At 63.1% G+C, this 42,583-nt stretch carries 52 protein-coding genes (1 of these 52 running past the window's edge); 34 read left to right on the plus strand and 18 right to left on the minus strand.

Going from position 1 to position 42,583, the window contains the following annotated elements:
- The 5 genes in view from GB927_RS31460 to GB927_RS31480 are tightly spaced (at most 36 nt apart) and all read left to right on the plus strand, a layout consistent with a single transcriptional unit that may run on beyond the window.
- Positions 1-299, plus strand: the end of a protein-coding gene (locus tag GB927_RS31460; RefSeq protein WP_256121167.1) for an ABC transporter ATP-binding protein. It extends 601 nt beyond the left edge of the window; 299 of the gene's 900 nt are visible here — the last part of the coding sequence; its start codon lies off the left edge, out of view; its stop codon occupies positions 297-299.
- On the plus strand, positions 296-1,117 hold the full coding sequence (locus GB927_RS31465; protein ID WP_256121168.1) for an ABC transporter permease: 822 nt from the start codon (positions 296-298) through the stop codon (positions 1,115-1,117). Before GB927_RS31460 ends, GB927_RS31465 begins: the two co-directional genes overlap by 4 nt.
- Positions 1,114-1,698, plus strand: a complete 585-nt coding sequence (locus GB927_RS31470; protein WP_117372409.1) for a nitrous oxide reductase accessory protein NosL — start codon at positions 1,114-1,116, stop codon at positions 1,696-1,698. Before GB927_RS31465 ends, GB927_RS31470 begins: the two co-directional genes overlap by 4 nt.
- Positions 1,699-1,701: 3 nt before the next feature.
- Positions 1,702-2,616, plus strand: coding sequence for an FAD:protein FMN transferase (locus GB927_RS31475; RefSeq protein WP_256121169.1), 915 nt, complete (start codon positions 1,702-1,704; stop codon positions 2,614-2,616).
- Positions 2,617-2,652: 36 nt separating this feature from the next.
- Positions 2,653-2,802 carry a hypothetical protein gene (locus GB927_RS31480; RefSeq protein WP_199564266.1) on the plus strand — a complete coding sequence of 50 codons (150 nt, stop codon included), beginning with the start codon at positions 2,653-2,655 and terminating at the stop codon, positions 2,800-2,802.
- A gap of 56 nt (positions 2,803-2,858) precedes the next feature.
- Here the strand turns inward: GB927_RS31480 and ric are convergent, their stop codons facing one another.
- A complete protein-coding gene (gene ric, locus GB927_RS31485; RefSeq protein WP_256121170.1) occupies positions 2,859-3,536 on the minus strand; it encodes an iron-sulfur cluster repair di-iron protein in 678 nt (225 codons plus the stop codon).
- A 201-nt stretch (positions 3,537-3,737) separates the two neighbouring features.
- Between ric and GB927_RS31490 the strand changes: the two genes are divergently transcribed.
- The 3 genes from GB927_RS31490 to GB927_RS31500 all read left to right on the plus strand — a co-directional run bounded on the left by GB927_RS31490 (position 3,738) and on the right by GB927_RS31500 (position 6,482).
- Complete coding sequence (locus tag GB927_RS31490) at positions 3,738-4,130, plus strand: hypothetical protein (RefSeq protein WP_256121171.1); 393 nt, start codon at positions 3,738-3,740, stop codon at positions 4,128-4,130.
- A gap of 166 nt (positions 4,131-4,296) precedes the next feature.
- Entirely contained in the window at positions 4,297-4,827 is a 531-nt protein-coding gene (locus GB927_RS31495; protein ID WP_160862002.1) for a YcnI family copper-binding membrane protein, read from the plus strand.
- 56 nt (positions 4,828-4,883) lie between these two features.
- Positions 4,884-6,482 carry a copper resistance CopC/CopD family protein gene (locus GB927_RS31500; RefSeq protein WP_256121172.1) on the plus strand — a complete coding sequence of 533 codons (1,599 nt, stop codon included), beginning with the start codon at positions 4,884-4,886 and terminating at the stop codon, positions 6,480-6,482.
- A 430-nt stretch (positions 6,483-6,912) separates the two neighbouring features.
- Here GB927_RS31500 and GB927_RS31505 read toward each other — a convergent pair whose 3' ends face one another.
- From GB927_RS31505 to GB927_RS31550, 10 genes are all read right to left on the minus strand, one after another.
- On the minus strand, positions 6,913-7,182 hold the full coding sequence (locus tag GB927_RS31505; RefSeq protein WP_256121173.1) for a hypothetical protein: 270 nt from the start codon (positions 7,180-7,182) through the stop codon (positions 6,913-6,915).
- Between the two features lies 1 nt (position 7,183).
- The gene (ccoS, locus tag GB927_RS31510; protein WP_160862004.1) at positions 7,184-7,378 is read right to left on the minus strand and encodes a cbb3-type cytochrome oxidase assembly protein CcoS; all 195 of its coding nucleotides are present in this window, start codon (positions 7,376-7,378) and stop codon (positions 7,184-7,186) included.
- Positions 7,375-9,618 (minus strand): heavy metal translocating P-type ATPase, encoded by a 2,244-nt coding sequence (locus GB927_RS31515; protein WP_160862005.1) that lies wholly within the window; start codon positions 9,616-9,618, stop codon positions 7,375-7,377. Before GB927_RS31515 ends, ccoS begins: the two co-directional genes overlap by 4 nt.
- Before the next feature lie 5 nt (positions 9,619-9,623).
- Positions 9,624-10,430, minus strand: coding sequence for a DUF2189 domain-containing protein (locus tag GB927_RS31520; RefSeq protein ID WP_160862006.1), 807 nt, complete (start codon positions 10,428-10,430; stop codon positions 9,624-9,626).
- A gap of 12 nt (positions 10,431-10,442) precedes the next feature.
- Positions 10,443-10,640, minus strand: coding sequence for a hypothetical protein (locus GB927_RS31525; protein ID WP_160862007.1), 198 nt, complete (start codon positions 10,638-10,640; stop codon positions 10,443-10,445).
- Complete coding sequence (gene ccoP, locus GB927_RS31530; protein WP_160862008.1) at positions 10,641-11,522, minus strand: cytochrome-c oxidase, cbb3-type subunit III; 882 nt, start codon at positions 11,520-11,522, stop codon at positions 10,641-10,643.
- Positions 11,513-11,683: a CcoQ/FixQ family Cbb3-type cytochrome c oxidase assembly chaperone gene (locus GB927_RS31535; protein ID WP_160862009.1), complete on the minus strand. Its 171-nt coding sequence runs from the start codon at positions 11,681-11,683 to the stop codon at positions 11,513-11,515. The genes ccoP and GB927_RS31535 overlap by 10 nt, the downstream gene beginning before the upstream one ends.
- A gap of 9 nt (positions 11,684-11,692) precedes the next feature.
- The gene (gene ccoO / locus GB927_RS31540; RefSeq protein ID WP_160862010.1) at positions 11,693-12,445 is read right to left on the minus strand and encodes a cytochrome-c oxidase, cbb3-type subunit II; all 753 of its coding nucleotides are present in this window, start codon (positions 12,443-12,445) and stop codon (positions 11,693-11,695) included.
- A 3-nt stretch (positions 12,446-12,448) separates the two neighbouring features.
- Positions 12,449-14,107, minus strand: a complete 1,659-nt coding sequence (gene ccoN, locus GB927_RS31545; protein ID WP_160862011.1) for a cytochrome-c oxidase, cbb3-type subunit I — start codon at positions 14,105-14,107, stop codon at positions 12,449-12,451.
- Positions 14,108-14,459: 352 nt separating this feature from the next.
- Positions 14,460-14,762, minus strand: coding sequence for a hypothetical protein (locus GB927_RS31550; protein WP_256121174.1), 303 nt, complete (start codon positions 14,760-14,762; stop codon positions 14,460-14,462).
- A gap of 255 nt (positions 14,763-15,017) precedes the next feature.
- Here GB927_RS31550 and GB927_RS31555 point away from each other — a divergent pair, with 255 nt between their 5' ends.
- Positions 15,018-15,464 (plus strand): pseudoazurin, encoded by a 447-nt coding sequence (locus tag GB927_RS31555; RefSeq protein ID WP_439655547.1) that lies wholly within the window; start codon positions 15,018-15,020, stop codon positions 15,462-15,464.
- 189 nt (positions 15,465-15,653) lie between these two features.
- Complete coding sequence (locus GB927_RS31560; RefSeq protein ID WP_256121175.1) at positions 15,654-15,965, plus strand: DUF6522 family protein; 312 nt, start codon at positions 15,654-15,656, stop codon at positions 15,963-15,965.
- A gap of 348 nt (positions 15,966-16,313) precedes the next feature.
- Here GB927_RS31560 and GB927_RS31565 read toward each other — a convergent pair whose 3' ends face one another.
- Both GB927_RS31565 and GB927_RS31570 read right to left on the minus strand, forming a co-directional pair.
- Positions 16,314-16,883, minus strand: a complete 570-nt coding sequence (locus GB927_RS31565) for a UbiX family flavin prenyltransferase (protein WP_160862014.1) — start codon at positions 16,881-16,883, stop codon at positions 16,314-16,316.
- On the minus strand, positions 16,880-18,391 hold the full coding sequence (locus GB927_RS31570; RefSeq protein ID WP_256121176.1) for a UbiD family decarboxylase: 1,512 nt from the start codon (positions 18,389-18,391) through the stop codon (positions 16,880-16,882). Before GB927_RS31570 ends, GB927_RS31565 begins: the two co-directional genes overlap by 4 nt.
- Positions 18,392-18,497: 106 nt before the next feature.
- On the opposite strand from GB927_RS31570, the gene ubiT reads away from it, so the two are divergent.
- The 3 genes from ubiT to ubiV are packed head-to-tail and all read left to right on the plus strand — an operon-like array spanning position 18,498 to position 20,919.
- Positions 18,498-19,004 carry a ubiquinone anaerobic biosynthesis accessory factor UbiT gene (gene ubiT, locus GB927_RS31575; RefSeq protein WP_160862016.1) on the plus strand — a complete coding sequence of 169 codons (507 nt, stop codon included), beginning with the start codon at positions 18,498-18,500 and terminating at the stop codon, positions 19,002-19,004.
- Positions 18,995-19,972: a ubiquinone anaerobic biosynthesis protein UbiU gene (gene ubiU, locus GB927_RS31580; RefSeq protein ID WP_160862017.1), complete on the plus strand. Its 978-nt coding sequence runs from the start codon at positions 18,995-18,997 to the stop codon at positions 19,970-19,972. Before ubiT ends, ubiU begins: the two co-directional genes overlap by 10 nt.
- Before the next feature lie 8 nt (positions 19,973-19,980).
- A complete protein-coding gene (gene ubiV / locus GB927_RS31585; protein WP_160862018.1) occupies positions 19,981-20,919 on the plus strand; it encodes a ubiquinone anaerobic biosynthesis protein UbiV in 939 nt (312 codons plus the stop codon).
- 8 nt (positions 20,920-20,927) lie between these two features.
- Here the strand turns inward: ubiV and GB927_RS31590 are convergent, their stop codons facing one another.
- Both GB927_RS31590 and GB927_RS31595 read right to left on the minus strand, forming a co-directional pair.
- Positions 20,928-21,389, minus strand: a complete 462-nt coding sequence (locus tag GB927_RS31590) for a hemerythrin domain-containing protein (protein WP_256121177.1) — start codon at positions 21,387-21,389, stop codon at positions 20,928-20,930.
- Positions 21,390-21,398: 9 nt separating this feature from the next.
- Positions 21,399-21,563: a hypothetical protein gene (locus GB927_RS31595; protein WP_202402867.1), complete on the minus strand. Its 165-nt coding sequence runs from the start codon at positions 21,561-21,563 to the stop codon at positions 21,399-21,401.
- Positions 21,564-21,663: 100 nt separating this feature from the next.
- On the opposite strand from GB927_RS31595, the gene GB927_RS31600 reads away from it, so the two are divergent.
- The 6 genes from GB927_RS31600 to GB927_RS31625 all read left to right on the plus strand — a co-directional run bounded on the left by GB927_RS31600 (position 21,664) and on the right by GB927_RS31625 (position 27,257).
- Positions 21,664-22,218 carry a cytochrome c oxidase subunit 3 gene (locus GB927_RS31600; RefSeq protein WP_420853720.1) on the plus strand — a complete coding sequence of 185 codons (555 nt, stop codon included), beginning with the start codon at positions 21,664-21,666 and terminating at the stop codon, positions 22,216-22,218.
- A 7-nt stretch (positions 22,219-22,225) separates the two neighbouring features.
- Entirely contained in the window at positions 22,226-22,501 is a 276-nt protein-coding gene (locus GB927_RS31605) for a cytochrome C oxidase subunit IV family protein (protein ID WP_160862021.1), read from the plus strand.
- A 156-nt stretch (positions 22,502-22,657) separates the two neighbouring features.
- Positions 22,658-23,110, plus strand: coding sequence for a c-type cytochrome (locus tag GB927_RS31610; protein WP_160862022.1), 453 nt, complete (start codon positions 22,658-22,660; stop codon positions 23,108-23,110).
- A 24-nt stretch (positions 23,111-23,134) separates the two neighbouring features.
- Positions 23,135-24,481: a nitric-oxide reductase large subunit gene (locus GB927_RS31615; protein ID WP_256121178.1), complete on the plus strand. Its 1,347-nt coding sequence runs from the start codon at positions 23,135-23,137 to the stop codon at positions 24,479-24,481.
- 64 nt (positions 24,482-24,545) lie between these two features.
- Entirely contained in the window at positions 24,546-25,349 is an 804-nt protein-coding gene (locus GB927_RS31620; protein ID WP_160862024.1) for a CbbQ/NirQ/NorQ/GpvN family protein, read from the plus strand.
- Between the two features lie 9 nt (positions 25,350-25,358).
- Positions 25,359-27,257 (plus strand): nitric oxide reductase activation protein NorD, encoded by a 1,899-nt coding sequence (locus GB927_RS31625; RefSeq protein ID WP_256121179.1) that lies wholly within the window; start codon positions 25,359-25,361, stop codon positions 27,255-27,257.
- Between the two features lie 58 nt (positions 27,258-27,315).
- On the opposite strand, the gene hemN is transcribed toward GB927_RS31625, so the two are convergent.
- On the minus strand, positions 27,316-28,668 hold the full coding sequence (gene hemN / locus GB927_RS31630) for an oxygen-independent coproporphyrinogen III oxidase (protein ID WP_117372375.1): 1,353 nt from the start codon (positions 28,666-28,668) through the stop codon (positions 27,316-27,318).
- Between the two features lie 225 nt (positions 28,669-28,893).
- On the opposite strand from hemN, the gene GB927_RS31635 reads away from it, so the two are divergent.
- The 4 genes from GB927_RS31635 to GB927_RS31650 are packed head-to-tail and all read left to right on the plus strand — an operon-like array spanning position 28,894 to position 31,379.
- Entirely contained in the window at positions 28,894-29,175 is a 282-nt protein-coding gene (locus GB927_RS31635; RefSeq protein ID WP_117372374.1) for a DUF2249 domain-containing protein, read from the plus strand.
- A gap of 25 nt (positions 29,176-29,200) precedes the next feature.
- Positions 29,201-30,559, plus strand: coding sequence for a hypothetical protein (locus GB927_RS31640; protein ID WP_256121180.1), 1,359 nt, complete (start codon positions 29,201-29,203; stop codon positions 30,557-30,559).
- Complete coding sequence (locus tag GB927_RS31645; protein ID WP_245409287.1) at positions 30,559-31,074, plus strand: DUF2249 domain-containing protein; 516 nt, start codon at positions 30,559-30,561, stop codon at positions 31,072-31,074. Before GB927_RS31640 ends, GB927_RS31645 begins: the two co-directional genes overlap by 1 nt.
- A 5-nt stretch (positions 31,075-31,079) precedes the next feature.
- Entirely contained in the window at positions 31,080-31,379 is a 300-nt protein-coding gene (locus GB927_RS31650) for a metal-sulfur cluster assembly factor (protein WP_117372370.1), read from the plus strand.
- A 39-nt stretch (positions 31,380-31,418) separates the two neighbouring features.
- Here the strand turns inward: GB927_RS31650 and GB927_RS31655 are convergent, their stop codons facing one another.
- A complete protein-coding gene (locus tag GB927_RS31655) occupies positions 31,419-32,636 on the minus strand; it encodes an NnrS family protein (protein ID WP_256121181.1) in 1,218 nt (405 codons plus the stop codon).
- A 218-nt stretch (positions 32,637-32,854) separates the two neighbouring features.
- Here GB927_RS31655 and nirK point away from each other — a divergent pair, with 218 nt between their 5' ends.
- The 11 genes from nirK (at position 32,855) to GB927_RS31710 (ending at position 41,432) form a co-directional block, all read left to right on the plus strand.
- Complete coding sequence (nirK, locus tag GB927_RS31660) at positions 32,855-33,997, plus strand: copper-containing nitrite reductase (RefSeq protein ID WP_256121182.1); 1,143 nt, start codon at positions 32,855-32,857, stop codon at positions 33,995-33,997.
- 131 nt (positions 33,998-34,128) lie between these two features.
- Positions 34,129-35,043, plus strand: a complete 915-nt coding sequence (locus GB927_RS31665) for an SUMF1/EgtB/PvdO family nonheme iron enzyme (protein ID WP_256121183.1) — start codon at positions 34,129-34,131, stop codon at positions 35,041-35,043.
- Between the two features lie 71 nt (positions 35,044-35,114).
- Entirely contained in the window at positions 35,115-35,810 is a 696-nt protein-coding gene (locus tag GB927_RS31670) for a Crp/Fnr family transcriptional regulator (RefSeq protein WP_117372366.1), read from the plus strand.
- Positions 35,811-36,073: 263 nt separating this feature from the next.
- The gene (gene napE / locus GB927_RS31675) at positions 36,074-36,253 is read left to right on the plus strand and encodes a periplasmic nitrate reductase, NapE protein (RefSeq protein WP_314092394.1); all 180 of its coding nucleotides are present in this window, start codon (positions 36,074-36,076) and stop codon (positions 36,251-36,253) included.
- Between the two features lie 10 nt (positions 36,254-36,263).
- Positions 36,264-36,764 carry a ferredoxin-type protein NapF gene (gene napF, locus GB927_RS31680; protein WP_117372365.1) on the plus strand — a complete coding sequence of 167 codons (501 nt, stop codon included), beginning with the start codon at positions 36,264-36,266 and terminating at the stop codon, positions 36,762-36,764.
- Complete coding sequence (locus GB927_RS31685; RefSeq protein WP_256121185.1) at positions 36,757-37,002, plus strand: chaperone NapD; 246 nt, start codon at positions 36,757-36,759, stop codon at positions 37,000-37,002. Before napF ends, GB927_RS31685 begins: the two co-directional genes overlap by 8 nt.
- A gap of 13 nt (positions 37,003-37,015) precedes the next feature.
- Positions 37,016-39,520, plus strand: coding sequence for a periplasmic nitrate reductase subunit alpha (gene napA / locus GB927_RS31690; RefSeq protein WP_256121186.1), 2,505 nt, complete (start codon positions 37,016-37,018; stop codon positions 39,518-39,520).
- Complete coding sequence (locus tag GB927_RS31695) at positions 39,490-39,981, plus strand: nitrate reductase cytochrome c-type subunit (protein WP_117372361.1); 492 nt, start codon at positions 39,490-39,492, stop codon at positions 39,979-39,981. Before napA ends, GB927_RS31695 begins: the two co-directional genes overlap by 31 nt.
- 2 nt (positions 39,982-39,983) lie before the next feature.
- Positions 39,984-40,688 carry a NapC/NirT family cytochrome c gene (locus tag GB927_RS31700; protein ID WP_256121190.1) on the plus strand — a complete coding sequence of 235 codons (705 nt, stop codon included), beginning with the start codon at positions 39,984-39,986 and terminating at the stop codon, positions 40,686-40,688.
- A gap of 145 nt (positions 40,689-40,833) precedes the next feature.
- Positions 40,834-41,142 (plus strand): type II toxin-antitoxin system RelB/DinJ family antitoxin, encoded by a 309-nt coding sequence (locus GB927_RS31705; protein ID WP_256121187.1) that lies wholly within the window; start codon positions 40,834-40,836, stop codon positions 41,140-41,142.
- Positions 41,139-41,432 (plus strand): type II toxin-antitoxin system RelE/ParE family toxin, encoded by a 294-nt coding sequence (locus tag GB927_RS31710; protein ID WP_256121188.1) that lies wholly within the window; start codon positions 41,139-41,141, stop codon positions 41,430-41,432. The genes GB927_RS31705 and GB927_RS31710 overlap by 4 nt, the downstream gene beginning before the upstream one ends.
- A 267-nt stretch (positions 41,433-41,699) precedes the next feature.
- On the opposite strand, the gene GB927_RS31715 is transcribed toward GB927_RS31710, so the two are convergent.
- On the minus strand, positions 41,700-42,422 hold the full coding sequence (locus GB927_RS31715; RefSeq protein WP_256121191.1) for a FadR/GntR family transcriptional regulator: 723 nt from the start codon (positions 42,420-42,422) through the stop codon (positions 41,700-41,702).
- Between the last annotated feature and the right edge of the window lie 161 nt (positions 42,423-42,583).

Below are 42,583 nucleotides of genomic sequence, written 5' to 3' on the forward strand. Positions count from 1 at the left end.
TCCTCTCGGGGGGCGAACTGGTGGCTGAGGGCACGCTCGCCGATCTGCGGGCCCGCGCGGCACTGCCTGTCTCCCTTCTCGTTCGCCCTGCATCCGACCGTGCGCCATCTCTGGTGGCCGCCTTTCCAGAGGCCGTTGCGAGCGGGGATGGGCTTCTGCGCCTTTCCTGCGCGCAGGCGCAAAAGCTGCCGCTCTTGGCCCGCATATCCGCGCTCGGGGGCGACGTCGCCGACCTCGATGTGATCCCGCCGAGCCTCGAAGATATCTACAGCCATTTCAGCCGGAGGGACGGGCAATGAACCGCATCCTCGCCACCGCGATCTCGGAATTCCGCATCGCCTTCCGCAATCGCTGGGTCTCCATCGCGACGGGCATGATGGTGCTGTTTGCGCTGGTGCTCGCCGCCGCCGGTGCCGCGCCGACGGGGGATGTCGGCGTGAACCGGCTCTCGGTGACGGTCGCCTCGCTCACCTCGCTTGCTGTCTATCTCGTGCCGCTGCTCGCGCTCCTGATGAGCTTTGACGCGGTGGCGGGGGAGGTGGAACGCGGAACACTGCCGCTGCTGCTCACCTATCCCGTCTCGCGCCTCCAGATTTTGCTCGGCAAGCTGCTCGCCCATCTCGTGATCCTCGCACTCGCGGTTACGCTCGGTTACGGCGCGGCGGCGCTGGTCGCCGTCTGGTCCGATGCCGAGGCGATCAGGGGGCTTGGCTCGCTGTGGCGACTGATCTGGTCTTCGGTCCTACTCGGGGCCACCTTCCTCGGCGCGGGCTATGCGCTCTCGGCTTTGGCGCGTCGGCCCTCCGGAGCCGCCGGTTTTGCCATCGCGCTCTGGCTCGTGGCGGTCGTGCTCTACGACCTCGCGCTGCTTGCGTTGATCGTCTCGGATGGCGGCGGTGCCTTCACCACGCAGGCGCTGCCGGTTGCCCTGCTTGCCAATCCCGCCGATGCCTTCCGCGTCTTCAATCTCTCGGCGGCGGAGGCCGTTGCGGCGGCCGGCGGCATTGGCGGTGCGGCGGGCGCCATTCCGCTCTGGCAATCGGCCGCTTCGCTCTTCGTATGGCCGCTCGCCGCCATCGCGCTTGCCGTGACGGCTTTCCGTAAGGTGACACCATGAGGATTTCGCTTCGTTCAGCCCTGTTCGTCACCGCCCTCGCGCTGCTTTCCGCCTGCAAGGAGGAGGTGGCCCAGAGCACGACGCCGCAGGACATGACGCCGGAGACCCTCGGTCACTATTGCCAAATGAACCTCCTGGAGCATCCCGGCCCGAAGGCGCAGGTTTTCCTCGAAGGCAACGCCGCGCCGCTGTTCTTCAGCCAGGTGCGCGATGCCATCGCCTATATGCGCGGCCCCGAGCAGGTCTCGCCGATCCTCGCCGTCTATGTCAACGACATGGGCAAAGCAGGTGCGACCTGGGGCCGCCCCGGCGATGGCAACTGGATCGCCGCCGACAAGGCTTTCTACGTTCTCGGCTCGGCGCGTGCGGGCGGCATGGGGGCGCCGGAAGCGGTTCCGTTTTCCAGCCGGGAGCGCGCCGAGGATTTCGTTCGCGCCGAGGGCGGCCGCGTGCTGACGCTCGCCGACATCACCAATGACATGGTTCTCGCGCCGGTCGATGCCGGGGCGGACCAGGGGAACGACGACGATGCGGATTTCGATGGCCGCCTGCGTGCCCTGCCCAACAAAGCCGGAGGCTGACCCATGCCCATCACCCGACGCCGCCTGATCACGATTTCCGCCGCTCTGGCCTTCTTGCCTGCTACTGCCCGCGCGACCTCAAAGGGTACGACCCGTCAATGGACGGGACAGGCGTTGGGCGCACGCGCCTCGATCCGGCTCGACCATCCCGATGGGGAGGTCATCGCCGCCCGCGTCATGGCCGAGATCGACCGGCTGGAAGATATGCTCAGCCTCTACCGGCCGCAGAGCGCGTTGTCTCGTCTGAACCGCGACGGGCATCTCCCCGCACCGCCTTTCGAATTGCTCGACTGCCTGTCGCTGGCCGGTGCCGTCCACCGCGCAAGCGGCGGACGGTTCGACCCCACCGTGCAACCGCTCTGGGCGCTCTGGGCCGAAGCGGCTGCAGGCGGGCGGAAGCCCGATGCGCAAGCGGTCGAGACGGTCCGCCGCGGGACCGGCTGGGCGAAGGTGGAACTCGACGCGGCCGCCATCACCCTGCAACCCGGCATGGCCCTGACATTGAATGGTATCGGCCAAGGCTATGTCGCCGATCGGGTCGCCGCCCTGCTGGAGGCGGAGGGGCTGAGCAATATCCTGATCGATACGGGTGAGCTGCGGGCGCTTGGCGGTAAGCCGGAGGGCGGGAACTGGCCGGTACGCCTGGAAACGGGAGAACGCCTGTCGCTGCGCCAGCGCGCGCTCGCCACTTCTGCCCCACTCGGTACGACCTTCGATCAGGCAGGCCACGATGGCCATATCCTCGATCCTACGACCGGCAGGCCGGCGGCATCGGCGTGGCGTTCGGTCTCGGTCTCGGCGCCATCCGCCGCCATTGCCGACGCACTCGGCACCGCTGCCTGTCTGATCTCCGATCAGGAGGAAATCCGGGTCATGCTCGGACATTTCGAAGGCGCACGTCTGGAGGCCAGCGTCTAGCCAAGCATTCGATCACCGCAACGACGAGAGGCTGTCATGGACAAGAAAGAACCGCGCAAACCCCTGGTGTTTTCCGGTGAGCAGGTCAGCGGCAGGGAAATCAACGGCAGCAGTCTGATACCGATGCTGATCGCCGGGCTTGTCCTGATCGCCGTCGGCTATGTGGCCGTGATGGTCTTCGTCTGACGAATGTGTGATGGAGCGGCACCCGGAAAATCCGGATGCCGCTTTCCGTCTCGGGCTTAGGGGCCGATGGCGGCTTCCGGCGTTTCGAAGCGCGGGAAAAGCACGGTATTCTCCAGATGCATGTGCAAGACGAGATCATCGGTGAGCTTGCGCAGCCCCGTATAGAGCGCCGTCCACGACCCGCAGGCGCCCTCCGGCAGCGCCATGCCATGGGCTGCATGCTCGATATCCTGAAGAAGCCTGACCGTATCGGCATGTTCATGGCGCATCTGCATGATCGGGCGGGAAATCCGCGTGTTTTGCCCTTGCCGCATCAGGGGGAAGAGGATTTGCTCCTCGCTCGTCATGTGGTCTTCCAGTTCCGCCTTCAGCGCGACCAGTGCGCGAGCCAGTCCTGATGGGGCGACGGGATAGTCGCCGTGAACGCGTTCGACCTTCTCGGCAAGCGGGATCAAAAAGGCCAGTTCGCGGCGATGGGTCTCATGGTAGCGCGACAGAAGATGATCAATGAGCGGCCCGGTCTCCTGTGGCGCTTCAAGACCGGCCATCCGCTGGAGCGCTTCCAGCTCGGCAAGCAGTTCTGCCGGCGATAAGCCGGCCCGTTCGGCCGCTTGGCGCAGAGGGATATCACCCGCACAGCAGAAATTGATGGCAGAGCGGCGAAACAGTTCGGCCGCACCCGGCAGTTCGGCGGCAATGGTGGTCACGGTGGTCTTGAGAGAAAGCGTTTGCATGCTTGATCCTTTGAAGGAGGGAAGAGCTCCATTTTGCAGGATCGTCATGCGTCATCTTTGCGCCCGGCCGAACAAAAGAGCGGATGCATGAGAAGTTATCGTGGCGCTGCTTGCTGCACCGCAAAGAGTGCGACAATTCGGCGAGCCGGGAGCCTTTTCATCACGCGGCGCGCTTGGTAAGCCTCGGTGCGAGAGGTTTTGATGACGATATACATGCAGCAGCGCCGGAACGGATGGGTGGCTTTCGCCGCCGCCGTGCTGATGGCGTTGCAGGTTCTTCTGAGCCCCTTGGCCCAAGCTGCCACGGCCGGCAGTTCGGCGGTGGATGCCTATGGTAATCCGCTCTGCATCACCCATCTCGACGAGCAGAAACCGGCATCGACGCCGGGCAAGGAGCGCTCGCTCGCTCCCGATTGCTGCACGCTGGCCTGCGGTATGGCGGCAGGCCTCGTTCCGCCGTATCGCCCTGTCCTCATCCTGTTCAATCCGCTTGCACAACCCTCGCAGCGGATTTTCGACGGGTATGACGACCGCGCGCCTTCGGCGCATGAGGCTTTGCCCGGACATCCTCGCGGTCCCCCGGCACTCGCCTGATCGCCGGGCCAGTGCCGGCAAGGCCATCGTGCGAGTTGTGCGGGTTTTCCCTGCCCTGATCGCTGCATGAGCGGACCGCCTGCTGTGTGCCCTCGCGCTCCTATCTCCTTTCCTTCTTCCATCATACCTTGCCGGCAGGGATGACCGGCTCTGTTGGAGACTGACAATGCTGAAAAGAACACTTGCAACCGTTGCCGCCCTTGCGCTCGGTTCCAGCGCCGCCCTTGCCCATGTTTCGTTGCAGTTGAAGGAGGCGCCGGTCGGCTCGACCTATCGCGCGATCTTCCAGGTGCCGCACGGCTGCGAGGGCAAGCCGACCAATGTGGTGCGCGTGCAGATCCCCGAAGGCGTGATTGCGGTGAAGCCGCAGCCGAAGGCCGGCTGGACGCTTGAAAAGATCAAGGGCGCCTATGCTAAATCCTACGACTACTACGGCACGCCGACCAGCGAAGGCGTGAAGGAAATCGTCTGGAGCGGCGGAAATCTCGGCGACGACGAATATGACGAATTCGTGCTGCGGGTCTATCTGACGAAGGATCTGAAGGCGGGTGAAACGCTGCACTTCCCCGTAGTGCAGGAGTGCCCGGATGGTGTGGCTGAGCGCTGGATCGAAATCCCGGCCGCAGGCCAGTCCGAGGACGATCTCGAGCTTCCCGCCCCCGGCGTGAAGCTGCTTGAGGCCACAAACGGCCACTGAACCCGAAAAGGCCGGCGCTTTCGGGCGCCGGCCCCGTCTGTCCTTCGGAGATTGTCGTGCGGGATCATCTTGGCCGAGCCTGTATCCAGGTCTTTCTGACCGGTATCTTCTGGTGCTGCCTCGCTGTGGCAGCGATGGCGCATGCCTCGTTGACGGGCGCTGTGCCCGCTGATGGCGCCGTCGTCAATGCTCCGCCGAAAACCCTGTCGCTGTCCTTCAGCGAGCCGGTGTCGCCGCTCGTGCTGCGGCTCATCCTGCCCGATGGGCAGTCGAAGACGCTGGAGACATTCGTTCTGCGCGACCGCACACTCGAGATCGCGGCACCCGGCGACCTTGCGGCGGGAACCCACGTGCTTGCCTGGCGCGTCGTCTCCGAGGACGGACATCCCGTCGCGGGTTCCACGATCTTTTCGATTGGCGCGCCGAGCAGCGCGCCGCAGGCTGCCGGGGAAGCGATCGACTGGCCGGTGAGGACGGCGCTATGGCTTGCCCGCATCGCGATGTATGCCGGCCTGTTCTTCGGGATAGGCGGCCTTTTCGCCGTCCGGTGGCTGATCCCCGATGGCGCCGCTGGATTGCCGGTCATAAAAATGGCCCTGTTGCTCGGCTTCTCGGCGACGGTGGTTTCCCTGGGATTGCAGGGGCTCGATGCCTTGGGTGCTCCGCTCTCCAATCTTACTGATCGTGCGGTATGGAGCGCGGGGCTCGCGACGAGTTTCGGCCTGACCGTCGTCGTGCTCTCCTTTGCGTTCCTTCTGGCGCTGGTAACCTCTTCAAGGGCAACTTTTTCGGGCCGCGCGGCATCGCTTGTAGCCGTTGTCGCCGGAAGCGCGGCGATGGCATTGAGTGGCCATGCAAGTTCGGCGACGCCGCAATGGCTGATGCGGCCGGCGGTCTTCGTGCATGTAGTCACGATTGCCATCTGGATCGGCTCTCTCCCACCACTGGCCTACGCTTTGCAGCATGGAGGCGATGCCGCGCGGCAGGCGCTTGGCCGGTTCTCCCGCCTTATCCCCGTTTGCGTCGCTGCACTGACCGCGGCCGGCCTGCTGCTGGCCATCGTACAGGTCCAGACATTCGATGCGCTCGTTTCGACGGCCTATGGGAATGTGCTTCTCGCGAAGACGGCGCTGCTCGTCGTCCTGTTTCTTCTCGTGGTGGCCAACCGCTGGGTCTTCACCAAGCCAGCCGAACGCGGCGAGCTGGGCTCCGCACGGCGGCTTGCCCGCGCTATTATCATCGAGACCATGATCGCCCTCGCCATTTTTGCTGTCGCCGCCACATGGCGGTTCACGCCGCCGCCTCGCGCGTTGGCGATTGCGGCTGCGCAGCCGGTGTCGATCCATATCCACGCGGACAAGGCGATGGCTGAAATTGCCGTCACGCCCGGACGTGCCGGTCCGGTCGAGGTGTCCGGCATCATTCTGGCACCGGATTTCACGACCATGATCCCGAAGGAGGTGACCTTCGTGCTTTTCAATCCGCAGGCGGGTATCGAGCCGATGCGCAGGAAAGCGACCTTGCAGGCTGACGGTGTGTGGCGGGCCTCCGGCGTCGTAGTGCCGATCGCGGGACAATGGCACCTGAGGGTCGACATTCTCGTTAGCGACTTTGAACTTGTCCGGCTTCAGGACACGATTGAAATACCACGATAAAACCGTCCCGTTTTTGGTGGGACAGTCTGCTTCAACTCAGCAAACGGCATCTCGCCGAGCTATTGGGCGTGCCCAGCTTGCCGCAGTTGGTAATGGGTTCGGCACTCGCCATATGCCTCTGAAACGCGAAATTTGAAATATGCGACTGCTTTCGGATTGACGATGCGGTTTTCGCCGATCGCACACGACGGCCGTGGACCTTCAAGGCGTCAGTTCAATTCTCCCAACTCTGCGCGGTGGCGAGGTATCCAAGGGCGAAGACGGATCCCAGGCCATAGACAATCAAAACTCCCGCTAGGCATGTCGTTGGATTGCCAACGCTGGTTGGCGCCCCCAGGATCAAGGCGACCGCAGTGAGACCACCAATTGAGAAGCCTATCAACAAACGTGTGACCATGAATTTGATCATAGGCGGCATGGAGCGAGCCTTTCAACGTGGCGTTCCGCGTGCAACGGAGAACACAGCTCCGATCAGACCGCCTGTGACCACGCCCGCCGAACCGCCTGCAAGGCCGCCGATCAAGCAATAGAGGACCGCAGAAGCATCGAGTTGCGGAGCCGCCACGATCGCGGCCACGACACCGACCGCCGCGCCGACTGACCCGAGCACAAAGCCAAGTCCGGTTACGGCGTCGGAGGGGTCGACGACAACCTGTTGATGGTTACCCTCTTGAATCTTGGGCCGATCCTCATCTGTCATCTCATCCTCCATTCCTGGACATATGCCGCCGTCGGTCGCGGTCGATTGCATCGTCTTCGTCGCTGTCGAGCAGAATTCTGGCGGCGGCCCCGTCGAGATCCTCGTATTGTCGAGTACGCAGGGACCATAGGAAGGCGAGGAGCCCAGCGATACCCATAACGATCGAAAGTGGAACGAGCACGCTGATGGCCGTCATGTCCTTGCCTCCAAGACGGATTTCGCCATGTTCTCTCCAGACCGTGGCGCACGCGCGAGGCGTAGCGCGTTGGCGACCACGATGAGCGAGGACGAGGACATCGCAAGGGCCGCTATAAGCGGCGTCACATATCCGCTGAATGCAATGGGCAGGCTGATGAGGTTATAGAGGGCGGCGAGCACGAAATTTTGTCGGATAAGTCCGGCCGCCTTTTCCACGCTATCGAACACATCCGTCACAACGCGCAGATCATTGCCAAGGAAAACGAAGTCAGCGGCGCTGCGGCCGACGTCACTCGCCGACGTCGGCGCCATGGATGCGTCTGCGGCGCGCAGCGCCGGCGCATCGTTGATCCCGTCGCCGATCATCAGCACCCCGTGCCCGGCCGCCTGCAGGTTCTTTATCGCCCGGACCTTTTCGGTAGGCAGAAGCCGGGCGCGCCTATCGGTGATGCCGAGCGCGTTGGCAACCACCTCGACGGCTTCGAGGGAATCACCGGAGAGCAGGACGACCTCAAAGTGGCGGGCTTTCAGCGTTGCGACCAGATCGCGCGCGCCAGGTCGGATATCTTCGCCAAAGCTGAAACGCGCAAGGGCCTCACCGTTCTTCGAGAGCACGGTCATAACCGCTTCGTCCTGTGTGGTCAGAGCCCATTCAGGCCTGCCGAGCCGGTATAGGTCGCCGCCGAGGCGGCCTTCCAGCCCCATTCCCGCCGTCTCCCTCACATCCGTAAAGGTGGGCGGCTTCTCTGCGGAGACACCTGCTTCGGCTATCGCCCTTGCCATCGGGTGGATGGAGGTGCGGGCCAGAGCGGTGGCGAGTTTGAGCGCTTCCGGAGTGATCCCGTCAATGCCGAGCAGGCGAGGCGCCCCCGTCGTCAGCGTGCCCGTCTTGTCGAAGACGACCGTATCGATCTCGCGCAGGCGTTCAAAAGCGGAGCCGTCGGTTGCCATCACACCGCGTTCGAAGAGGTGGCGGGCCAGAGTGACCTGTACCATGGGTACCGCGAGCCCCAGCGCGCAGGGGCAAGTGATGATGAGAACGGCGACCGCGATAGTGAGCGCGGTATGCAAATTACCGCTCGCGATGAACCAGATGATGAAAGCGAGGACAGCGAGACTGTGAACAACGGGGGCATATAGGCCGGCTGCGCGGTCGGCGAGCCGCCGGTAGCGCGAGCGGCCATCCTCGGCCGCCTCGATCATTCTCGTCATCTCGGCGACCGTGGAATCTGCCGGCGCGTTGGTGGCGCGCAGCACGAAGGGGTTGCCGAGGTTCAGTTCCCCCGCCTGCACGGCCTCCCCGGCGCGGACGCTGCGCCAAAGGCTTTCGCCGGTGATAAGGGCGGCGTCGAGTTCAGCGCGCCCGTTCTCCAACACCCCATCGGTCGGCACACGCTCGCCGGAAGCGATGCGAAGGCGCATCCGCGCCTTGATGTCTCCCAGTTCTACGAAGTCCAGCCTGCCGTCGTTTTGCAGCACGTTCGCCCCACGTGGGATCAGCCGTGTCAAGGCGGCGACAGCAGAGCGCGCTTTCCGACGCATCGCATGATCGAGCACCCGACCGATCAGCAGAACGAAGATCAGCGACGTGGCGGCCTCGAAATAGGCATGGGGAGCGTTGGTGACGGTGTCGTAAAGACTGAGCGTGAAGGTGAGGAGGATGCCGATAGAGATTGGCACGTCCATATTGGTGCGGCCATGGGAGAGTGCCTGCCAGGCTGAGCGGTAGAAGCCCGCGCCTGCATAGAAAATTGCCGGCAGCGCAAGCAGTGCCGAGATTGCGTGGAACGTTTGTCGTGTCGCAGCGTCCGCCCCCGACCAGACTGAAACGGACAGCAGCATAACGTTCATGGAGCAGAAGCCGGCGACGGCGAGCGCACGCACCAGTCCCGCAAGAATCTCATCCTCGCCGTCGATCTCGGCTGTGGGAAGGTTGGCCTCATATCCAATGGCTGTGATTGCTCCAAGGAGGTCTGGTGCAACCTGCCGATCTCGTTTCCAGTCGATCGTGACGCGGCGTAGCGAGAGGTTGGCGCGTGCCCGCTCAACGCCGGGCACCGCGGTGAGGGCGGCCTCGATCGCACCAATACAGGCACCGCAATGCATGGCGGGGATCGAGAGCACGCTCTGGCGAAGGCCGTTGCCGAGATCCTTGCTGGTCATCGCCAACTCGTCGGCTGAGAAGCCGGTACGCGATTGCGATATATCCAATCCTATCTCGGCGGCGCAGCAGGACATGGTCGCTACCGCATTTCTTTATAGGCGTGCCAGGTGGCATGCCCGAGCCAGGGAAAGATCACGACCAGACCCAGAAGCCCCGTCGCGACGGAGATGAGGAAAAGGCCGAGCACGATGGCGCCCCAGGCCAGCATGGGCGTGAGATTGTTCCAGACGAGCGCCGTGCTGACGCCCATGGCGGTCAACGCATCGACACGCCGGTCGAGCAGCATAGGGATGGAAAAGACGCTGACGGCGAAGGCAAAACCGGCGAACAGTGCCCCGATCAGGCTACCTACCAGCAGCATGGCCCAGCCGGTGGGCGTGGTGAAGAGCATCCCGGTGACGTAGTCGAGCCCAGGAAAAGGGCGCACACCGAAGAACAGCGCATAGACAAGGACTGCCGCGCGCATCCAAAGGAGCATCAGCATGGCGAGCAACATGCCGGTGAAGAATACCTGCGCGCCCGCTAGCGGACGCACGGCCAGCATGGAGCGCAGCGTCGGCTGTGCGCCGGCCTCGATATCGCGGCTCTTGAGATAGAGGCCGGCGGCAACCAGCGGGCCGACGATCAGGAAACCCGCAAGTGCCGGGAAAAGGAAATAGTCCCGTCCGGTATGGAACATGTAGACGATGAAGACGATCGAGGCGATGAAGACCGCGAGCCCGTAGAGAAGGCTTGGTACCGGGTTGGTCCACAGATCGCGCCAGCCGCTGGCGAGCCACCGCATGGGCGCTTGTGCCGACAGGTGGCGCTTCCATTGCTCGTTGCGCATCTCCTCGATATCCGAGACTTCGGATACAAGTTCAGGCCTATGTTGCCTCGCAGCCATCATCGTCTCCTTTCAGCACGCAGACTTGGCCGCGCGATATTCGCCCGGCGTTCCGCTTTTATCCTTTAGATGCGCCACGCAGCCCGTCTGGCTGGAGACTGCGACGTAAACGAGATGGGCATTGGCGCCCACGAAGACGACGATCGTTGCCGCCGCCAGAATCCAAAGGAGGTGAAACCCTCGCGGGCGGGCGGGCGCGGCATCCGTCATCTAGGGTGCCCTCTTTCCGAGGTCGTCGACATAGAGCGCCAGCACCTTTATCTCGGCCGGCGCCAGCCGCTCGTCCCAGGTCGGCATATGCCCCTGCCGGCCGCCGTGGATGGTCGCGATGATGCGCTGCAGGCTGCCGCCGTAGATCCATCGGTTGTCCGTGAGATTGGGAGCGCCAAGTTCCGGATTGCCCTTGGCGTCCTCGCCATGGCAGGCAATGCAGGTCGTCTGGAAAACCTCGCGGCCCCGGTCCATCTGATCGACGTTGTCGGCGGTGGACACGGCCGGATCGCTAAGGGAGGCAACGTAGCTCGCGACGTCCACTACCTGTCCGGCGTCGAGCATCTCATCGCGGCCGAATGCGGGCATCTGGCCGACGCGGCTTTCCGCATGGCGCGAATTGATGCCTACTGTCAGCGTCTGCGCGATCGCTTCCGGCCCGCCACCCCAGATCCAGTCGTCGTCTGTGAGGTCGGGATAGTTCTCGCGGCCCTTGCCGTCGCGGCCGTGGCAGGCGGCGCAATTGTCGCCGAAGAGCTGATGGCCGTTGACACGCACCGTCTCCATCAGCGGTTCGTCGGCGCGAACCTCGTCGTAGGACAGGCTTTCGATGCGTGAAACCCAAGGGGCCCGCTCCCCGATGCCCTCCGTGATCGACGCCTCGACGGTTGCTTTTTGGTCGGCGCCGAGCACGCCCTTTGTATAAGTCTTGCCGAGTGGCCAGGTAGGCATCAGCACCCACCAGAGCACGGCGAAGATATGCGTGACGATAAGAAAGAGCAGGACGCCGCGCGGAATGGGCGTGTCGAGCTCGCGGATACCGTTCCAGATATGGCCCGTCGTCTTGCGGCCGCTGACGGGGTCGACCTCTTTTACTTCCATGGGCCATCGTCCTCGTCGAAAATCTCCCGCTCCGCCCGTTCGAAACGCTCCCGGTTGGAGGGCAGGAAGGTGTAGATCAGCACGCAGATCGAAAAGCCCATCAGGTAAAACAGGCCCCACAATTTCGCGCCTTCGAGCAGTGTCTCGTGTGTCAGCGCCATCTCGTCACCTCAATTGTCCGGATCCGGCATCTGTTCCGGCGCGGCAGTGTTCTCATAGGCCGCGCGGGTGAGCTGGCCGAGTACCTGGAGATAGGCCACGAGCGCGTCCATCTCCGTCACATTGGTTGTCACACCGTCAAAGGCCGAGACCTGCGTCGCCTCGCCGTAGCGTTCCGTGACGCCGGACGATTGCTCGCTGTCGGGCACGGCCTGGCCATAGGCGTCGCGCGCGGCGTTCTCGATCATCTCGTCGGTATAGGGCACGCCGACGGCACGCTGCGCGCGAAGTGCCAGCGGCAGGTCGGCCAGCTTCAGCGGGTTGGTGCCAAGCCAGCGGTAGGACGGCATGTTGGATTCCGGTACGACGTCGCGCGGATTGTTGAGATGGGCGACGTGCCAGAAATCGGAATATTTGCCGCCGATGCGAGCAAGGTCCGGGCCGGTGCGCTTCGAGCCCCACAGCATCGGGTGATCGTATTTCGATTCGACGGCGAGCGAATAGGGACCGTAGCGCTCCACCTCGTCACGGAGCGTGCGGATCATCTGGCTATGGCAGGCGTAACAGCCTTCACGCACGTAGATGTCGCGGCCGGCAAGTTCCAGCGGCGTATAGAGGCGCATGTCGGAGACGGTCTCGACCGTGTCGTCGATTGTGAAGAGTGGAGCGATCTCCACGATGCCGCCGACGCTTGCGGCGGCGATAATGGCCAGCATGAAGCCCGTTGCGGAGCGTTCGAGTTTCCTGTGCATCAGTTCCGGCATCGGCTACTCCGCAGGCGTGGGGGTTGCGCCGCTGATCTGTCGCTCGTCGCCCGGCGAATCGTCGTCGAGGGCAAGCGTCGCGGCGGCGGGCGTACGAACGGTCATCCAGATATTATAGGCTGCGACGATCGCTCCGATGAGGAAGAGAAGGCCGCCGAAGGCGCGCGCGATGTAATAGGGGTACATCGCCAGCAGCGTGTCCACGAAGGAATAGACGAGGGTGTTGTCTGGAGAATAGGTGCGCCACATGAGACCCTGGATGATACCCGAGTTCCACATGGCGAAGACGTAGATGAGCGTTCCCGCCAGCGCGAGCCAGAAGTGGACCTCGACCAGGATCGCCGAGTGCATCCGCTCCCGCTTCCAGATCGCCGGCACCAGCGTGTAGAGCGAACCGAAGGTGATCATCGCGACCCAGCCGAGCGCGCCAGCGTGAACGTGGCCAACCGTCCAGTCGGTATAGTGAGAAAGGGCGTTGACCGGGCGAATTGCCATGAACGAACCTTCGAAAGTGGAAAGTCCGTAAAAGAACGCCGCCATCATCATGAAACGAAGGGTCGCGTCGTCGCGTACCTTGTGCCAGGCGCCGTTGAGGGTCAGCAGCGCGTTGCCCGCCGAGGCCCAGGAGGGTACAAGCAGCATTACGGAGAAGGTCATGCCGAGGTTCTGCACCCAGTGGGGCAGGGCGGTGTAGTGCAGGTGATGCGAGCCCGCCCACATGTAGAAGAAGGTGATGCCCCAGAAGCTGAGTATCGACAGCCGGTAGGAAAAGATCGGCCGCTCCGCGCGTTTGGGGAGGTAGTAGTAAAGCATTGCCAGGAAGCCGGCGGTCAGGAAAAACGCCACGGCATTGTGCCCGTACCACCATTGCACCATGGAATCCTGCACGCCCGCCCAGATCGTGTAGCTCTTCGCATGAGCAAACGAGAGCGGAACCGCGAGATTGTTCACGATGTGCAGGATGGCTACGACGATGATAAACGCCATGTAGTACCAGTTGGCCACATAAATATGAGGCTCCTTCCGGCGGGCAAGCGTACGCACATAAAGCACGAAATAGGTGACCCAGACGATAACCAGCCAGATATCGGCGTACCATTCGGCTTCCGCATATTCCTTGGACTGGGTAACGCCGAGGAAATAGCCGGAAATCGCAATTAGACAGAAGAGGTTGAAGCCGAGGAGCACGAACCAGGGCGAAAGCTGATCGGCAAGGCGCGCCCGCGATGTTCGCTGAACGACATGGAACGAGGTGGTGATCAGCGCATTGCCGCCGAAGCCGAAGATGACGCCGGACGTATGTGCCGGGCGGATGCGGCCGAAGCTTGCCCACGACGTATCGAAGTTGAGACTGGGCCAGGCGAGCTGCGCGGCTGCCCACACGCCGATGAACATGCCGAAAATCGCCCAGAACAGCGTCAATCCCACGCCGACCTTGATCGGATCGTCATAGTAGCGGGTGAGGCGGGCGGCGCTCGGCGGCGTGCCGAAGGCGCCGGAGAGGAGTAAGAAGAGCAGCGCGAGACAGTAGACGAGAACCATAGCCCCGTGGATGCCGAGCACATCGGATCGTCCCGCAGCGGCCATTGCGATGCCGATGATTGCGAGCACGATCAGGATGATCGCACCGAAGTCCCGTTCCCCCGTCGTGAGTTGCCCCATCTCCGATCTCCCTCACCAACTTCAAGGCACGAGACACTGCAACGCGCTCGTGTTCAGGAACGCATATTGGCAAACCTGAAGTCAAGGACGTGGTGGGATTAAATGAAGTTGGCACGACAATCTCAAGCCAGAACTTGACGAAAATCAAGTTTAGGCCAGAACGGTGCAATGAGACCTCTTTGCGCAGCGGCAATTGCCGAAGCAACGCGGGTAGGCAGCCGGAGAACGCGTTGCCAAAATCCCGCAGTTTTATCAAAGGTACGACTAATTATGAAGCGACTAATTTAGCGAAGGTCTTATTTCTCGTTACGCTGACCGGTTCGCCTAAGGCTTGGGGTCTCGTAGCTAATCTCTACGATAACGTCTTGATTGTTCCAATCACGCGAAGTTCGTCCACGGCTTGGTTGATTAATTCCTCGAGTCTCGAGATCAGCCTGCTGTTATTACCGTCGTCGTTGCGGGAAATCGCATTGATCAAAAATAATAAAGTCTCTCGGTACTCGGCCAAATTGCGAGGTTTGTAGCTCATAATGGCCTCGAAGATCGCCTCGACGCCTTTATCCAAACTATCAAACACGGGACCCTCACAGTGATGGAGAGAATTATACAGTTGTTGCCGCATCTCGTGAAATCTGCCGATCAATGCGATCACCATTCCAGCCTCCTCCATGGGTAAGAGCGTCAACCGTACCACGCTCGATGACGGCGGCCTATCGTTAGGATCAGCGAGCGATCCCCGCCATGTTGGTATGAGATGAGAGGGTCAGCGGCCTTAGGCAAGTTTGCACGCACGGTTCTGCCGACGAGGCGCATCTCTTCCCGTTGTTTGATCAACGTCAAAGAAGGGAGATGCCCCGTCGCCTATCCTTTGCATATGAACGTATGACGTTCGTCAGCAAGGAGAACTTTAGTGCGTATCATAGCAAAGTGCATCGTCGGCGCCGCAGCAACCTTCATCTCGCTTGCCCTTCCGGCGGGTGCGGCAGACTTCGAAGTGCACATGCTCAACAAGGGCGCCGAAGGCGCCATGGTGTTCGAGCCCGCTTTCGTTAAGGTCGCCCCCGGCGATACCGTCACGTTCATTCCCACCGACAAGGGCCACAATGTCGAAACGATCAAAGGTTTCATCCCTGAGGGGGCAGAAGCCTTCAAGAGCAAAATGAACGAGACCTATAAGGTCACCTTCGACAAACCTGGCGCCTATGGCGTCAAATGCACACCGCATGTCGGTATGGGCATGGTGGGCGTCGTCGTGGTCGGCGATGCACCGTCCAACCTCGAGGCCGTCAAAACCGGCAAGCTGCCGAAGAAGGCTCGCGAGCGCATGGATGCGGCCATCGCAGGGCTGGGCCTGTAAACACGCGAACAAATCGAAGAAGAGGGCCGGAGAAAACGATCTCCCTCCGGCTCCTTACGCAATCTCTCTCAACTGAGACATTAAGTACGAGCCGATCCAAAACACGATTGTGTCGTTGGCAGGAACATGAGGACCGGTCGGACTTCGAAATCAACTATGTTCTCGGCCTGAGCTGGCTGGCGGAGCGCCATGACAAAGATCGCAAAAGATGCACCGTCGTCACAACAGAGCTCTTACAAGGAGTTTTTCCTGGACGTGGCGTTTATCGCGAGAACCTTCGATATGAGCGAGGCTCGAGTGCGCGCGCTTATGACGCGGAAGCTCTTCAGGAGCGTCGTGGAGAAGGGCGTGGGCGACGACGACGGTCTCTGGAGGCTGACGCTGCGTTGCGGCAACAGGGCCTGGCAAGGCATTGTGACGAGCAATGGCGATGTCGAACGGCAAACACTCGGTCATGTTCCCGCCACTCGAGATTTGAAGAACAAGCAATCGCGGATTTGAGAGCTATTAGGGAGATTTCCTGACGTTGATAATTCATCCAGATGATCGCGCCCTGTTTTTCAGGCGAGAAGAGCACATTGAGGCCGTCTTCGGCGCTTTGAACAGCCATTCGGCTGTCGATAGCGAACTGCTCGCCGCGATGCTCGAAAGCTTGGAACAAGCCAGCAGCCTGGCATTGGGCAGCCTTCCACAAGACTCACCTCGATTTCCACATCGGCGCTACGGGTGAAGAGCCGCGGTCTTCAGTTTTTCACATTGAAGACCGATGTGTAAAATAGCCCATGCAATTCAAGCAGAGCAGTATTGTCCGCAGCGCTGCAAGATCTTGCTGCCGTCGTCAACTCTGTATCATGTCCCCTGCCAGCTCTTCGAAAGCGGGGCGTGAGACAAGGCGAGGAGATCGATCGCGCGTGCTGCGAGATGGTCGACGATGTCTTCTACTGACTTCGGGTGATGGTAGAACGCGGGAACCGGCGGCATGACGATGGCGCCAATCTCGGTCACTGCGCACATGTTGCGCAAGTGGCCGAGATGTAGCGGAGTTTCTCGCGCAAGCAGCACGAGCCGGCGGCGTTCCTTCAGTTGGACATCAGCGGCGCGCGTCAGCAGTGAATCGTTGCGTCCCGTGGCGATTGCCGAAAGCGTCTGCATGGAGCACGGGGCGACGATCATCCCGCGAACGGGGAATGTGCCGCTTGCGATCGAAGCGCCGATATCTCCGATCGGGTGATGGTGGGTGGCGATGGAGAGGAGGCGAGTCAGTGCCTCCGGACCACATTCGTAATCCACCGTGCGCCGCGCCGCATCGGAGATGACGAGATGCGTTTCGACGGTGGACAGTGACGCGAGCCGTTCGACAATGCGCACACCGAGTGCCGCACCGGAAGCGCCGGAGATACCAATGACGACCCGATTCACCTGCCGGCCTCCCCCAGGCCGAGAGAAGACCAAAGTGCGTCAACCCCAGCCGTCACCTCTGGCGTCATCGTAAGGACCTGACCCCAGTCGCGACCGACTTCCGTGCCGATCTTTGTCGTGGCGTCCAGGCCCAGCTTGCCGCCGAGGCCGGATTTGGGAGAGGCGAAGTCGAGATAGTCGATCGGCGTGTTTTCCACTAGCATAACGTCGCGGCTGGCGTCGAAGCGCGTGGAGAGCGCCCAGATCACGTCCCGCCAGCTTTTGACATCGATGTCGCCATCCACTGCGATGATCAGCTTCGTGTAGCTAAATTGCGGCAGCATCGACCAGAGGCCCATCATGATTCGGCGCGCCTGTCCCGGATATCGTTTGTCGATGGAAACGATCATCGCACGGTAAGAGCAGGCTTCCGGCGGCAGCCACAGATCGAGGATTTCTGGAAACTGGCGTTTTACCCACGGTACGAAGAGTTCGCCCATCGCCTCGCCGAGCCTCGATGGCTCGTCCGGCGGACGGCCGGTATAGGTGGATAGATAGAGCGGGTTCTTGCGCATTGTGATCGCCGTTAGCTTCATCACCGGGAAAGGTTCGACCGAATTGTAATAGCCTGTGTGGTCGCCATACGGGCCTTCCTCGGCAGTCTCAACGGCAGAAACCGTTCCTTCGAGAACGATTTCGGCGCTGGCCGGTACGGGTGTGGGGATAGTCACGCCGCGCGCCGTCTCCTGTCGCCGGCCTTTCAACACACCGGCAAAACTCAATTCGCTCATGCCGTCCGGCAGCGGCATGACGGCTGAAAGGATCGTTGCGGGATCCGCTCCGATAACGACAGCGACCGGCATGTGCTGTCCCAGCGCCTTCCAGAGGCGATGGTGCCGTGCCCCGCCGCGATGCGCCAGCCATCGCATGATCAACCGGTTACGGCCGAGCTTCTGCATGCGGTATATACCAACATTGACGTCGGCAGGATCGTCCGGTGCTCGCGTGATGACGAGGGGCCAACTGACGAGGGGGGCAGGTTCACCCGGCCAGCAGGTCTGGATCGGCAGGTCGTCGAGATTGGCGTCGTCGCCCCGCCAGACGATCTCCTGGCAGGGCGGACGCCGTGTCTCGCGCGGGTTCATCGACAGGGCGGCCCTGAGATTGGGCAGTTTCTGCCAGGCGTCCCGCATGGAGCGCGGCGGCTGCGGCTCGCGAAGGTCGGCAAGGAAGGCCGCGAGGTGTGGCAGCCGGCCGGTCTCAAGGCCGAAACCCCATTCGATGCGCTCGCGTGTGCCGAAGAGATTGGTAAGCAGAGGGATCGGCTGGACCCGACCTTTCCCATCGACCGGCCGTTCGAAGAGCAGCGCCGGCCCGTCCTCGGCCAGCACGCGGCGATGGATTTCCGTAATCTCGTGGACCAGCGAGACGGGCTCGCAAATGCGCTTCAGCCGTGCCCGCCGCTCTAGCAAAGCGACGAAATCCTGGAGGTTGCCAAAATGGCGCGGAATGGGGGCATCGGCTTTCATACCTTTCCTTGCCGGGGAAAAATGGCGCGGTCTTTGACCTGGCGCAAACTCCTTTGCCGCCGGGCTCCCTAGGTTCGGCCTGACGCTTCTCTCCAAGGCTAGCCGCATGCAATCCCTTCCGCTCTTTCTCGCAAAACCGGTCGACGTCGCCCCCCTTTGGCTGGTGGAGCGGGTGGCGCGCCTGATCTTTTCCGGTGTATTGAAGGCCCACCCCGATCTTTTCGAACGGCTCGGCACCTATCGCCAGGCGCGCTACTGCTTTTCCCCGACCGACCTGCCGCTCCATTTCACCGTCGTTCCGGCGGCGCAAACGCTGGCGGTCTCACGCGGGCAGCCGCCGCAAGCCGATGCGCGCGTCGAGGGGCCGCTGCTGCTGCTGCTCGGCCTGCTCGAAGGCCGCTGCGATGCGGATGCGCTGTTCTTCTCGCGCGAGCTTTCGGTTACCGGCGACATGGAGGCCATGCTGGCGCTGCGCAATGCGCTCGACGACAGCGCCATCGACCTGCCGCGCGAACTTGGCAGGCTCGCCGGGCCGCTCTCGTTCCTGGTTGCGGGCACGGCACGATTCATTCGCAGCAAAGCGCTGGAAGGAAGGGACACCACATGGAACTGATCTGCCCCGCCGGCACGCCCGCCGCTTTTCGCGAGGCGGTGGAGGCCGGTGCCGATGCGGTCTATTGCGGCTTTCGCGACGAGACCAATGCCCGTAACTTCCCCGGCCTGAACTTCAGTCGCGAGGAGCTGCGCCAATCGACTGCGCTGGCACAGCGCAAGGGCGTGCAGACCTTCGTCGCGCTCAACACTTTCATGCGGGCGGGCGATGAGGCGCTGTGGTATTCGGCTGCCGACGATGCCGTGGCGCTGGGCGCCGATGCGCTGATCCTGGCCGATTTCGGCCTGATGGCCTATGTGGCGGAAAAATACCCGCAGCAGCGGCTGCACGTCTCCGTCCAGGCGTCTGCCTCGAACGCGGATGCGATCCGTTTCCTCGTCGAAGCCTTCGGGGCCAGGCGCGTCGTGCTGCCACGCGTGCTGACGGTGCAGGACATCGCCCGGCTGACGCGGCAGATCGATTGCGAGGTCGAGGTCTTTGCTTTCGGCGGGCTGTGCGTCATGGCGGAGGGGCGGTGCTCGCTCTCCTCCTATGCCACCGGCAAATCGCCCAACATGAACGGCGTCTGCTCGCCGGCAAGTCATGTGCGCTACCGGCAGGACGGGGCGGATCTCGTTTCCGAACTGGGTGCCTATACGATCAACCGTTTCGGCCCCGGCGAGGCCTCCGGCTATCCGACGCTCTGCAAGGGGCGTTTCGATGTTGGCGGCGTCGAGGGTTATGCCTTCGAGGATCCGGTCTCGCTCGACGTGATCGATGAGATCGACGCGCTGAGGGCGGCCGGCGTCTCGGCACTCAAGATCGAGGGCCGCCAGCGCGGCAAGGCCTATGTCGCGGAAGTGGTGTCCTCGCTGAAGAAGGCACTTGACGCGACGCCTGCGGAACGGGCCGTGCTCGTCGCCCGGTTGCGAACGATGAGCGAGGGTCAACGCACCACCGCCGGCGCCTATGACAAGCGCTGGCGATAGGAGACGAGATGACGACAAATGCGGGCAAGCCGGCGCTCAGCCTCGGGCCGGTCTATTTCCTTTGGGACGGGCCGAAATGGCGCGATTTCTATTTCCGCATCGCGGACGAGGCGGCGGTCGAGCATGTGACGCTCGGCGAAACGGTCTGTTCCAAACGCCAGCATTTCAGCGAGCCGCATATCGCCGAGGTCGTCGAGCGGCTGGAGGCGGCCGGCAAGCGGGTGACGCTTTCCTCCCTCGCCATGGTGACGCTGCCGCGGGAAAGCCGCCATGTGCGCGACCTGATCGCCGACAGCATCCACCCCATCGAAGCCAACGACCTTTCGGCGCTCGGCCTCCTCAAGGGCAGGCCGCATGCGATCGGGCCGCTGGTCAACGTCTACAATGCGGCGACCGCGCGGCTGCTCGCCGCCCGCGGGGCGCAAAACATCTGCCTGCCGCCGGAACTGCCGGCTGCATCCATCCATCCGATGCTGGCGGCCATGCCGGACTTCTCCTTCGAGATTTTTGCCTTCGGCCGCATGCCTCTCGCCATCTCGGCGCGCTGCGCCCATGCACGCTCCAAGGGGCTGACGAAGGACAATTGCCAGTTCGTCTGCGGCGAGGAACCCGACAGCCTGCCGCTGCGCACGCTCGACCGCCAGTCCTTCCTCGTGCTGAACGGCGTGCAGACCATGTCGAACAGTTGCGTGGTGCTTGTCGACGATCTGGCGCCGCTGGTCGAGGCGGGTCTTTCACGCATCCGGCTGTCGCCGCAGGATTGCGACATGGTCGAGGTGGCGGGCCTCTACCGTGCGCTGCTCAATGGCCGGATCGACGGCGAAGAGGCGATCGCGGGCCTGGCAAGGGTCTATCCCGGCGTGCGCTTCTCGAATGGCTTCCTGCACAGGCAGGAGGGCGCGGCCTGGGTTTCGCGCGGGCGGAATGCGGCGACGGGACGCGACTGAGGGGCGGCTCAGGCGAAGACGTCGCGCGCTTCCGCCTTTGCCGAGAGAAGCGCTTCCAGGATCATCTGTTCCGAGAAGACGTGGCGGCGCAGGCTCTCCTGGAAGCCGCCGATCATGCGCGAAACCGTCTGCGGCGAGAGCCCGCAGCGATCGTCGGCGACGGCCTTCAGCGTCAGCGACAGTTCGTCGGCCGCGAGCCGGTCGCATCGGTGCTCCGCCTTCAGCCGCTCGATCGCGATAGCGGCGAAACACGAGCCGGCGTGCCGGTCGAAATCGGGAAAGAGCAGGCGTTCCTCAAGCTCGTGCACGGCGCCGAGGAGCGGCGGAACGGTATCGGCAAGCTCGCACAGCTCTCCGGCCAGCCCCGGCTCGCCCGCCGCCGCTTCAAGGCGCAGGCACAGGTCGAGCAGGTCGCGATGAAGCGCTTCGAGCCGGCCGATATCGGCGGCGGCAAGGGTTGGGACGTTCATCACCGCCTCCTACTGGCCGAAGAACAGCACGGCGGCGATGACCACCGAGGCGCCGACGGCAGAGAACGTTCCGGCTCCCTGCAGCACGCCCATGCGATAGAGCATCAGGGCGAAGCCGGCGATGACCGGCGCCGCGACGAGGAGGCCGAACTGCGCATCCGTCATGGAAGTCATGGAAGGGTCCTTTCGTTTTGCCGCCATCATGCAGCACCCGCCATCGCCGCTCTTTGTGCCGGCGCAAAGAAGGCCGCGGGCGCCTGCGCTAGGAAAGGCCATGGCGACGATAGACGATATGGACATGGCGGTCCGGAAGGCTAGGAGCGGGGAAGGCGATTGCCTGCTGCTCTGGATCCTGGTGTGGAGCGAGCTTGCCGCCTTCGGCGCGCTGCTCGTCGCCTTTCTGGTGACGACGGTGGTGGATGCCGGCGGCGCGTCCCTTCTCCGCTCGCATCTCCATCCGGGGCTTGCGGCCCTCAACACCGTGCTTCTCGTCTCCAGCGGCTGGCAGGCGGCGCTGGCGGTTCGCGGCGGCGCGGGTGCGGTCCGCCGTCCCCTCATGCTTGCGGCGCTTTTCGGCCTCGCCTTCGCGGCGGTGAAGATCGCCGAATATACGGTGGAAATCCGCTCCGGCATCGGCGGAGCCGGCACGCTTGCGGAACTCTATTTCCTCGTCACCGGCTTCCACCTGCTGCATGTCGTCTTCGGCACGGGCATCCTCCTCCTCGTCGCCTGGCGTCCGTCGCGGGCCAATGTCGTAATGATCGCGACGCTGTGGCACGTGATCGACCTCGTCTGGCTCGTGATGTTCCCCATCGTCTATCTCACCTGAGGCAGCCATGACCCGACAGGCCCGCGAACAGTTCATCGCCACCCTTGCCATGCTGCTGACGCTCGCCCTCGGCGGTGCCTTCGTCGGCGGCCTCGGCGGCGGCCTGCTGGTGCCGATCGCCGCCGTGCTCGTCATGGCCTATGCGAAGGGACGTATCGTCATCCTCGATTTCCTGGAGCTGCGGGCGCAGCGCGGCGTCCTCCGATCCGCGCTGCTCGCCTGGCCGGCGGTGCTGCTCTCGCTCGCGCTCCTGCGCGCCGTCGCCGTCGCGCTCATCGGCTGACGAACCGCGCTGATCTTTGCCTGCGCGCAAAGAAGCCTTTTCATGCGGCGCTAGAACGGAGCGTCCCGCATCGTCGGCGAGGGGATCGCCGGCACCCAGTTTCGCGGGGTTTGACGCCGGTGCCCGAGGGGTTCTGGCCAAGGAAAGGACCAGGGGATGGCAGAGCGCCTAACCAAGACCGGGGCCCGCAACGTCTTCTATGGCGGGTCCATCTTCTTCTTCACGATCTTCGTGGGGCTGACCGCCCATTCGCATTACTACATGCGCACGGTATCCACCGACGAGACGACACTGACCGACAGCGTCGCGCGCGGCAAACACGTCTGGGAAAAGAACGCCTGTATCAACTGCCACACGCTGCTGGGTGAGGGCGCCTATTTCGCGCCCGAGCTCGGCAATGTGTGGAAGCGCTATGGCGGCGTGGAAGACCCGGAGGGCGCACGCGAGGCGCTGAAGGCCTGGATGGCCGCCCAGCCGAGCGGTGCGGAAGGCCGGCGGCAGATGCCGCAGTTCAACCTTACCGAACAGGAGGTCAACGACCTCGCCGACTTCCTCGAATGGACGAGCAAGATCAAGACCCAGAACTGGCCGCCGAACGATGCCGGTTGACCGATTGCGCTCAGGAGACACGACATGAAATATCAAACGCAAAAGGTCGCGATGCTGTATTTTTACGGCGCGCTCGGCCTCTTCCTCGCCCAGGTACTCTTCGGCGTCGTGGCCGGCACGATCTATGTGCTGCCCAATACACTGTCCGAACTCTTGCCCTTCAACATCGTGCGCATGATCCACACCAATGCGCTCGTCGTCTGGCTGCTCATGGGCTTCATGGGCGCCACCTACTACATGATCCCCGAGGAGACCGAGACGGAGCTTTACAGCCCCAGGCTCGCGATCGCGCAGTTCTGGATGTTCTTCGTCGCGGCGGGCCTGACGGTCGTCGGCTACATGTTCCGCATCCATGAAGGCCGCGAATTCCTCGAGCAGACCTTCATCGCCAAGGTCGGTATCGTCGTGGTCGTGCTGATGTTCCTGTTCAACATCACGATGACGGCGCTGAAGGGCCGCAAGACCACGGTCATCAACATCCTGCTCTTCGGTCTCTGGGGTCTGGCGCTGTTCTTCCTCTTCGCCTTCTACAACCCGGCGAACCTCGCGCTCGACAAGATGTACTGGTGGTACGTCATCCATCTGTGGGTCGAGGGTGTCTGGGAGCTGATCATGGCCTCCGTGCTCGCCTTCCTGATGATCAAGCTTAACGGCATCGACCGCGAGGTCGTGGAAAAGTGGCTCTATGTCATCGTCGGCCTGGCGCTCTTCTCGGGCATTCTGGGTACCGGCCACCACTATTACTGGATCGGCGCGCCGGGCTACTGGCAGTGGATCGGCTCGCTGTTCTCGACGCTGGAAGTGGCGCCCTTCTTCACCATGGTCATCTTCACCTTCGTGATGACCTGGAAGGCCGGCCGCAACCATCCGAACAAGGCGGCCCTGCTGTGGTCGATCGGCTGCTCGGTCATGGCCTTCTTCGGCGCGGGCGTCTGGGGCTTCCTGCACACGCTGTCGTCGGTGAACTACTACAGCCACGGCACGCAGATGACGGCCGCCCACGGACACCTCGCCTTCTTCGGCGCCTATGTGATGCTGAACCTTGCCATGATGGCCTATGCCATCCCGGAGATCCGTGGTCGCCAGCCCTATAACCAGTGGCTCTCGATCGTCAGCTTCTGGATCATGTGCACAGCCATGTCGGTCATGACCTTCGCGCTTACCTTTGCGGGCGTCGTGCAGATCCACCTCCAGCGTGTGCTCGGCGAAAGCTTCATGGACGTGCAGGACCAGCTGGCACTGTTCTACTGGGTCCGCCTCGGCTCGGGCGTGGTCGTGCTCGTCTCGGCGCTGATGTTCATCTGGGCCGTGCTGGTGCCCGGCCGTGAGCGTACCGACAGCCTCACGCGGATGGTCCAACCCGCCGAGTGAGCGCTGGCCGGCCCCGTCATCCCACGGGGCCGGCACTTTTCCTCTATAAGACTTGGAGATCGAAATGACCGTCATGCTCAAGGCCGCCCGCGCGGATATTCCGGCTTACAGTCCCTCCGGCAACGAATGCGAACTGTTCGAAAAGGCGTGGGTACGCCAGCTTCCCCTGCTGCTGAAAGGCCCGACCGGTTGCGGCAAGACCCGCTTCGTCAGCCACATGGCGGCAAAGCTCAACCTGCCGCTCTCGACGGTCTCCTGCCATGACGACCTCTCCGCCGCCGATCTGACCGGCCGCTATCTGCTAAAGGGTGGCGATACCGTCTGGGTCGATGGTCCCCTGACGCGCGCGGTGCGCGAGGGCGGCGTGTGTTATCTCGACGAGATCGTCGAGGCGCGCAAGGACGTTGCCGTGGTGCTGCACCCGCTGACCGACGACCGCCGCATCCTGCCTTTGGAGCGCACCGGCGAGGTGCTGGAAGCGCCTGTCGGCTTCATGCTCGTCGTTTCCTACAATCCAGGCTACCAGAACCTCTTGAAGGCCCTGAAGCCTTCCACCCGCCAGCGTTTCGTTGCAATCGAGTTCGATTTCCTGCCGAAGGCCGCCGAGATCGCCGTCGTCGCCACGGAAAGCGGGCTGGACGAGGCGCGCGTCGCGCCGCTGGTCGCACTGGCGCACCGGCTGCGCGCGTTGAAGGGCCACGACCTCGAAGAGGGCGTCTCGACGCGCCTGCTCGTCTATTGTGCCTGCCTTATCGACAGCGGTATGGGCGTGCGCGAGGCTGTGCGCGCGGCGATGATCGAGCCCTTGACCGACGAACCCGATGTGCGCGCCGCCCTCCTCGAAATTGCCGATGCGATGATCCGGTGAGGTCTGACCATGCTGGATTTTCTGGAGCTTGAGGAGACTGTCGGCCGCGCCTGGCACCGGCTGGTCGGCAAGACTGGCAGTTGGCCGCGCCATCCGGACCAGGCGGTGCGGCTGGAGGATATCCGCCCGGTGCTCGCCGTCTGCTTTCGCGGTTTCGGCGGGGAGGGCGCGGTGCAGATCGCGCCGGCGCGTGGGCGCACCTCGACGCATCGGTTGCGGTTGCGCCAGCGCATGGGGCTTGGCGAGGAGAAGCTGGTGCAGCCCGGCCGCGACCACGCGACCGTCATGCTGCCCGGCGCAGTCGACCTTTTCCCGGAGCGCGCACTCAACCGCGATCTCTATGTCTGGCTCGCCGCCGCCATGGCTGCGATGCCGCTCGAGCCTGTTGCCGAAAGTGACCCGCTGCTGCGGGACCTTGCCATTCTCCAGCGCGCGGAAGCGATGGTGAAAGCGGTACTTGCGGCCTTTCCCGGCCTCGCAAAGCGCTACCTCCGGCTTTCATCAGCCATGCTGGACGCGCGCCAGCACCGCCCGCTTCCCTCCGTCGAGCGCCATGTCGAGAACCGCATTCTCAGCCTGCTGCGCGAAGGCGCGGGGCTTGCCGACGAGATGCTGCCGGTGATTTTTCCGCATCGTGCACCTGCCGGCTATCTGCCGATGCTTCCCGTGCCGCTCTGGCCGGATGCGCTGTGGCGCGAGGAGGGTGAGGGACGCGGTGATGAAGACCAGCCGGCCACGGGAACAAACCCCGACGCACCGGAAACGGAGCGTCATGTGGCGCTGCGCGAGAAGGCGGAGAACCGCAAGAGCGAACGCAGCCCCTTCATTCTCAACCGCTTCGAGAAGATTTTGGCGATGGCCGAGATGGTCAATGTCGACCGCCCCGGCGACGACAGCGACGACCACGATTCCTCGGCTGCCGATGAACTCGACGACATGACGCTCGGCGAGCGCAAGGGGCGTCCCGCCGCGCGCTTCCGCTTCGATCTCGACCTGCCGCCGGAAGCGCTCGACCGCACGCGGCTGACGGGCGAGTTCACCTATCCCGAATGGGATTATCGCACGGCCACCTATCTGCCGGACCATTGCCGCGTGCTGGCCGCGCCCGCGCCGGATGCGGCCGAGATCCCGGAGACCGATGCCGATACGAAAAGCCTCATCCGCCGTGTGCGCCGGCAATTCGAGGTGCTGCGGCCGCGCCATGAAATGCTGCGTGCGCAGCTCGACGGCGCCGAACTCGACCTTGATGCGGTGGTCAGGGCGCGCAGCGATCTCGCCGCCGGCGGGCAGGGCAGCGATCGCATCCACCTGATGAGCCGGCCGCAGGCGCATGACCTCGCCGTCACCATCCTGGTGGACGTGTCGCTCTCCACTGATGCCTGGTTCGACAACCGCCGGGTGCTCGACGTGGAGAAGGAGGCGCTGCTGGTTCTGTCCCATGGCCTCGCGGCCTGCGGCGATAGCCATTCCATCCTCACCTTCACCTCGCGCCGCCGCTCCTGGGTGCGCGTCGAGACGGTCAAGGATTTCGGCGAGCCGATGGGCCATGGCGTCGAGGCGCGCATCGCGGCGCTGAAGCCGGGTTTCTACACTCGCATCGGCCCGGCGATCCGCCATGCGGCGGCGAAGCTGCGCGCGCAGCCGAACCGCCGCAAGCTGCTGCTGATCCTGACGGACGGCAAGCCGAACGACGTCGATCACTACGAGGGGCGTTTCGCGCTGGAGGATAGCCGCCGCGCCGTCAACGACGCGCGGCGCACGGGCCTTGGCGTCTTCGGCGTGACGGTCGACCGGGAGGCGCAAGCCTATGTGCCCGCCATCTTCGGCCGCAACGGCTACGCCATTGTCAGTAATATCGCCCGGCTGCCAGCGGCGCTGCCGGCGATCTATCGCGGTCTTGTGGGATAGAGGACACAGGATCTGCGAGAAAGGCCCGGCGTGCCGCACCACGCCGGGCCTTTTGCGTTCAGGCAGCCTTGCTGTGCGTGCGGGCCGACTGGTCGATATAGGCGTCGAAGGCGGCAGCGACGGCGCGGATGATGAAACGATGATCCTGCCGCACCGTGACCGTGCCGCCGCTTATATCGACGGCGCCGTCATCAGCGAGCGCTGCCAGCCGCGCATTGCCGTCCAAAAGGGGGGCCGCGTCGAAACCGTGACGGGCGGCGATGGTTGTGATGTCGGCGCGGAAATTGCACATCAGCCGTTCGATGATTTCGGCGCGCAGCCGGTCTTCGGCAGTCAGCCGGTATCCCTTGACGGTGGCCAACCGACCCGAGGCGATGCGCTGGGCATAGAGGCCGGGCGGCACCTCGTTCTGGACATAACCATCCGGCGTGCGGCCGATGGACGAGGCGCCGAAGCCGATCAGCGTTTCGCAGGTATCCGTCGTATAGCCCTGGAAGTTGCGCCGCAGCCGGCCGCGTTTTGCGGCGATCGCGAGATCATCGCTCGGGAGCGCATAGTGGTCGAGACCGATGCGAACATAGCCGGCGGCAACGAGTGTTTCGGCAATCGCCTCCGCCTGCGCGGCGCGTGCGGCGGCATCGGGCAGCGCGCGTTCGTCGATCAGCCGCTGGTGCTTCTTGAAGGAGGGGATGTGGGCATAGCCAAAGACGGCGAAACGCTCCGGCCGCATGGCGACCGCCGCCTTCGCCGTGTCGATGCAGGATTGCACCGTCTGGTGCGGCAGGCCGTAGATGAGGTCGAAATTGATGCCACCGACACCGGCCGCGCGCAGCCGGGTCACGGCCTCGGCGGTCTGCGCCTCGCTCTGTATGCGGTTGATCGCCTTCTGCACGACGGGATCGAAACTCTGCACGCCGAGGCTCGCGCGGGTGACGCCCGCCTCGCCGAGCGCTGCCGCCATCTCTGCCGTCAGCGTGCGCGGGTCGATCTCCACCGCGATCTCCGCGCCGGCAACGAGGCCGAAGCGGGCGCGCAGCAGGCCGATGAGATCGCGGAACTCCTCCGGCTGCATGATCGTCGGCGTGCCGCCGCCGAAATGGATGTGTTTCATCTTGATGCGGTTTTCCACCCGGTCGGAGACGAGGCCGATCTCCTGTCGCAGCATGTCGAGATAGTCGAGGATCGGCGCGTCCTTCTGGGTGATGGTGGTGTGGCAACCGCAATACCAGCACATGGACCGACAGAAGGGGATGTGCAGGTAGAGCGAGGCCTCGGTGCCCGGCTTGATGTTAGACAGCCAGTCGCCATAGGTGCCGGCGCCGACGACGGGAGCGAAGGCGGGCGCGGTCGGATAGCTCGTATAGCGCGGCAGCCGCGCCTCTCCGTATTTCTCGATCAGGGCCTGTTGCATGGCGCGTTCCTTTTCGTGTGTCGATTGCGGAAAGGGTAGGAGCGGCAGGGGCAGTCTTCTTTGCGAAATGCCAAGCAGCGCGGCAAGAGGCCTGAAAATCGTCGATTGTTTGCGCAGGGTCAAAGTGCCTGGCGGCGCGTAGGGTTAGCGTCAGGTGGTTCCGGTCGGGTCGGGCCGTGCCCTTCCGGAACGGTATCGGAACGGCCGGGACGGAAACACCAAACCATGTCTGAGACCCTGGACAAGCCCCTCATCGACGTGCGCACCATTCCGCCGCGCGAACGCCATCCGCGCATTTTCGGCATGCTTGGCGCATTGATGCCCGGCAAATCCATGCTGATCACCAGCGATCACGATCCGCGACCTTTGCACTACCAGCTCGAGACCAATTTCCCCGGCCAGTTCGGCTGGGATTATCTCGAACAGGGTCCGGAAGTCTGGCGCGTCGAGATCGACCGGCTGGAAGACGGCGGCGGCTGCGACTGCTGCTGCGGTTCCGAACACTGAACAGGTTGCGGCGAGGCAAACCGACATGCCGGGCGCAACGCTCTCCCGCTGGACCATGTCCTACTTCGCCGCCGCCTGCCTCATGCTCGTGGCGGGGCAGGGGCTGATGGTGGCCGGCTACGGCTATCCCTTTGCCGATATCAGCGCGCCGGAAACGCTTGTCGTCGTCCATCTCATCGCCATCGGCTGGCTGAGCCTGCTGATGGCCGGGGCGCTCTTGCAATTCGTGCCGGTGCTCATCGCCCGGCCTGTCATCGGCGGGCGTTTTGCCATGCCGGCCCTGTTGCTGCTGCTCGGCGGGCTGGGCTGCCTTCTGGGCGGGTTCGTTGCGCTGTCTGGGGCATTGGACCTGCCGCTTGCCCTGCTGCCCATCGGCGGCGTTATGCTTCTGGCCGGTTTCGGCCTGTTTGCCGGCATTCTCGCCGTCACGCTTCTTTCTGCGCGGCCTCTGCCGCTACCCGCCCGCTTCGTCGCCACCGGTCTTGCCGCGCTTGTCGGCGCGGCCCTGATCGGTTCTGCGTTCACGGCCACCCTGTCCGGTTTCACGGAAAGTCCATTGCTCGACCGGCTCGTTGCCGATGGCGTCGCGCTGCATGCCGCCCTTGGCCTCGGGGGCTGGTTGAGCGCGACGGCGGTCGGTGTCAGCTACCGGCTGTTCTCGATGTTTCTGCTGGCGCCGGAGGTCGAGCGTTCGACCAGCCGCGCCGCCTGGTGGGGTGCGAGCTTGGCTGTCGGGCTTGTTGTCGTGGCGGTGGTCTTCGTGCTGTCCGGCATTTTCGGTGCCGCGCTGCTTTTCGCCGCCGCGCTGCTGCTCACGCTGATGGCCGTCATGCTTTACGGCGCGGATGTCCTGCACATCTATCGTGGGCGGAAGCGAAAGCAGGCGGAACTGAACATTTGCGCGAGTTTCGCGGCGCTTGGCTTGTGTGCCATCTCTATCCTCCTTCTCAACGTCCCCTCCCTCAGGTCCGGCAATATGGTGGCGGCGGTCGTCTACCTGTTCGTTTTCGGTTGGCTCACCGGGCTCGGCCTTGCCCAGCTCTACAAGATCGTCGCCTTTCTCACCTGGCTGGAGGCCTATGGCCCCGTCCTGGGCCGTGCGCCCGTGCCGCGGGTGCAGGACCTCGTCGACGAGCGCCACGCGTTGATCCTGTTCCGTCTCTATTACGGTGCCGTCGGCATCGCGGTGCTCTCCCTTGCTGCCGGAACGACCGGCTTTTTCCGGATGGCCGTCGCAGGGCAGCTTTTGTCGACGCTTTGTCTGATCCGCGAATTCATCCGGGCGCGCCGCCTTTCCATCGTGCCGGCTGCGCTACGTGCGCCTGCCGGCATGGTGCGGCCGCGCCTCTTTCTGCCTCTATCCGCTTTCCAAGGAGATAAATGATGTCCGAGATTACACCGAAGGTGCTCGACGTGCGGCCGATCCTGCGCAGCGGCGGCGAGCCGTTCCAGGCGATCATGCAGGCTGTTCAAGACCTGCAGCCCGGACAGGCGTTGACGCTGCTTGCGACGTTTCGTCCGCAGCCGCTGTTTCGTGTGATGGAAGGGCGTGGCTTCGATCATGAAGCCCGCGAGATCGACGGCGGCGACTGGGAGGTGCTGTTCACGCCGAAGAAGGACGCGGCGCCCGTCGAGACCTCTGTCGACGCCGATCGCCCCGAAACCTGGCCGGATCCGTCCGAACATCTCGACCTCACCGATCTCGATCCGCCGGAGCCGATGGTGCGTATTCTTGCGGCTGCCGAAGCGCTGGAGCCGGGCGAGGTGCTCTTCGCCGTGCTGGCGCGCGAACCGCTGTTCTTGTTCCCGGAGCTGACCAAGCGCGGCCACCAATGGGCCGGCAATTTCGATGAGACGGGATCGGCCTACCGCATCCTCGTGCGGATCGGGGAGGCTTGACGGCGATGAACGAGATGGACAAGGCCACGCTGACCGAGGACATCCGCACCGCCCTGCGCATGATCATCGACCCCGAGATCGGCAAGAATATTGTCGATCTCGGCCTGGTCTACGACATCGTGGTGGAGGAGGGCGGGGTCGTCTACGTCACCATGACCACGACGACACGTTTCTGCCCGGCGACGGATTTCCTCAAGGAGGCGGTGCAGGCCTGCGTCTGGTATGTGCCGGGTGTCGAATATGCCGAGGTGCGGCTGACCTACGAGCCGCCGTGGACGCCGCAGATGATGCTGGATGTCGCATGAACGAAAAGGCCCGGAGATAACCTCCGGGCCTTTCGCATTTCAAAGCGGTGCGCGGCGTTTTCGCGCGAGCATGGGCGCATATTCCAGGCAGTAGAGGCCGAAGGCGGTGATCCAGAGCAGGCCCGAAGCAGCATAGAGGATGGGGCTGAGGTCCGGCAGGATTTCCGCGAGCGGGCGCACCAGCGCGCAGAGGATGAGGGCGGCATAGGAGGCCACCGTGACCTTCGAGGCGACCAGGGCGCGGCCGGTATGGCCAAGGCTCGCCCGCGTCATGACCGCCAGCATCATGCAGGCGATGGCGCCGACCGAGAGCAGATGCAGCACCGAGCGTTCTTCGAGATATCCCAATGCGCTGAGGCTGATAGCCAAAAGGCCGAGCGGGATGAAGATATAGGCGATGTGCAGGATGACGAGGATCCGGTCCCGTGCCACCGTCCAGCCGCGCCAGCGGTGCAGGCGGATGCAATGGAGGGCGCCAGCGGCCGCGCCCGCAGCAGCGGTTGCCGGGTGCTCGGGGAGAATGGCCCAGAGGCCGAATGCACCGGCACCTGCGAGGATCGCGACCATGTCATAGGTGTTGTAGGGCACCGGAAAATCGGTGCGGCCGAACTTGTTGAGCCAGTTGCGCGTAAAGCTTGGAATGATGCGCCCGCCGACGATCATGACCAGCACGACATAGGCGGCGACGGCGAGGCGGATCGCCCTAGGGTCGTGCCCGCCATGAATGGCTGCCATGTGATAGAGCGCATTGGCGAGCGACAGGGCGGCGAGCCCGGCCAGAACCTTCAGATCCTTCCACTTGCGCCCGGCCACCACCTCGCGCGTGCAGATGGCGAGCAGGACGGGCAGGAAGAGCGCATCGATGGTGGCGGCCACGGCCACGCCGATCGCATCGGAGGTGAGAAGTGCGATGCGGCCGGCGCACCAGAGCGCAAAGAGGCCTGCCAGCGGCCAGCCGGAAACCGGCAGGCGCCCGGTCCAGTTCGGCACGGCCGTCAGCAGGAAGCCTGCGAGTACGGCGGAGGCGAAGCCGAACAGCATTTCGTGCGCGTGCCAGTTGGGCGCGCCATAGGTCTCGGCAATCGTGATGTGGCCTGTTATCGCGGCGATCCACAGACCCATGGCCGCGATGGCCCAGAGCGCGCCGCCGAGAAAGAATGGCCGGAACCCATAGGAGAAGAGCACTGGTCCGGTGCGGGAAAGACCGCGCGGCACGGGGCGGCCGACGGATGGACTGACGGGGGGATTTGCAGACATTGATGTCACTTTCCTTTGCAATCGTCAGCTGTTTCTAGGGCCTCCATCGGGCTCTTTCTTTGCGAGATGGCAAAGAGCAAATCAGCATCTGCCAAAATGCCGCAGCGGCCGGAAGGGCCTGTTTGTCCCACCACAAAGAGGTTGGCGCGAATGCTCCTAGAACAGAGAGGACCGGGCGATAGGCACATCGCTCCGTCCTTTCGAAAAGGAGAAATTCAATGACCGAGCAGTTTCAGATGACCCGCCGCACGATCCTCGGCGGTGCCGCGTTTGCCGGCGTCCTGACGCCGATCATTGCGGCGTCGATGGCCCGCGCCGAAGGCGGCGCGGTCGAAACAAACGCCGCGGCGACCGCGGCCGACATCGCCAAGCTGGAGCGCGTGAAGGTCGAGCTCGTCAAGCCGCCCTTCGTGCACGCCCACACCCAGAAGGCCGAAGGCGGCCCGAAGGTCTATGAGTTCACCATGACGATCGAGGAAAAGAAGATGATCCTCGACGACAAGGGCACGGAAGTGCACGCCATGACCTTCAACGGCTCGGTTCCCGGCCCGCTGATGGTGGTGCACCAGAACGACTATGTCGAGCTGACGCTGATCAACCCCGAGACCAACGAGCTGCAGCACAATATCGACTTCCATGCGGCGACCGGCGCTCTCGGCGGCGGCGCGCTGACGGTGGTCAATCCCGGCGAACGCACCGTGCTGCGCTTCAAGGCCACCAAGGCAGGCGTCTTCGTCTACCACTGCGCACCTCCCGGAATGGTGCCGTGGCACGTCACCTCGGGCATGAACGGCGCCATCATGGTGCTGCCGCGCGAAGGCCTGAGTGATGGCCACGGCAAGGAGCTGACCTATGACCACATCTACTATGTCGGCGAGCAGGACTTTTATGTCCCCCGTGATGCCGAGGGCAACTTCAAGAAATATGCCAGCGTCGGCGAAGCCTATAACGATACGCTTGCGGTCATGCGGACCCTCACCCCGAGCCACATCGTCTTCAATGGCGCCGTGGGCGCACTGACGGGCGACAACGCGCTGAAGGCCAAGGTGGGCGACAGGGTGCTGGTCGTGCATTCGCAGGCCAACCGCGACACCCGCCCGCACCTGATCGGCGGCCATGGCGACTATGTCTGGCAGACCGGCAAGTTCCACAATCCACCTGATGTCGACCAGGAAACCTGGTTCATTCCGGGCGGCACGGCGGGCGCGGCCTACTATACCTTCCAGCAGCCCGGCATCTACGCCTATGTGAACCACAACCTCATCGAGGCCTTCGAACTGGGTGCCGCCGGCCACTTCGCCGTCACCGGCGACTGGAACGATGACCTGATGACCTCGGTCACACCGCCCAGCGGCGCCTGACACCACCCGACAAAGGCGCGCCCGTCTTGGGACGGGCGCGCTTGCGGATCGCAAGGCTGCGATTCCCATACCAATCGGCGCCCAGTCCCGGACGCCGAACGATCGTCCGGGCGAGGCGTAAGGAGGCCTTCATGACTGCGCTGACATCGAAACCCGGCATTCCCCTGAAATCACTTGCGCTTCCCGCCCTGCTGCTGGCGGCACTTGCCGGCACGCTCGCGATCAAGGCTGATCTTATCGGATTGGCGGCTACCGGCCCCGTGTTGGACGAGCCGTTGACGGTGGAAATCGCGCCGCGCCGCTTCGAGTATCGCGACAGCGGCGAGTTCTTCCGCAACGGCTTTGCCGTCGATGGGCCGGTGAAGAGCGTCACCATGCGCCGCCCGCTCACCATCATGAAATATCAGGTGACGGCTGCCGACTATGGCCGCTGCGTGGCCGACGGCGTCTGTCCGGCGGCCGAGCCGGGCTTTGCACCTCACGATGCCACCACGACACCGGCGACCGGCGTCAGCTATGATGATGCCATCGCCTATGCCGGCTGGCTGAGTGCGCGCACCGGCGAGGTCTGGGTGTTGCCGACCGACCAGGATCTTGCTTTTGCCGCGGGGTCCCGGTTTCCCGACGATGCGCTCGGCGTCGATATCAACAGCACCAATCCGGCCGATCGCTGGCTCGCCGACTATAACCGCGAGGCGGCGCGCAAGGCGTCGCGTGATCCGGTGCCGCAGCCGCTCGGCCGTTTCGGCGAGAACGAATACGGCTTTGCGGATTTCGCCGGCAATATCTGGGAGTGGACGGCGACCTGCAACCGGCGCGTTAATCTCGACAAGGCCGGTACCGTCGTGAACGACGTGTCGTCCTGCGGCATCTATGTCGCGAGCGGCAAGCACCGGGCGGCGCTGAGTTCGTTCGTACGCAACCCGAAGGGCGGCGGTTGCGCGGTCGGGGTTCCGCCTGACAATGTCGGCTTCCGGCTGGTCAAGGATACACGCTGGTACGCCCCGCTTCTTGCCAGGTTGAAAACGCGCGGACTTGCGTTCTGAACTTTTTGCCGGCGGAGAGGCATGATAGAAGCCGGGTGCACCGATGACGGTGCACGCAAAGGGAAACGATTGTGAAGATTGACCGGACCGTCGTCCGGTCGCTTGCCCTGTTCGACAGGATGAGCGACGAGGATCTCGACAGGCTGCTAAATCACGCGACGGCGCGCCGCGTGCCGCAGGGCGATGCCGTCTTCGAGCAGGGCCAGCAGGCGGCGAGCTTCTTCCTGCTGCTGCACGGTCGCCTGAAGGTGACGCAGGTGACGGAGGACGGCCAGCAGATCATCGTGCGCGTCGTGCATCCCGGCGATCTCTTCGGCTTTGCCAAGGCTTTGCAGCGCTCCGACTATCCGGGCACCGCGAAGGCCGCGACGGAAAGCGTCATCCTCGGCTGGCCGACAGATCTCTGGCCGCATTTTGTCGAACAGAACCCCCGCCTTGCCGTCAGCGCCATGCAGACGATCGGCCAGCGACTGGAAGAGGCGCACACCCGCATCCGGGAAATGTCGACGCAGGAGGTGGAGCGCCGCGTGGCGCATGCCGTGCTCAGGCTCTCCAAGCAGGCCGGCCGCAAGGAAGGCGAGGGTGTGCGTATCGATTTCCCGATCTCCCGGCAGGACATTGCCGAAATGACCGGCACGACGCTGCACACCGTCTCGCGCATCCTAAGTGCCTGGGAATCGCAGGGCCTTGTCGAGGGTGGTCGCCAGAAGCTTCTGGTGAGGGATATGGCCGGCCTTGCCGCTCTCGCGGACGGTGGCCGCGACTGACGTTCTGGTGTTTATTTTACCGCGTCATTATTCAGTAAATTCTGAATTATTCTTATTTATTATAATATTTATCTTAAATTATCGGCGTTTTTCTAGGAATGATTCGCACTTCGATGTATTTCTGTCGACATATCCAGATTTGACATTACACAAATATAATTATGATAGAAAAAGTATAGTTTATTATTCTTTCTTTCTTGGGGATGGATGCTAGTATCGCGGCAATGAATTGTCGCCGGAGGTAAGCATCTTTGTCCGACGTCTTGACAGATCATCCGTCGCCGCCCGCGCCGAAATCCAGCCGGCGCCGCGAATTGCTGACGTTCCTCATCCTGGCCTTCGGGATCTGGCCCATCCTCGCCGTTGGTATCGTTGGGGGGTATGGCTTCCTCGTGTGGGGTTTCCAGATCATCTACGGGCCACCCGGCCCGCCTAGCCATTGAGGGCATGGCCATGCGGCAGGAAGCATTGTCCCGGCGTGATTTTCTGAAAGGCAGCAGGCGGAGCGCGGCCGTCTCTATCCGGCCTCCCGGCATGCTGGATGCGGCGAGCGCCGACTGCACTGGTTGCGGTGCCTGTGTCGAACACTGTCCGACCGGCATTGTCAGCCTCGTCGACAATCGCCCTGTACTCGATTTCGCCGCAGGCGAGTGCACTTTCTGTGGCGCTTGCGCGGAGCACTGTCCCGAGCCTGTCTTTGCCGAGGACGCGGTGACCCGATTCGATCACGTCGTCGCCATCGCCACGTCCTGTTTGCCCTTCCAGCGCGTCGACTGTCAGGCCTGCCGGGACGCCTGTCCCACCGGCGCGATCCGGTTTCGTCCGGTGCTTGGCGGACCCTTCGTACCAGAGTTGACGGCCGCGGCCTGTACGGGCTGCGGCGCCTGTATTTCCGTCTGTCCCGTCAGCGCGGTTTCGATCGTGCCGCAGAGCGCGGAGGCCGCCTATGCATGAGCGGCGGCAACATCACATTTCCAGCGCGGTCATCGCCACCAAGCCCGGCGGGATCGACGGCGTGCTGGCCGCCCTTGCCGGCTTCGACAATGTCGAGGTGCATGGCGCAGACAAGGGCAAGATCGTCATCGTCATCGAGGGACCGTCGACCGGGGTGCTGGGCGATACGCTGATGCGCATCTCGCTCCTCGACGGTGTGATCGCGGCAAATATGGTTTTCGAACATGTCGAAATGTAAGGGAACGAGGCTGATGGGCAGCGAACTGACGCGGCGTGACATCCTGAAGGCCCAGGCGGCGGGCGTCGCTGCGGCGGCGGCCGGCATTGCACTGCCGGCGGCCGCCCAGCCGGTGCCGGGCGGCGTGAGCGCTCTCGAAATCAAATGGGACAAGGCGCCGTGCCGGTTCTGCGGCACGGGCTGCGGCGTCATGGTGGGCGTCAAGGAAGGCAAGGTCGTTGCCACCCATGGCGACATGCAGGCCGAGGTCAATCGCGGCCTGAACTGCATCAAGGGCTATTTTCTCTCCAAGATCATGTACGGGGCCGATCGCCTGACGACGCCGCTCCTGCGCAAGCGCGACGGTACCTATGCCAAGGACGGTGAGTTCGAGCCGGTGATCTGGGAAGAGGCCTTCGACGTGATGGCCGAACAGGCCAAGAAGGTGCTGAAGGAAAAAGGTCCGACGGCGCTCGGCATGTTCGGTTCCGGCCAGTGGACGATCTTCGAGGGCTATGCCGCGACCAAGCTTATGCGCGCCGGCTTCCGCTCGAACAATCTCGATCCGAATGCCCGCCACTGCATGGCCTCAGCCGCCTATGCCTTCATGCGCACGTTCGGCATGGACGAGCCGATGGGCTGCTATGACGATTTCGAACATGCCGACGCCTTCGTGCTCTGGGGCTCGAACATGGCGGAGATGCACCCGATCCTGTGGACCCGCATTGCCGACCGGCGGCTCGGCCACGACCATGTGCGTGTGGCGGTGCTCTCCACCTTCACCCACCGCAGCATGGACCTGGCCGATATCCCGATGGTGTTCAAGCCAGGCACCGACCTCGTCATCCTCAACTACATCGCCAATCACATCATCCAGACCGGTCGGGTGAACGAGGATTTCGTCAAGAACCACACGAAATTTGTGCGCGGTGTCACCGATATCGGTTATGGCCTGAGGCCGGATAACCCCGTCGAAGTGAAGGCGGCCAATTCCGCCGACCCGGCCAAGACCCAGGCAATCGACTACGAGGCGTTCAAAGCTTTCGTGTCCGAATACACGCTGGAAAAGGCGGTCGAGATGACCGGCGTCGAGGCCGGCTTCCTCAAGCAGCTCGCCGAGCTCTATGCCGACCCTGATCGTAAGGTCATGTCGCTCTGGACCATGGGCTTCAACCAGCATGTGCGCGGCGTCTGGGCCAATCAGATGGTCTACAACCTGCATCTGTTGACGGGCAAGATTTCCGAACCCGGCAACAGCCCGTTCTCGCTGACCGGCCAGCCCTCGGCCTGCGGCACGGCGCGCGAGGTCGGCACCTTCGCCCATCGCCTGCCGGCCGATATGGTGGTGACCAATCCGGAACATCGCAAACATGCGGAAGAGATTTGGCGCATTCCGCACGGCATCATCCCGGAAAAACCGGGTTACCACGCCGTCCAGCAGGACCGCATGCTCAAGGACGGCAAGCTCAATTTCTACTGGGTGCAGGTCAACAACAACGTCCAGGCCGGTCCGAACACCTCGAACGAGACCTATCAGGGCTATCGCAATCCGGACAATTTCATCGTCGTGTCGGATGCCTATCCGACGATCACGGCGATGAGCGCCGACCTTGTCCTGCCTGCTGCCATGTGGGTGGAGAAGGAGGGGGCCTACGGCAATGCGGAGCGGCGCACCCATGTCTGGCATCAGCTGGTGCAGGCGCCGGGCGAGGCGCGCTCCGACCTCTGGCAGATGGTGGAATTCTCCAAGCGCTTCACAACAGACGAGGTCTGGCCGGCGGACATCCTCGCTGCCAACCCCGATTACAAGGGGAAGACACTCTATCAGGTGCTCTATGCCGACAGCGACGTCGCGAAATTCCCGATCAGCGAGGTCAAGCCTGAGCACGCCAACAACGAGGCCCAGCATTTCGGCTTCTATATCCAGAAGGGCCTGTTCGAGGAATATGCCGCCTTCGGCCGCGGCCATGGTCATGACCTTGCACCCTACGACACCTATCACGAGGTGCGCGGGCTGCGCTGGCCGGTCGTCGACGGCAAGGAAACGCTGTGGCGCTACCGTGAGGGCTACGACCCCTATGTGAAGCCCGGCGAAGGGGTGAAATTCTACGGCAACAAGGACGGCAGGGCGGCGATCATCGCCGTGCCCTACGAGCCGCCGGCAGAATCGCCCGATGCCGAATTCGATACTTGGCTCGTCACCGGCCGCGTGCTCGAGCACTGGCATTCCGGCTCGATGACAATGCGCGTGCCCGAACTCTTCAAGGCATTTCCCGGCGCGCGCTGCTTCATGAATGCCGACGATGCGCGCAAGCGCGGCCTCAACCAGGGCTCGGAAATTCGCATCATCTCGCGGCGCGGCGAAATCCGTTCGCGCGTCGAGACGCGCGGGCGAAACCGTATGCCATCAGGCGTGATCTTCGTGCCGTGGTTCGATGCCAGCCAGCTCATCAACAAGGTCACGCTCGACGCTACCGATCCCATCTCGAAACAGACGGATTACAAGAAATGCGCAGTCAAGATCGTACCCGTCGCATAACCCTCCCCAGAGGATGGCTGCTGGCCGCGCTCAGCGCCGCCGTGATCGCCACCAGCGCCATGGCGCAGATGGTGCCGCAGCTCTCCGGCCCTGACGGAGACAAGATGCAGGAGGTGCCGGCCGATCCGCTGCCGAAGTGGATCGTCGACGATATCAGGCGCATGCGCGCCTACCCCGAGCAGCCGCCGATCATTCCGCATTCGATCGACGGTTACCAGCTGTCGGTCAATGCCAACCGCTGCCTGTCCTGTCACAAGCGAGAGTTCTCGCAGGATGCCGGTGCGCCGATGATCAGCGTCACCCACTACATGACCCGTGAAGGCCAGATGCTCGCCGACGTCTCGCCGCGGCGCTACTTCTGCACCGCCTGCCATGTGCCGCAGGCGGACAAGAAGCCGCTTGTCGGCAACACGTTCAAGGACATGAGCGAGCTCGGCGTCACCGGTGCGGGAAGCGAATGATGATGGCGCGCATCAAGGCAATCCTGCTCTGGGTCTGGACTATTCTGACGACGCCGGCGGCAACGCTCAGCCTCGCCTTCCTGACGCTCGGCGGCTTCGTCGGCGGCGTGATGTTCTGGGGCGCGTTCAACACGGCGCTGGAACTGACCAATACGGAAAAATTCTGCACCTCCTGTCACGAGATGAAAGACAACGTTTATCAGGAGCTGACCAATACGGTGCATTTCACCAATCGCTCCGGCGTGCGCGCCTCCTGCCCGGATTGCCATGTGCCGCACCAGTGGACCGACAAGATCGCCCGCAAGATGCAGGCCTCGAAGGAGGTCTGGGGCAAGATCTTCGGCACGATCAACACCCGTGGAAAATTCCTCGACAAGCGGTTGGAGCTGGCCAAGCACGAATGGGCGCGCCTGAAGGCGAATGACAGCCTTGAATGCCGCAATTGCCATTCCGCCGCGGCGATGGACTTCACCAAGCAGACGCAACGGGCCGCCGACATCCACTCGAAGTATCTCCTGCCGGGCAAGGCGACCTGTATCGACTGCCACAAGGGCATTGCCCATGAACTGCCGAATATGGAGGGCGTCGAACCAGGCTGGAAGATGCCAAAGGATCTCGAGGGCCAGGAGCTGCCCGCGGCATCGAGTGATGCCATCGGGGATCTGCGCAAGGCAGTTGCAAGCGCACATGGCTCAATGACATTTTAGGGTCTGCGTTGGTTAAAGTAGGGGTTTTTGGTTCATATCCGTTCAAGAGCTTAATTAGCACATGGCGGCGCGAAAATGGTTTGCGTTCCACTCTGGAGTTTGTCATGCAATTGCATTACTATCTCCTTAGATGTGGGAGATAGCTATGGCTGCAAACGCTCTTGTCCAAACACGCATTGATTCCGACGTTCGGGACCGTGCCTCCGCCGTGCTTGAGAGCATGGGACTTACGGTTTCTGATGCGGTCCGTATTCTGCTAACCCGTACAGCCAACGAGGGTGCGCTGCCACTTGAGCTTCTTTCGGGAAGCGAAGCGCACGATGCTTGGTTTCGCGCGAGGGTGCTCGAAGCGTTGAACGATACTCGACCAGATGTGTCCGATGAAGAAGTCGATTCGCATTTTGCGCAACGTCGAGCAGCGGCCCGTCGCAAATCCGTTGCATCCAAATCGTGAAGCTCACTTTGTCTGCGTTTGCATTATCGGATCGCGACAGCATTTTCACATATATTGAGGCAGTCAATCCTTCAGCCGCCATCTTGATCGACGAACGGATCGTGGGCGCCACTCGTCGCCTGATCGATTTTCCCGCTAGCGGGCGAGTTGGTAGGATTGCTGGGACGCGCGAACTTTTGATCAACGGCACGCCTTATATCGTGGCATATACCGTTGCCGAGACAACGATCCGTATTCTTCGCGTCCTACATGGTGCGCAGGAATGGCCGGACTCATTGCCAGGTGGGTGATTCGACTCCCATCAGCGGGGCGGCGGTTCGTATCCCCTATGGCTGAGGCAAATGCGAACGTGAATTCGGTGTCTTGTTTCTTTAGTCAGAAAACGGTTCAGTATCCTTCTGAAAGCCAACCGCTATGAAAACCCCACCAATGTCGCATCGCTTTGGATGGCGACAACCACTCTTGCCTTGGAAGCCGGCTATGGCACGGGCGCGGCCGTCTCGTGATGGTATCTATGGCAGGTTGCGCCAATCGAGCGAGTTAGAATTTGACAGCCTTCAATCCCCTTGATCACCCTTTCTCGAAAGAATGCGCCTCCGGCCGACACTGATAACGTTCTCCATCGCTTGCCGAGCGCCCATCTCGTCGCGGCGACGGATTTCTTCAACGATCCGTATGTGATTGGCCGCGACGTCGCCAATCTTTCTCCGGTCGCCGGCCGGTGAACTCAGCTTGAACACCCCGGCAAGTGCCGCCTCGATAAGGTTTCCTACGGTGCGCATGAATGGATTATGCGAAGCCTCCATGACGGCAAGGTGGAAGCGCAGATCGGCGAGCGCCAGCGTTTCCGGGGTATGATCCGGATCGCCCATGGCTACTGCAAGGTGCATCATCTGGTTTATTTCCGCCTCGCTGGCCTCACGGGCGGCCAGTGCTGCGGCATGCGGCTCGAAACCGCCGCGGATATCACTGAGATGCAAGAGGAAGTCCTCATCCACGCCAACGGCGAAATGCCACGTAAGGATGTCGCCGTCGAAGAGGTTCCACTGGTCTTTTGAGGTCACGCGCGTGCCGATGCGGGCACGCGGCACAATGAGCCCCTTGGCTGCGAGCGTCTTCATTGCCTCGCGCGGCAAGGTGCGCGACACCCCGAAGCGGGTTACAAGCTCGACATCGCGGGGCAGCGTGGCTCCGACAGGAAACTCGCCGGAAACGATGGCTTTGCCGAGTTCGGTGACGACCTGCAAGTGGCTGGTATGTGCCACCGCTCCGCTTACCATCGTTTCGAGCAGGCCCTTTTTGCGCACAGCTCCCCCCTCTCCTAAGCGCTGAAACGTCGTTGCGAAGGCGCATCCGTCAGGCATATCGCCTCCGCCGCGCCGTGAGCTGGATCAGGCCCTTCTGGAGCAGGATGAAGGCGAAGAGCAGCAGGCCGATTAGG

It is taken from the genome of Shinella lacus (assembly GCF_010994755.1).
Classification (GTDB): domain Bacteria; phylum Pseudomonadota; class Alphaproteobacteria; order Rhizobiales; family Rhizobiaceae; genus Shinella; species Shinella lacus.

Excerpts from the sequence above, each read along its gene's own strand:
- GB927_RS31595 (WP_202402867.1), bottom strand. The coding sequence starts at position 21,563 with ATGACTTCCATGACGGATGCGCAGTTCGGCCTCCTCGTCGCGGCGCCG.
- ubiT (WP_160862016.1), top strand. The coding sequence starts at position 18,498 with ATGCAATCCCTTCCGCTCTTTCTCGCAAAACCGGTCGACGTCGCCCCC.
- napF (WP_117372365.1), top strand. The coding sequence starts at position 36,264 with ATGCGGCAGGAAGCATTGTCCCGGCGTGATTTTCTGAAAGGCAGCAGG.
- nirK (WP_256121182.1), top strand. The coding sequence starts at position 32,855 with ATGACCGAGCAGTTTCAGATGACCCGCCGCACGATCCTCGGCGGTGCC.
- GB927_RS31635 (WP_117372374.1), top strand. The coding sequence starts at position 28,894 with ATGTCTGAGACCCTGGACAAGCCCCTCATCGACGTGCGCACCATTCCG.
- ccoS (WP_160862004.1), bottom strand. The coding sequence starts at position 7,378 with ATGACGGCCATCAGCGTGCTCGTTCCACTTTCGATCGTTATGGGTATC.
- GB927_RS31640 (WP_256121180.1), top strand. The coding sequence starts at position 29,201 with ATGCCGGGCGCAACGCTCTCCCGCTGGACCATGTCCTACTTCGCCGCC.
- hemN (WP_117372375.1), bottom strand. The coding sequence starts at position 28,668 with ATGCAACAGGCCCTGATCGAGAAATACGGAGAGGCGCGGCTGCCGCGC.
- GB927_RS31665 (WP_256121183.1), top strand. The coding sequence starts at position 34,129 with ATGACTGCGCTGACATCGAAACCCGGCATTCCCCTGAAATCACTTGCG.
- GB927_RS31495 (WP_160862002.1), top strand. The coding sequence starts at position 4,297 with ATGCTGAAAAGAACACTTGCAACCGTTGCCGCCCTTGCGCTCGGTTCC.
- ccoO (WP_160862010.1), bottom strand. The coding sequence starts at position 12,445 with ATGCCGGAACTGATGCACAGGAAACTCGAACGCTCCGCAACGGGCTTC.
- GB927_RS31620 (WP_160862024.1), top strand. The coding sequence starts at position 24,546 with ATGACCGTCATGCTCAAGGCCGCCCGCGCGGATATTCCGGCTTACAGT.
- GB927_RS31515 (WP_160862005.1), bottom strand. The coding sequence starts at position 9,618 with ATGTCCTGCTGCGCCGCCGAGATAGGATTGGATATATCGCAATCGCGT.
- GB927_RS31570 (WP_256121176.1), bottom strand. The coding sequence starts at position 18,391 with ATGAAAGCCGATGCCCCCATTCCGCGCCATTTTGGCAACCTCCAGGAT.
- ubiV (WP_160862018.1), top strand. The coding sequence starts at position 19,981 with ATGACGACAAATGCGGGCAAGCCGGCGCTCAGCCTCGGGCCGGTCTAT.
- GB927_RS31695 (WP_117372361.1), top strand. The coding sequence starts at position 39,490 with ATGCGCAGTCAAGATCGTACCCGTCGCATAACCCTCCCCAGAGGATGG.
- GB927_RS31505 (WP_256121173.1), bottom strand. The coding sequence starts at position 7,182 with ATGACAGATGAGGATCGGCCCAAGATTCAAGAGGGTAACCATCAACAG.
- GB927_RS31520 (WP_160862006.1), bottom strand. The coding sequence starts at position 10,430 with ATGGCTGCGAGGCAACATAGGCCTGAACTTGTATCCGAAGTCTCGGAT.
- GB927_RS31705 (WP_256121187.1), top strand. The coding sequence starts at position 40,834 with ATGGCTGCAAACGCTCTTGTCCAAACACGCATTGATTCCGACGTTCGG.
- GB927_RS31610 (WP_160862022.1), top strand. The coding sequence starts at position 22,658 with ATGGCAGAGCGCCTAACCAAGACCGGGGCCCGCAACGTCTTCTATGGC.
- ccoN (WP_160862011.1), bottom strand. The coding sequence starts at position 14,107 with ATGGGGCAACTCACGACGGGGGAACGGGACTTCGGTGCGATCATCCTG.
- GB927_RS31560 (WP_256121175.1), top strand. The coding sequence starts at position 15,654 with ATGACAAAGATCGCAAAAGATGCACCGTCGTCACAACAGAGCTCTTAC.
- ubiU (WP_160862017.1), top strand. The coding sequence starts at position 18,995 with ATGGAACTGATCTGCCCCGCCGGCACGCCCGCCGCTTTTCGCGAGGCG.
- ccoP (WP_160862008.1), bottom strand. The coding sequence starts at position 11,522 with ATGGAAGTAAAAGAGGTCGACCCCGTCAGCGGCCGCAAGACGACGGGC.
- GB927_RS31685 (WP_256121185.1), top strand. The coding sequence starts at position 36,757 with ATGCATGAGCGGCGGCAACATCACATTTCCAGCGCGGTCATCGCCACC.
- GB927_RS31650 (WP_117372370.1), top strand. The coding sequence starts at position 31,080 with ATGAACGAGATGGACAAGGCCACGCTGACCGAGGACATCCGCACCGCC.
- GB927_RS31605 (WP_160862021.1), top strand. The coding sequence starts at position 22,226 with ATGACCCGACAGGCCCGCGAACAGTTCATCGCCACCCTTGCCATGCTG.
- GB927_RS31475 (WP_256121169.1), top strand. The coding sequence starts at position 1,702 with ATGCCCATCACCCGACGCCGCCTGATCACGATTTCCGCCGCTCTGGCC.
- GB927_RS31550 (WP_256121174.1), bottom strand. The coding sequence starts at position 14,762 with ATGGTGATCGCATTGATCGGCAGATTTCACGAGATGCGGCAACAACTG.
- GB927_RS31490 (WP_256121171.1), top strand. The coding sequence starts at position 3,738 with ATGACGATATACATGCAGCAGCGCCGGAACGGATGGGTGGCTTTCGCC.
- GB927_RS31470 (WP_117372409.1), top strand. The coding sequence starts at position 1,114 with ATGAGGATTTCGCTTCGTTCAGCCCTGTTCGTCACCGCCCTCGCGCTG.
- GB927_RS31645 (WP_245409287.1), top strand. The coding sequence starts at position 30,559 with ATGTCCGAGATTACACCGAAGGTGCTCGACGTGCGGCCGATCCTGCGC.
- GB927_RS31465 (WP_256121168.1), top strand. The coding sequence starts at position 296 with ATGAACCGCATCCTCGCCACCGCGATCTCGGAATTCCGCATCGCCTTC.
- GB927_RS31700 (WP_256121190.1), top strand. The coding sequence starts at position 39,984 with ATGGCGCGCATCAAGGCAATCCTGCTCTGGGTCTGGACTATTCTGACG.
- GB927_RS31625 (WP_256121179.1), top strand. The coding sequence starts at position 25,359 with ATGCTGGATTTTCTGGAGCTTGAGGAGACTGTCGGCCGCGCCTGGCAC.
- GB927_RS31655 (WP_256121181.1), bottom strand. The coding sequence starts at position 32,636 with ATGTCTGCAAATCCCCCCGTCAGTCCATCCGTCGGCCGCCCCGTGCCG.
- GB927_RS31525 (WP_160862007.1), bottom strand. The coding sequence starts at position 10,640 with ATGACGGATGCCGCGCCCGCCCGCCCGCGAGGGTTTCACCTCCTTTGG.
- GB927_RS31535 (WP_160862009.1), bottom strand. The coding sequence starts at position 11,683 with ATGGCGCTGACACACGAGACACTGCTCGAAGGCGCGAAATTGTGGGGC.
- napA (WP_256121186.1), top strand. The coding sequence starts at position 37,016 with ATGGGCAGCGAACTGACGCGGCGTGACATCCTGAAGGCCCAGGCGGCG.
- GB927_RS31480 (WP_199564266.1), top strand. The coding sequence starts at position 2,653 with ATGGACAAGAAAGAACCGCGCAAACCCCTGGTGTTTTCCGGTGAGCAG.
- GB927_RS31600 (WP_420853720.1), top strand. The coding sequence starts at position 21,664 with ATGGCGACGATAGACGATATGGACATGGCGGTCCGGAAGGCTAGGAGC.
- ric (WP_256121170.1), bottom strand. The coding sequence starts at position 3,536 with ATGCAAACGCTTTCTCTCAAGACCACCGTGACCACCATTGCCGCCGAA.
- GB927_RS31590 (WP_256121177.1), bottom strand. The coding sequence starts at position 21,389 with ATGAACGTCCCAACCCTTGCCGCCGCCGATATCGGCCGGCTCGAAGCG.
- GB927_RS31715 (WP_256121191.1), bottom strand. The coding sequence starts at position 42,422 with ATGGTAAGCGGAGCGGTGGCACATACCAGCCACTTGCAGGTCGTCACC.
- GB927_RS31615 (WP_256121178.1), top strand. The coding sequence starts at position 23,135 with ATGAAATATCAAACGCAAAAGGTCGCGATGCTGTATTTTTACGGCGCG.